At 34.1% G+C, this 57,671-nt stretch carries 41 protein-coding genes and 1 other RNA gene (2 of these 42 running past the window's edge); 27 read left to right on the forward strand and 15 right to left on the reverse strand.

The annotated features are described in order from the left end of the window. Positions 1 to 727 carry the 5' end (the start) of a putative LPS assembly protein LptD gene (locus ACIDC4_RS18755; RefSeq protein ID WP_412044896.1) on the reverse strand. 1,997 nt of this gene lie to the left of the window's left edge, so only the first 727 of its 2,724 coding nucleotides appear in the window; its start codon is at positions 725 to 727; its stop codon lies off the left edge, out of view. An 82-nt stretch (positions 728 to 809) separates the two neighbouring features. Between ACIDC4_RS18755 and ACIDC4_RS18760 the strand changes: the two genes are divergently transcribed. From ACIDC4_RS18760 to ACIDC4_RS18795, 8 genes are all read left to right on the forward strand, one after another. After that, complete coding sequence (locus tag ACIDC4_RS18760) at positions 810 to 1,934, forward strand: N-acetylmuramoyl-L-alanine amidase family protein (protein WP_121320297.1); 1,125 nt, start codon at positions 810 to 812, stop codon at positions 1,932 to 1,934. A 50-nt stretch (positions 1,935 to 1,984) separates the two neighbouring features. Beyond that, entirely contained in the window at positions 1,985 to 2,950 is a 966-nt protein-coding gene (locus ACIDC4_RS18765) for an MlaD family protein (protein ID WP_412044895.1), read from the forward strand. Between the two features lie 6 nt (positions 2,951 to 2,956). Further along, complete coding sequence (locus ACIDC4_RS18770; protein ID WP_412044894.1) at positions 2,957 to 4,294, forward strand: 4Fe-4S dicluster domain-containing protein; 1,338 nt, start codon at positions 2,957 to 2,959, stop codon at positions 4,292 to 4,294. A 136-nt stretch (positions 4,295 to 4,430) separates the two neighbouring features. After that, the gene (locus ACIDC4_RS18775; protein WP_412044893.1) at positions 4,431 to 5,222 is read left to right on the forward strand and encodes a (Fe-S)-binding protein; all 792 of its coding nucleotides are present in this window, start codon (positions 4,431 to 4,433) and stop codon (positions 5,220 to 5,222) included. A gap of 110 nt (positions 5,223 to 5,332) precedes the next feature. Next, the gene (locus ACIDC4_RS18780; protein WP_072959947.1) at positions 5,333 to 5,815 is read left to right on the forward strand and encodes an ABC transporter ATPase; all 483 of its coding nucleotides are present in this window, start codon (positions 5,333 to 5,335) and stop codon (positions 5,813 to 5,815) included. A gap of 127 nt (positions 5,816 to 5,942) precedes the next feature. Continuing rightward, positions 5,943 to 6,740: a tetratricopeptide repeat protein gene (locus ACIDC4_RS18785; protein WP_412044892.1), complete on the forward strand. Its 798-nt coding sequence runs from the start codon at positions 5,943 to 5,945 to the stop codon at positions 6,738 to 6,740. Between the two features lie 499 nt (positions 6,741 to 7,239). After that, positions 7,240 to 8,376 carry an N-acetyl-alpha-D-glucosaminyl L-malate synthase BshA gene (gene bshA / locus ACIDC4_RS18790; RefSeq protein WP_412044891.1) on the forward strand — a complete coding sequence of 379 codons (1,137 nt, stop codon included), beginning with the start codon at positions 7,240 to 7,242 and terminating at the stop codon, positions 8,374 to 8,376. A 24-nt stretch (positions 8,377 to 8,400) separates the two neighbouring features. Continuing rightward, positions 8,401 to 8,829 carry a protease complex subunit PrcB family protein gene (locus ACIDC4_RS18795; RefSeq protein ID WP_412044890.1) on the forward strand — a complete coding sequence of 143 codons (429 nt, stop codon included), beginning with the start codon at positions 8,401 to 8,403 and terminating at the stop codon, positions 8,827 to 8,829. A 250-nt stretch (positions 8,830 to 9,079) separates the two neighbouring features. Here ACIDC4_RS18795 and ACIDC4_RS18800 read toward each other — a convergent pair whose 3' ends face one another. Both ACIDC4_RS18800 and ACIDC4_RS18805 read right to left on the reverse strand, forming a co-directional pair. After that, a complete protein-coding gene (locus ACIDC4_RS18800) occupies positions 9,080 to 9,577 on the reverse strand; it encodes a hypothetical protein (protein ID WP_072965142.1) in 498 nt (165 codons plus the stop codon). 176 nt (positions 9,578 to 9,753) lie between these two features. Beyond that, positions 9,754 to 10,578, reverse strand: a complete 825-nt coding sequence (locus tag ACIDC4_RS18805; RefSeq protein ID WP_194618910.1) for a UDP-2,3-diacylglucosamine diphosphatase — start codon at positions 10,576 to 10,578, stop codon at positions 9,754 to 9,756. Between the two features lie 188 nt (positions 10,579 to 10,766). On the opposite strand from ACIDC4_RS18805, the gene aroC reads away from it, so the two are divergent. The 3 genes from aroC (at position 10,767) to ACIDC4_RS18820 (ending at position 15,561) form a co-directional block, all read left to right on the forward strand. Next, complete coding sequence (aroC, locus tag ACIDC4_RS18810) at positions 10,767 to 11,825, forward strand: chorismate synthase (protein WP_194618908.1); 1,059 nt, start codon at positions 10,767 to 10,769, stop codon at positions 11,823 to 11,825. Between the two features lie 54 nt (positions 11,826 to 11,879). After that, positions 11,880 to 13,166, forward strand: coding sequence for a dicarboxylate/amino acid:cation symporter (locus ACIDC4_RS18815; protein ID WP_412044889.1), 1,287 nt, complete (start codon positions 11,880 to 11,882; stop codon positions 13,164 to 13,166). Between the two features lie 205 nt (positions 13,167 to 13,371). Beyond that, a complete protein-coding gene (locus ACIDC4_RS18820) occupies positions 13,372 to 15,561 on the forward strand; it encodes a response regulator (RefSeq protein WP_412044888.1) in 2,190 nt (729 codons plus the stop codon). 96 nt (positions 15,562 to 15,657) lie between these two features. On the opposite strand, the gene ACIDC4_RS18825 is transcribed toward ACIDC4_RS18820, so the two are convergent. Together ACIDC4_RS18825 and ACIDC4_RS18830 are read right to left on the reverse strand one after the other, a co-directional pair. Next, positions 15,658 to 16,911: a DEAD/DEAH box helicase gene (locus ACIDC4_RS18825; RefSeq protein ID WP_230039639.1), complete on the reverse strand. Its 1,254-nt coding sequence runs from the start codon at positions 16,909 to 16,911 to the stop codon at positions 15,658 to 15,660. A gap of 133 nt (positions 16,912 to 17,044) precedes the next feature. Continuing rightward, on the reverse strand, positions 17,045 to 18,082 hold the full coding sequence (locus ACIDC4_RS18830; RefSeq protein WP_412044887.1) for a formimidoylglutamase: 1,038 nt from the start codon (positions 18,080 to 18,082) through the stop codon (positions 17,045 to 17,047). Between the two features lie 97 nt (positions 18,083 to 18,179). Here ACIDC4_RS18830 and ACIDC4_RS18835 point away from each other — a divergent pair, with 97 nt between their 5' ends. Beyond that, entirely contained in the window at positions 18,180 to 19,058 is an 879-nt protein-coding gene (locus tag ACIDC4_RS18835) for a hypothetical protein (RefSeq protein WP_412044886.1), read from the forward strand. A 220-nt stretch (positions 19,059 to 19,278) separates the two neighbouring features. Here ACIDC4_RS18835 and hutI read toward each other — a convergent pair whose 3' ends face one another. Beyond that, entirely contained in the window at positions 19,279 to 20,517 is a 1,239-nt protein-coding gene (hutI, locus tag ACIDC4_RS18840; RefSeq protein WP_412044885.1) for an imidazolonepropionase, read from the reverse strand. A 96-nt stretch (positions 20,518 to 20,613) separates the two neighbouring features. Beyond that, positions 20,614 to 21,669: a glutaminyl-peptide cyclotransferase gene (locus tag ACIDC4_RS18845; protein ID WP_412044884.1), complete on the reverse strand. Its 1,056-nt coding sequence runs from the start codon at positions 21,667 to 21,669 to the stop codon at positions 20,614 to 20,616. Positions 21,670 to 21,757: 88 nt separating this feature from the next. Between ACIDC4_RS18845 and ffs the strand changes: the two genes are divergently transcribed. Beyond that, positions 21,758 to 21,855, forward strand: an RNA gene (ffs, locus tag ACIDC4_RS18850) — signal recognition particle sRNA small type. 359 nt (positions 21,856 to 22,214) lie between these two features. Then, the gene (locus ACIDC4_RS18855) at positions 22,215 to 23,018 is read left to right on the forward strand and encodes an SDR family oxidoreductase (protein WP_412044883.1); all 804 of its coding nucleotides are present in this window, start codon (positions 22,215 to 22,217) and stop codon (positions 23,016 to 23,018) included. A 28-nt stretch (positions 23,019 to 23,046) separates the two neighbouring features. Here the strand turns inward: ACIDC4_RS18855 and ACIDC4_RS18860 are convergent, their stop codons facing one another. Then, on the reverse strand, positions 23,047 to 24,354 hold the full coding sequence (locus ACIDC4_RS18860) for a GAF domain-containing sensor histidine kinase (RefSeq protein WP_412044882.1): 1,308 nt from the start codon (positions 24,352 to 24,354) through the stop codon (positions 23,047 to 23,049). Between the two features lie 265 nt (positions 24,355 to 24,619). Between ACIDC4_RS18860 and fsa the strand changes: the two genes are divergently transcribed. Beyond that, positions 24,620 to 25,276, forward strand: a complete 657-nt coding sequence (fsa, locus tag ACIDC4_RS18865) for a fructose-6-phosphate aldolase (RefSeq protein WP_065449355.1) — start codon at positions 24,620 to 24,622, stop codon at positions 25,274 to 25,276. Positions 25,277 to 25,366: 90 nt separating this feature from the next. Next, positions 25,367 to 25,528, forward strand: coding sequence for a hypothetical protein (locus ACIDC4_RS18870; protein WP_412044881.1), 162 nt, complete (start codon positions 25,367 to 25,369; stop codon positions 25,526 to 25,528). Positions 25,529 to 25,627: 99 nt separating this feature from the next. On the opposite strand, the gene ACIDC4_RS18875 is transcribed toward ACIDC4_RS18870, so the two are convergent. The 3 genes from ACIDC4_RS18875 to ACIDC4_RS18885 form a co-directional block, all read right to left on the reverse strand. Then, positions 25,628 to 27,097, reverse strand: a complete 1,470-nt coding sequence (locus tag ACIDC4_RS18875) for an MFS transporter (RefSeq protein WP_412044880.1) — start codon at positions 27,095 to 27,097, stop codon at positions 25,628 to 25,630. A 176-nt stretch (positions 27,098 to 27,273) separates the two neighbouring features. Beyond that, positions 27,274 to 27,975: a LytR/AlgR family response regulator transcription factor gene (locus ACIDC4_RS18880; protein ID WP_089481263.1), complete on the reverse strand. Its 702-nt coding sequence runs from the start codon at positions 27,973 to 27,975 to the stop codon at positions 27,274 to 27,276. Further along, on the reverse strand, positions 27,965 to 29,017 hold the full coding sequence (locus ACIDC4_RS18885) for a sensor histidine kinase (RefSeq protein ID WP_412044879.1): 1,053 nt from the start codon (positions 29,015 to 29,017) through the stop codon (positions 27,965 to 27,967). The genes ACIDC4_RS18880 and ACIDC4_RS18885 overlap by 11 nt, the downstream gene beginning before the upstream one ends. A 270-nt stretch (positions 29,018 to 29,287) precedes the next feature. On the opposite strand from ACIDC4_RS18885, the gene ACIDC4_RS18890 reads away from it, so the two are divergent. The 8 genes from ACIDC4_RS18890 to chiA all read left to right on the forward strand — a co-directional run bounded on the left by ACIDC4_RS18890 (position 29,288) and on the right by chiA (position 49,632). Beyond that, on the forward strand, positions 29,288 to 32,476 hold the full coding sequence (locus ACIDC4_RS18890) for a SusC/RagA family TonB-linked outer membrane protein (RefSeq protein ID WP_412044878.1): 3,189 nt from the start codon (positions 29,288 to 29,290) through the stop codon (positions 32,474 to 32,476). Between the two features lie 11 nt (positions 32,477 to 32,487). Continuing rightward, a complete protein-coding gene (locus ACIDC4_RS18895; protein WP_412044877.1) occupies positions 32,488 to 34,008 on the forward strand; it encodes a SusD/RagB family nutrient-binding outer membrane lipoprotein in 1,521 nt (506 codons plus the stop codon). A gap of 89 nt (positions 34,009 to 34,097) precedes the next feature. Then, positions 34,098 to 35,123 (forward strand): glycosyl hydrolase family 18 protein, encoded by a 1,026-nt coding sequence (locus ACIDC4_RS18900; RefSeq protein WP_412044876.1) that lies wholly within the window; start codon positions 34,098 to 34,100, stop codon positions 35,121 to 35,123. 350 nt (positions 35,124 to 35,473) lie between these two features. Further along, positions 35,474 to 38,539, forward strand: a complete 3,066-nt coding sequence (locus ACIDC4_RS18905) for a SusC/RagA family TonB-linked outer membrane protein (RefSeq protein ID WP_412044875.1) — start codon at positions 35,474 to 35,476, stop codon at positions 38,537 to 38,539. 11 nt (positions 38,540 to 38,550) lie between these two features. Then, positions 38,551 to 40,128, forward strand: coding sequence for a RagB/SusD family nutrient uptake outer membrane protein (locus ACIDC4_RS18910; protein WP_412044874.1), 1,578 nt, complete (start codon positions 38,551 to 38,553; stop codon positions 40,126 to 40,128). 117 nt (positions 40,129 to 40,245) lie between these two features. After that, on the forward strand, positions 40,246 to 42,183 hold the full coding sequence (gene nagB, locus ACIDC4_RS18915; RefSeq protein WP_412044873.1) for a glucosamine-6-phosphate deaminase: 1,938 nt from the start codon (positions 40,246 to 40,248) through the stop codon (positions 42,181 to 42,183). A 159-nt stretch (positions 42,184 to 42,342) separates the two neighbouring features. Beyond that, positions 42,343 to 44,409 carry a beta-N-acetylhexosaminidase gene (locus tag ACIDC4_RS18920; RefSeq protein WP_412044872.1) on the forward strand — a complete coding sequence of 689 codons (2,067 nt, stop codon included), beginning with the start codon at positions 42,343 to 42,345 and terminating at the stop codon, positions 44,407 to 44,409. A gap of 486 nt (positions 44,410 to 44,895) precedes the next feature. After that, positions 44,896 to 49,632, forward strand: a complete 4,737-nt coding sequence (gene chiA, locus ACIDC4_RS18925; RefSeq protein WP_412044871.1) for a T9SS-translocated chitinase ChiA — start codon at positions 44,896 to 44,898, stop codon at positions 49,630 to 49,632. A gap of 972 nt (positions 49,633 to 50,604) precedes the next feature. Here the strand turns inward: chiA and ACIDC4_RS18930 are convergent. Together ACIDC4_RS18930 and ACIDC4_RS18935 are read right to left on the reverse strand one after the other, a co-directional pair. Then, the gene (locus ACIDC4_RS18930) at positions 50,605 to 51,993 is read right to left on the reverse strand and encodes a radical SAM protein (RefSeq protein WP_412045618.1); all 1,389 of its coding nucleotides are present in this window, start codon (positions 51,991 to 51,993) and stop codon (positions 50,605 to 50,607) included. A 30-nt stretch (positions 51,994 to 52,023) separates the two neighbouring features. Further along, a complete protein-coding gene (locus ACIDC4_RS18935) occupies positions 52,024 to 52,764 on the reverse strand; it encodes a prolipoprotein diacylglyceryl transferase (protein ID WP_412045617.1) in 741 nt (246 codons plus the stop codon). A 97-nt stretch (positions 52,765 to 52,861) separates the two neighbouring features. On the opposite strand from ACIDC4_RS18935, the gene ACIDC4_RS18940 reads away from it, so the two are divergent. Next, on the forward strand, positions 52,862 to 53,635 hold the full coding sequence (locus ACIDC4_RS18940; RefSeq protein ID WP_412045616.1) for a TlpA family protein disulfide reductase: 774 nt from the start codon (positions 52,862 to 52,864) through the stop codon (positions 53,633 to 53,635). A 174-nt stretch (positions 53,636 to 53,809) separates the two neighbouring features. Here ACIDC4_RS18940 and ACIDC4_RS18945 read toward each other — a convergent pair whose 3' ends face one another. Beyond that, the gene (locus tag ACIDC4_RS18945) at positions 53,810 to 54,805 is read right to left on the reverse strand and encodes a virulence RhuM family protein (protein WP_412045615.1); all 996 of its coding nucleotides are present in this window, start codon (positions 54,803 to 54,805) and stop codon (positions 53,810 to 53,812) included. 328 nt (positions 54,806 to 55,133) lie between these two features. Here ACIDC4_RS18945 and ACIDC4_RS18950 point away from each other — a divergent pair, with 328 nt between their 5' ends. Then, on the forward strand, positions 55,134 to 56,753 hold the full coding sequence (locus ACIDC4_RS18950) for an ABC-F family ATP-binding cassette domain-containing protein (RefSeq protein ID WP_072964944.1): 1,620 nt from the start codon (positions 55,134 to 55,136) through the stop codon (positions 56,751 to 56,753). 60 nt (positions 56,754 to 56,813) lie between these two features. Here ACIDC4_RS18950 and ACIDC4_RS18955 read toward each other — a convergent pair whose 3' ends face one another. Further along, positions 56,814 to 56,990 carry a hypothetical protein gene (locus ACIDC4_RS18955; protein ID WP_173969674.1) on the reverse strand — a complete coding sequence of 59 codons (177 nt, stop codon included), beginning with the start codon at positions 56,988 to 56,990 and terminating at the stop codon, positions 56,814 to 56,816. A 161-nt stretch (positions 56,991 to 57,151) separates the two neighbouring features. Between ACIDC4_RS18955 and ACIDC4_RS18960 the strand changes: the two genes are divergently transcribed. Then, positions 57,152 to 57,671, forward strand: partial view of a hypothetical protein gene (locus ACIDC4_RS18960; protein ID WP_412045614.1) — the 5' portion only. 68 nt of this gene lie beyond the right edge of the window; only the first 520 of its 588 coding nucleotides appear in the window; its start codon is at positions 57,152 to 57,154; the stop codon falls past the right edge of the window.

Here is a 57,671-nt window from a genome sequence, read left to right on the forward strand (position 1 = left end):
GAGTGGTACCTACAACAACCTTTTTATTAGGAACGAATTTTACTTTGTTGGTTCTGAAATAGTATTCAGGATCGTCAATGTCTTTTGCAGTGGTGAAACGCGCGCCTTTTAAAAAGTAAACCGAATCGTTTTCTTTTTTGGTGATGGCCGCTTTGATTTTAAATTCTCCCTGTTCTGTCCTTGAATTATAAATTAAAGCCTTTTTGGTTTTAAAATTAAATCGGATAGAATCAGGCTGAACTTCGCTTGGACCTTGTTTAAAATTTGGATATTGTATCAAAACACCAGCAGAATCTCTTATACGACCAGCATAAACTTCATCTTTTTCGAGGTTTAAAACAATAATACCCGACTTTAGTTCGACATCTTTATAATATAATTCGGCTTCATTATATAAAGTAAGCGTTTTATTTTTCCTGTCGTACTTGGCGTAATCCTTAGCTTTGTACTTCGTAACAGCATCTAAAGCGCTCTTTTTAGTTTTAACAGTATCTAACTTTATGGTATCAGCAATAGGAGCCGGTGTTAGATCTGGAACAACAGTTTTGGGTTTATCTGTTTGTTTTACAGTTGGTAACGGCTTTTTTTTGTTTTTTATCTCTTGCGAATATAAATTACCACATCCTAATGTTAGGAAAAATGATAATAAAACGATATTAAATAAGTTTGTATGCAAAGGTTTAAATGCTATTTTTGTAAAATTATGGCTTGTTTTTTGACATGTCAAACTTACATATAATTTTTTGTCAAAAATAATCAATTGTAAAAATTATAGCAGTTACGTTTTATTAAAATTAACTTTTAGATTTATGAACAGATTTAACAAAATTAAAGTAATATTTACTTTTTTTCTAACGATATTGTCTTTTTGTGCATACAGCCAGTCAAATGTTTTTAAGGTAACACTTGATGCTGGACATGGAGATCATGACTTTGGAGCTGTTTATAGCGGACGGATTGAAAAAAATATTGCTTTGGCTATTGTTTTAAAAGTTGGTAAAATTTTAGAAAGTACGCCCAATGTTAATGTGATTTATACTCGTAAAACAGATGTTTTTATCGATTTGGTCGAAAGAGCCAATATTGCAAACAGAGCAAATTCGAATATTTTTGTGTCAATTCACTGTAATGCCAATAAAAATACGGCTGCCGACGGAACAGAAACATATGTAATGGGTTTAAGTAAACTGGCATCGAATCTTGAGGCTGCGAAAAAAGAGAACTCGGTTATTACCTTAGAGAAAGATTATAAACGTAAATACGAAGGTTATGATCCCAATTCTCCGGAATCTATGATTGGATTGACTTTAATGCAGGAAGAATATCAGGACAATAGTATTTCGCTGGCCAGCAAAATTGAAGATAATTTTGAAAAACTGGGAAAAAAACTAAGACAGGGAGGAGTAAAGCAGGCACCATTTATGGTACTTCATAAAGCTTATATGCCAAGGGTTTTAGTAGAAACAGGATTTATCTCTAATCCTACTGAAGGAAATATTTTAAATTCTGAAGAAGGGCAAAACGACATTGCAAAAGCTATTGCCGAAGCAATTTTGAGTTATAAAAGAGAATATTTTGGTTCCGGGTCTAATGAATCAAACGATGCGCGACCAGTAAGAGATACTACTCCGGTAAAAGCAAAGGTGGTTGAAGCTCCTGCCGTTGCTAAGAATACTCCAAAAGGAACATTCTTTAAAGTACAGCTTATTGCCAGCATTAAAAAAACACCTTTAGAACCTAAAAATTTTAAAGGACTAAAAAATGTAACAATGATATACGAAAATAATATTTATAAATATTTTTACCAGGAAACTTCAGATTATACAGCTGCAAAAAAATATTTAGAAGAAGCTAAGGATAAAGGATATGGAGCTTCTTTTTTAGTTGCAACTAAAGACGGAGAAAAGATCAGTATTCAAGACGCTATTAAATAATAGCCTTTAGTTCGAATATTTATATTAATTTTGTACAAACACTAAGAATTTTGAAACTAACAAGAGAAATTAAAACGGCTATTTTAGTCATCGCGTCAATTTTATTATTTATCTGGGGCTACAGCTTTTTAAAAGGTAAAGACCTTTTTACAAATTACAAGACATTATATGTAGAATATAATAATGTTGAGGATTTGTCACCATCAGCACCCGTTACCATAAATGGACTTTCAATTGGTAAAGTAAGTAAAATTACAATAAACGAAGTAACTGGTAAATTACTAGTTGAACTTCAGTTAAAAACAGATTTCCCAATCTCAAAAACAAGTAAAGCTGCTTTGTATTCTCCAAGTTTAATTGGCGGAAAACAAATTAAGATTTTACCTAATCTTGCAGATAAAGATCCTGCTGAAGAAGGGCAAACGCTTTCATCTACAGTAGAACTGGGATTAACAGAATCTCTGGGAGGTAAAATCGAACCAATTCAGCAAAAATTAGATTTAATGCTTCTTAATATTAATACTCTGGTTTCCGGACTAAATAATGTATTGGATAAAAAAGGGCAGGAAGATCTAAAAAAATCATTGGCAGAATTAAGCCAGACTATGGAGCAATTTCATAGAGCCTCAGGAACTTTGAATACTATCTTAGATACTAACAAAGGTCAGATTAATGGAGTAGTGACAAATTTTAACAAAATGTCAAACAACTTCAATAAGATATCTGATTCTTTAAACAAAGCCGATTTAGGAAAAACAGTTAGAAACCTAAACCAGACTTTGGCTAAAGTAGACGGTATTATGAGTAACTTAAACTCAGGAAAAGGTACTGCTGGTAAATTATTGAATGATGATGCTTTGTATAACAATTTGGCTAAGACTTCAAAAGAGTTAGAATTGTTATTGCAGGATGTTCGTTTATACCCAACCCGTTATGTAAATGTTTCTCTTTTTGGAAAGAAAAATAAACCTTACGTAGCTCCTGCAGAAGATGCAAATTCAACCGATAAAAAATAATAAGGAATGGGATATTTAGACAATATTTTATTTGCTATACTTTTAATAGCTGGTTTTGGCTTTTTTGCTTCAAGTGTAAAAAAGATTATCCGAAACATTAACTTAGGAGTTGATGTAGATCGTAAAGATAATCCAAAGGCACGTTGGGCAAATATGGCGATGATTGCTTTAGGGCAGTCAAAAATGGTGAAACGACCTGTTGCCGGAGTATTGCATATTGTTGTTTATGTAGGTTTCGTTATTATTAATATCGAGTTGCTCGAAATCATCATTGATGGTTTATTTGGGACACATAGAATTTTTGCACCTTATTTAGGTGTGGTTTATGATGTTCTTATTGCTGCGTTTGAGATATTGGCATTTTTGGTTCTGGTTGCAGTTATTGTATTCTGGATCAGAAGAAATATAATTAAATTAAAACGTTTTATAAATCCGGATTTAAATGGTTTTCCAAAAAGTGATGCCAATTACATCTTGTATTTCGAGACTGTTTTGATGATTTTGTTTTTACTAATGAATGCTTCTGATTTGCATTTACAAAATGTTCCGGGAGGATTCTCTCCTTTTCATAAAGCAGGGAGCTTTCCAATAAGTCAGTTTATTGCGCCAATGTTTAACGGAGTTTCAAACGAACTGGTTGCACTACTGTTTGAAGTTTTTTGGTGGTTGCATATCGCGGGTATTTTGGTTTTTATGAACTATCTATACTTCTCAAAACATTTACATATTCTTTTGGCTTTTCCAAACACTTATTTTGCAAACCTGGAACCACAAGGTCAGTTTGATAATTTGGCATCGGTTACTAAAGAAGTAAAATTAATGATGGATCCAAACGCAGATCCGTTTGCGGCTGCTCCGGTAGATGAAAACGCTGCGCCAACTAAATTTGGAGCAAGTGATGTTCAGGATTTAAACTGGGTTCAGTTATTAAACGCATATACTTGTACGGAATGTGGTCGTTGTACATCAGCTTGTCCGGCGAATCAAACAGGTAAAAAATTGTCTCCTCGTAAAATTATGATGGACACAAGAGACCGTTTACAGGAAGTAGGAAAAAATATTGATGCCAATAAAGGTGTTTTTGTTCCGGATAATAAAACATTATTAAACGATTATATTACTCCCGAAGAATTGTGGGCTTGTACCTCATGTAATGCTTGCGTAGAGGAATGTCCTGTAAATATTAGTCCGTTGTCTATTATTATGGATATGCGTCGTTATTTGGTGATGGAGCAAAGTGCTGCGCCAATGTCATTGAATGCGATGATGACAAATATTGAAAACAATGGTGCACCTTGGCAATACAATCAACAAGACAGATTGAATTGGAAAAACGAAAATTAAAATTGTAGTTTAATCGGTTAATCGTTAATTCGTTTAATTGATAGAATAAAATAATTTTTCGGTTTTAGTGAAGTTTGAAGATTCGTTTTACAACGATTAACCAAATTAACGATTAGCCGATTAAACAAAAAAGAAGATGTCAGAAAGTTTAGTAGTACCAACAATGGCAGAAATGCTGGCCGAAGGAAAACAACCAGAAGTTTTGTTTTGGGTAGGTTGTGCGGGAAGTTTTGATGATAGAGCAAAAAAAATTACAAAGGCATTTGTGCGAATCTTAAATCGTACGAATGTTTCTTTTGCGGTTCTGGGTACTGAAGAGAGTTGTACCGGAGATCCTGCAAAACGTGCCGGAAATGAATTTTTGTTTCAGATGCAGGCCATGATGAATATCGAGGTTCTAAATGCTTATGAGGCTAAAAAAATTGTTACGGCTTGTCCGCATTGTTTTAATACTTTAAAAAATGAATATCCTGAATTAGGTGGTCAATATGAAGTAGTACATCATACTGAGTTTTTAAAGTCGTTAATGGATGACGGAAGATTAACTGTTGAAGGAGGTCAGTTTAAGGGGAAAAAAATCACTTTTCACGATCCTTGTTATTTAGGAAGAGCCAATAAAGTTTATGAAGCACCAAGGGATTTAATCGAAAAACTTGATGTGGAATTGGTCGAAATGAAACGTTCTAAGGCAAATGGTTTATGCTGTGGAGCGGGTGGAGCACAAATGTTTAAAGATGCTGAACCCGGAAACAAAGAAGTAAACGTATTACGTACAGAAGATGCTCTGGAAGTAAAACCGGATATTATTGCAGCAGGTTGTCCGTTTTGCAATACAATGTTAACTGATGGTATTAAACATCAGGAGAAGGAAGGACAGGTTAAAGTAATGGATATCGCGGAGTTAATAGCTAATGCACAGGATCTTTAACTAAGTTTCTGAGTTGCTAAGTTACTGAGGTTCTCAGTTTTTTAACTTGAAACCTTAAACCTGAAACTACTTGTGAATCTAAAATCAACAATCTAAAATCTAAAATTAAAATGTATATACCTTTTGAAGATTTACCTGGCGAATCCAAAATCTGGATTTACCAATCGAACAGAAAATTTTCTGAGGAAGAATTTTCTGAAATAGAAACTGACCTGAAAGCTTTCGTTGAAGGCTGGGCAGCACACGGAACAAGTTTAGAAGCTTCGTACCAACTAAAATACAACCGATTCATTATTTTGGCTGTAAATCAGGATGTGCAGGCAGCTACAGGATGTTCTATAGATAGTTCGGTAGAATTTATCCAGAGTTTGGAGAAAAAATACAACGTTGATTTACTGGATAAAATGAACGTGACTTTTAAACTTGGTGAACACATAGCTCACAAGCCATTAATTGATTTCAAGAAAATGGTGAAAGATAAATCGGTTTCTGAGAATACGATTGTTTTTAATAATCTTGTAAATAATATCGAAGAATACAACGAATCCTGGGAAGTTCCTGCTGCCGATAGCTGGCACAGCAGATTTTTCTAAGATAGATTTATAATATATTTGAAAGGCATGAAATTTAGATTTTGTGCCTTTTTTTGTGGTTTAAAAAAAAAGAAAAATATTTTGGATAAAATAATTAGTTTTATAGAAAATTAGAAGCTAAAAACACATGAAGAAAGAAGTATTTTTATTACTAACATTTTTAACCTGTAATTTTATTTTTTCGCAGAATTACATGGCGGGACAAAAGAGATATTGTGAAACTAATGATGCTAAGATATTAGAACTTTATGATTTAGGATTTAGAACTTTACAATACAAAAAATATCAGAATGTATCAACAAGGATTTTTTTAGATATTGTTAAAAAAGATTCAACACAATGCGATGCCTATTTTTGGGCTGGATATACTTTAAGATTGCAAAATAAATATGATCTTGCTATAGGATGCTATTATATGGCAGATAGTCTTGCGAACAATAAGTCAATAGAATTTAAACAAAATTTGGCAATGACTAGTTTGATGCTTGGAAAGGTGGATTTGGCTAGAAAAAAATACAGTGAGATGATAACTTTTTTTCCTGATAATCCCGAAGGTTATTATGGTTTTGCTTTAACCGCACCAATGATTGGAGATGTTGATAAAGGTTTGGAAAATATTAAAATCTCGATTGAAAAGTATGGTAAACGAGATTCTGAAATTAAAAATCAGACGGAATTATTATACGGAATACTTTTAACATTGAATAAAAATTACACAGAAGCTGTACTTCATTTTGAAGAATGTGCGTCTAAGTTTAAAAATGATGATAATTTTAATATTCATTATTCTTTGAGTCTGATAAAGATAGCAGAACAAAACAATGATGAAGATGGAAAGAAAAAAGGTTTGAAAGTTTATAATAAAATTAAAAACAAGGAAGAAATACCTAAGGCCTTGAAAGGAGAATTTAATTTTAAAACATAAAAAAATATAGAAGAAGCATGAAATTTATTTTTGTGTCTTTTTTGCTGCAAACCTAACAGAGTTTTAAAACCTGTTAGGTTTTTTTACGTTCTGTTGCGGCTAGAAATCTTTGTCAAAGTTGAAAACTTTGACAAAGATGATCGCGACAAATCTAACGGGTTTACTAAACGCAAAACAAAAAAGTTCTTATAAAAACAAAAACCTCTAATCTAGCCCCGATGGAAGTGATATCCTTTTATGTCCGCCGCGGCGGACATAAAAGATATAACGGACAGCGGGACGAGTGGTCTTTTGGAAAATGCATCTTCTGCTTCTAATTTAAATTATGAATGTAAAGTACTTCGACTACTCTAAGGCTGAAGGTGATACTAGTAGAATAATTGTTTTGAATATCTAATGTTCTAATACTCTGACAGATCTAATCTTCACAAAAATCTAACAATCTAAATCTTCGATTAAATGCTATTTTTGAGTACTTTCGTAGTATTAAATTTAATACATGAAAATAGCTATAGTTTGTTATCCGACATTTGGCGGTAGTGGCGTAGTTGCTACAGAATTAGGTCTTGAATTAGCCAGACGCGGACACGAAATCCATTTTATTACTTATAGTCAGCCGGTTAGGTTGGCACTTTTGAATCCTAATGTTCATTATCACGAAGTAAACGTTCCTGAATATCCTCTTTTTCATTATCAGCCTTATGAGTTGGCTTTGTCAAGCAAATTGGTTGATATGGTGAAATTATATAAGATTGAAGTTTTGCACGTGCATTATGCTATTCCTCACGCTTATGCGGGTTATATGGCGAAGCAAATGCTGAAGAATGAAGGAATTAATCTGCCGATGATTACGACGCTTCACGGAACTGATATTACACTGGTTGGAAATCACCCTTTTTATAAGCCGGCAGTGACGTTTAGTATCAATAAATCTGATTATGTAACTTCTGTTTCGCAGAGTTTGAAAGATGATACTTTGAAGTTGTTTAAAATCAAGAATAAAATTAAAGTGATTCCGAATTTTATTGAGTTGGATAAGATGAAAAAAGATCCGCTTGCACCTTGTCACCGATCTGTAATGGCGAAGGAAAATGAGCGCATCATTACCCATATTAGTAACTTTAGAAAGGTAAAACGTATTCCGGATATTATTAAGATTTTCTATAATATCCAGAAGGAAATGCCTGCTAAACTGATGATGGTAGGTGATGGTCCTGAAAAAGAAAAAGCGGAAGTTTTATGTATGGAACTTGGAATTTACGATAAGGTAATTTTCTTTGGAAACAGTAATGAAATCGATAAGATTTTATGTCTGACGGATTTGTTTTTACTTCCGTCAGAAACAGAAAGTTTTGGTTTGGCAGCTTTAGAGGCTATGGCTTGCGGTGTTCCGGTAATTTCGAGTAATTCGGGAGGTTTGCCTGAGGTTAATTTTGATGGTATTTCGGGATATTTGAGTAATGTTGGGAATGTAGAAGAAATGGCGGCAAATGCAATCAAGATTCTTAAAGACGATAAAACGCTGAATGAATTTAAAGCAAATGCCTTGGAAGTAGCAAAGAAATTTGATATCAAAAATATATTGCCTAAGTATGAAGCTTTGTATCAAAAAGCAATAGACGATTATAAAGAATAAAACATAATTTTAAAATACTCGTAAATGAAAAAAGTAATTTCGGTTTTAGTAATTTTTGTTTTGATTTCTTGCGGAGCAAAAAAAACAGCAGATTCAGGTTCGAAAGTTTTGTATGAAGTTTTAACGGAACAATCTGACGGCGGTGGAAATATTAAGTTTTTTGAAATTTTGACAGAACCTAATGAAATCAAAATGTTGGAAAACGACCCGCTTTTAAAAGATAAAATGAAACAGGATGATATTAGTAATTCGAATTATGTTATCTTGAATATGGGGGAGAAAAACACCGGCGGATACTCTATTGGGGTTGAAAAAGTAGAAGAAACCGATAAGAATATTATCATTACAATAAAAGAAGTTAGTCCTGCTCCGGATGCCATGGTAATGCAGGTGATTACTTATCCTTATACGGTGGTAAAAGTGCATTCGAAAAAAGAGATTATCATTAAATAAGCTTTTTGTCAGGCTGAGCTTTGAGTTTAACCGCGAAGCACGCAAGGTTTTTATACATTGGGTTTTGTAAAATAAACGCAAAAGTTCGCAAAGCTAACAATAGAAAGCTTTGCGAACTTTGCGTTTTCTGAGTATACATTATATAAAAAAATTTGCTATCGGGATTGTGGTTACATAATATTTAGAATAAAAAAATCCTGTCGCTTTTCAACGACAGGATTTCTTTTTACAATTATTTTTTAGTTTTAATTTAGAATCTAAATTTAACTCCTAAACCTACGTCAAATCCAAAATTGTCATCGTCATAGTATCCAGAACCAATTTCTGGTCTTGCATCTAATGAAAGTGTAATAGGTGCTTCGCTAAATCTGTATTCTATACCGATATCTCCAGCTGCAAATACGTAAGTTCCACTGTCGTTATACTTGAAATTGTTGTTGTAGTAATCGTGATCCCATGCAGCAATACCACCACCAACACCAGCATACCAGTTAAAACCTCCGTCGATGTTCCAAACCCATTGGTAAAGAGCAACACCTTTAATGGCGTCTACGTTACTGCTATTTCTAAAACCTAAATCAAATTCAAGTCTGTTTTTTTGGCTTAAGCCTAATTGATATGATACCTCGCCACCAAATCCGTTGTTATCTCCTAAACGTACTCCTAAAGCATGTTTTGAAATTTCTTGTGATTGAGCTGTAAATGCTAATCCTAATAGCATGAAGGCAGATAAAATGATTTTTTTCATAAAAATGGTTATTTAATTTTTTTCAAATGTACAGTTACGTGTAATGTACAAACGTATAATATTTTTGAAAATTGTTATATAATTCACATTTTCGCGTTCTAATCAAATTTTGTTAAAGCCTTATGTTTCAGTTATAATGCGGGATTAGGCGTTTTTTTTGAAATCTTTTTCTTAGGTTATTTCTTCAGAATTATGGAGGAGATTAATTGTGAACTTAGAATATCTTCCATCTCAAAAAGGTTTTCTTCTTCGGTAAAATTACTTTCGGTATACGAATATAATTTCCAACGTTTTTTGTGGTATTCTAATGCAGTAAGATTTTCGACCCAGTCTCCGGAATTTAAATATAAGGTAGATCCGTGTTTGTTTTCTTTAGTAATGATTTTTGGTTCGTGTATATGTCCGCAAATTACGTAATCGTATTTCTTTTCTATTGCCAGATCTGTAGCGGTGGTTTCGAAGTCTGAAATGAATTTAACCGCCTTTTTTACGCTTGCTTTTATTTTTTTAGAAAAAGAATACGGTTCGCGGCCTAATTTTGCCAAACACCAATTAGCAAATCGATTACTCAAAATAAGATAATCGTAACCTAATCCGCCTAGTTTTGCGATCCATTTTGAGTGCTGGACAGATGCGTCAAAAACATCTCCGTGAAAAATCCAGGCTTTTTTATCGTCTAATTCTAAAACCAGTTTATCCACCAGAGAAAAATTTCCCATATTCATATCACTGAATTTTCGAAGAATTTCATCGTGATTTCCAGTAATATAATACACTTTTGTGCCCTTAGATGCCATCCCGATGATACGTTGAATGACTCTTAAATGTGCTTTAGGGAAGTATGATTTTCGAAACTGCCAGGCATCAATTATATCGCCGTTTAAGACTAATGTTTTGGGTTTAATGCTTGATAAGTAGTTGTTTAGTTCTTTAGCGTGACTTCCGTAAGTTCCCAAATGGACATCTGAAAGAATGACCAATTCAACATTTCGTTTTTTCAATTTTTCTTTTTTTGAAGTTTAACAAATAAAAGAAACTCTGAGCGGAGATATTTTATCAAAAGGTTATCAATTTGGCCACAATTTTAATAAATTGTGATTTTTAAACTACTTAACCTTTAGTTAATAATACTAATTTTAAATTTTTTAATTTAATTCATAAAACTTACATTTGCTCAAAACTAATTACAATGGCAGGAAATAGCTACGGCACCCTTTATAAAGTTACAACATTTGGAGAATCTCATGGTGAAGCTTTAGGCGGAATTATTGATGGTTGTCCATCAGGAATTGAACTTGATTTAGAAGCAATTGAACTTGAAATGTCCAGAAGAAAACCGGGACAGTCAGCAATTGTAACACAACGTAAAGAACCGGATGCAGTGCAGTTTTTATCTGGTATTTTTGAAGGTAAAACTACGGGAACTCCAATTGGTTTTATTATCCCGAATACCAATCAAAAATCTGATGATTACTCTCATATAAAAGACAATTACAGACCAAGCCACGCTGATTATGTATACGACCAGAAATATGGTTTTCGTGATTATCGCGGTGGCGGAAGAAGTTCTGCTCGTGAAACAGCAAGCAGAGTAGTGGCAGGGGCAATTGCAAAGCAAATGTTACCTGAAATTAAAATTAACGCTTATGTTTCGTCTGTAGGGCCAATTCATTTAGATACGCCTTATCAGGATTTAGATTTTTCTAAAATAGAAAGTAACCCTGTTCGTTGTCCGGATGAAAAATCGGCAGCGATTATGGAAGAATACATTCGCGATATCCGCAAACAGGGAGATACTGTAGGTGGAGTAGTTTCGTGTGTGATTAAAAACGTTCCGGTTGGTTTAGGCGAACCTGTTTTTGATAAATTACACGCCGAACTTGGAAAAGCAATGCTTTCTATCAATGCTGTAAAAGGTTTTGAATACGGAAGCGGATTTTCAGGTTCTGAAATGAAAGGAAGCGAACACAACGATTTATACAATCCTGACGGAACGACAAAAACAAATCTTTCAGGAGGAATTCAGGGTGGAATCAGCAACGGAATGGATATCTACTTTAGAGTAGCTTTTAAACCTGTTGCAACGATCATGCAAACCCAGGATTCATTAGATAATAAAGGAAATATAACACCAATGACGGGCAAAGGTCGTCACGATCCGTGTGTTGTACCACGCGCTGTGCCTATTGTAGAGGCAATGGCAGCAATTGTTTTGGCTGATTTTTATTTAATCAACAAAACATATTAATAAAAATTAAGGCAGTGAGGGTCTTAATATTTTAATTCTAAATAAAACAAATTAATGCAAGTAACAGAAACTAAAAAAAAATCATTTCTTAAAGGATTAACAGGGCAAATAATAATTGCAATGGTGCTTGGAGCAACTTTAGGAATTGTGATCCATAATTCGATTTCGCAGGAAGCTGCACTGTCTTTTAGTAATAAAATAAAAATGCTTGCTACGATCTTCATCAGATTAGTGCAAATGATTATCGCTCCTTTGGTTTTTACAACCTTAGTAGTAGGAATTGCTAAATTGGGTGATATAAAAACGGTTGGAAGAGTAGGAGGAAAAGCTCTTGGATGGTTTTTTACAGCATCTTTTATATCCTTATTGATTGGATTATTTTACGTCAATCTTTTAGAGCCTGGAGTAGGTTTAAAATTAGATCACGTAGATATGGCTGCAGCTTCTGAGGTTACAGCAAAAACAAAAATATTATCTGTTGAGAATTTTGTAGAACACATTGTTCCTAAAAGTCTTTTTGAAGCATTGGCAACCAATGAGATTTTGCAAATCGTGGTATTTTCTATCTTTTTTGGTCTGGCAGCTGCTTCACTTGGAAATACGGTAAAACCAATTATAAACGCTTTTGATAAAGCGTCTCACATCGTTTTAAAAATGGTAAATTATGTAATGAACTTTGCTCCAATTGGAGTATTTGGAGCCATTGCAGGAGTTTTTGCTATTAGAGATGCAGAAGAATTAGTTATTACTTACTTTAAATTTTTCGGATCATTTTTAGTCGGAATCAGTACATTGTGGGTAGTCCTGATTGCTGTAGGTTATATTTTCCTTAAAGGAAGAATGACCGAATTGCTAAGACGTATTGTTGGGCCACTGGCAATTGCTTTTGGAACAACTAGTAGCGAAGCTGTTTTTCCTAAATTAACAGAAGAACTGGAAGAATTTGGAGTAAAGGATAAAATCGTTGCCTTTATGTTACCGCTAGGATATTCGTTTAACCTTGACGGAAGTATGATGTATATGACTTTTGCCAGTATCTTTATCGCTCAGTTTTACGGGGTTCATTTAGATTTAGGAACACAAATGGCTATGCTTTTGGTTTTAATGTTAACCAGTAAAGGTATTGCCGGAGTTCCAAGGGCGAGTTTGGTTATTGTGGCAGCAACTTGCGGAATGTTTAAAATTCCGGTGGAAGGAATCGCTTTGATTTTGCCAATTGACCACTTTTGTGATATGTTTAGAAGTGCTACCAATGTTTTAGGAAATGCTTTGGCAACGTCGGTTGTCGGGCAATGGGAAGATGATAAAGGAGAAAACATAGAAGGACTTGAAGAAGTTTAGGTTAGAAAAATAGTTTTATACTTTTCAAATAATAAAAAACCGTAATGATAACTTTCATTACGGTTTTTTATTTGGTGCTATTTGTAATTGGTAAGAATCAAAATAATAGAGATAAAAATATTGATTAGTATTACTTTCATTATGAAAAACATACTGTTATTTTGAAGTTATAATAATGTATATTTGAATAAACATTTCCCCAATTATGTCTTATTACAGGTTTTATTTTGTATTTTTTGTTTTTCTGAATTTATTTTGTTCTGAGCTATTTGCGCAGACTAATATTACATCAAATGAAAAAGTTAAAGATTTAACGCAACAAGCCTGTGACTATTTAGATAATACCAATTACGAAAAGTCTTTAGAGAAATCCGGTATTGCCTTAAAACATGCTTTTAATATAAAAAATGACACTTTAATTTCCAGGAATTACAATATAATAGCCATTAATTTTCACGAGTTGGGTGAAGTGGATAAAGCAAATTTTTTTTACAAAAAAGCTTTGTCCTATGCTAAGAGATCTAATATTGTAAGCTTACGAATGATGATCACCAGTAATTTAGGAAACTTATGTTTTTTTGAGAAAAAAATGTATAGTGACGGAATTGCTTATTATAAAGAATCACTAAAATTTGGTGACCATGCAAAATATGCTGAAGAAGTTGCCATAACAAACCTTAATATTGTTTGGTCGTATTTTAAAATAGGTAACTATGCCGAAGGGTTACCTTATCTAAATTACATTAATAAAAATCAGAAGGATTTAAAAGGAAAATCAAACGATGTTGCGTTGAATTTTTTGAACGGAATGTACTGGTCAGATAAAAATGATAATGCTAAGGCCAATAACTATTTTTTAAAAGCTATTTCTTACGGAGAGTCTATAAACGAAAAAACAGATTTGTTATACGCTTATTTAGAGTATTCGAAGTTTTTGAATAAGATTCGCAAATTTGAGGATGCTTACAAAAACATGCTGGCTTACAGTATGATCAGAGATGAAATGACGAATAAAGAGAAACTCAAACGAGCGTCTATTGCCGGTTTTAATCTTGAGTTAGATGAATATAAAAGACAAATTGATAAAATCGAGAATGAAAAAGATTCACAATACCAGAGTCTGAAAAAATCAAGGATTATTGTCATTTTGTTTGTCCTGATTTCCCTCATACTTTTTTTTCTGATTATTACGCTGATCAAGAATATCAGGTTTAAGAAAAAACACAATTTAGAGCTTTTAAAAGCAAAAGAAATTGCAGAGGAGGCCTCTTTGCTCAAAACGCAATTTATTTCGACTATAAGCCACGAATTGCGTACTCCATTGTATGGTGTAGTAGGAATTACCAATATGCTGCTTGAAGAACATAAAGAATTATCCAGAAGCCAGCATTTGAGTTCCCTGAAATTTTCAGCCCGATATTTATTGTCATTGGTCAACGATATTCTTCAAATTAATAAAATCGAAGAAAATAAAGTGGTATTAGAGAATTTGACATTCAATATTTCAGATGAAATTACAATGATCAAAAATTCTCTTTCTTTTTTGTCTCAAAAAAATAATAATGAGATTTCTGTAACTATAGATCCCAATATTCCGGAATATTTAATTGGAGATAAATTAAGACTCGCCCAGATCTTGATGAATTTAGTAAGTAATGCATTAAAATTTACTAAAGACGGAGAAGTTGAAATTATCGTAAAACTCAATTATATACAAGGAAAAATGTATTTTCTTGATTTTTTAATTAAAGATAATGGTGTTGGAATTGCGATCGTAGATCAGGGTAAAATCTTTGAAAAATTTGTTCAGGTTGGCCGGAAAGATGAAGATTACCAGGGAACGGGATTAGGCCTGAGTATTGTAAAACGATTGTTAGGACTTTTTGGAAGCACGATTAGTTTAAAGAGTACTATTGGCGAAGGAACTTCATTTACATTTGTAATTCCTTTTGAGTATGATCCGCAAAAGACCAAAAATATTATAGATGAAATTGAGGTAGATTTGACTTCAAGTGAAGTGTATAAAATTTTGATAGTCGAAGATAATCTGATCAACCAACTCGTTACAAAGAAAATTATCGAAAAGAATAATTATATCTGTAAAGTAGTAGACGATGGTTTCGGAGCTTTGGAAATATTAAACAAAGAAGATTTTGACCTTATTTTAATGGATATTAATATGCCTTTGATGAATGGTTTTGAAACGACTAAAAGAATTCGCTTAAAAGGCATAAAAACGCCTATTGTAGCACTGACTGCTTTTGATAAAGATGAAATAACAGATGAAGCAATTTCGTCAGGTATGAATGATATTATCATCAAACCTTTTGAACCTGTTAAGCTTTTTAAGATTATAAGCTACTTGATACATGAAGCAAAAAGCCTCACTCACTAAGTTGTATAAGAATAGATATTAAACACTAATTTCACTAATTAACACAGATTTAAATTAGTGTCAATTGGTGAAATTAGTGTTCAATTGCTAGTGGTATTAATACCAGCGTTTTTTATTTTGCTTAGAAGCGTTTGATTTTCTTGATTTGTGAGCACCACCGCTTCGGTTTGAGTTTTTAGGTTTCTCTTCTGCAGCTGCTTCAGGGCTTCCCGCGTGCCATTGATACGGATGATCTGTAATTGTTTTTACATCTACTTTTATCAATTTCTGAATGTCTTTCCAGTAACCATGTTCGTCTTTGCTGCAAAACGAAATCGCAACTCCACCGTTTCCGGCACGACCTGTACGTCCAATTCTATGTACGTAAGTTTCAGGAATGTTAGGTAAATCAAAGTTGATAACGAATGGCAATTGGTCAATATCAATTCCTCTTGCCGCAATATCTGTGGCAACAAGAACACCAACTTCTTTGTTTTTAAAAGCATCTAAAACACGTTGTCTTGCATTTTGCGATTTATCACCGTGAATAGCTTCTGCAGGGATATCTTTTTTACGCAATGCTTTTACAACATTATCAGCGCCGTGTTTGGTTCTCGAAAAAACCAGTACGTTTGATAAATCTTCGTTTTTTATAAGATGGTATAGTAAATTTCTTTTCTCTGTTTTTTCAACAAAATAAACACGTTGTTCTACGTTTTCTGCTGTAGATGAAACCGGAGAAACTTCAACTTTTGCAGGATCCTGCAAAAACATTTCGGCCAATTCACGAATCGCAATAGGCATTGTTGCAGAAAACAATAAAGTCTGACGGTTTTTAGGAGTCAGTTTTACGATCTTTTTTACATCATTGATAAAGCCCATATCCAGCATTTGATCTGCTTCGTCGAGAACTAAAGTGTGTAAATGATCTAAATCAAGGAAACCTTGTTTTTGTAAATCCAGTAATCTTCCTGGTGTAGCGACTAGAATGTCAACTCCGTTTTTCAGCGCGTCAACCTGAGGGTTTTGCGAAACTCCTCCAAAAATCGTCAATTGAGTCAGGTTGGTATATTTGGCATAAGTGTCAAAACTTTGACCAATTTGAACTGCTAATTCACGAGTTGGAGTAACTATTAGAGCACGAATTACCTTGGCTTTTTTTGTTGAGCCTACAATTCGGTGTAATTGATGTATGATTGGGATTGCAAATGCCGCAGTTTTTCCTGTACCGGTTTGGGCACAACCAATTAAATCCCTTCCTGCCAAAACAATCGGAATAGATTGTTCCTGAATAGGAGTAGGGTTTAGGTAGCCTTCTTCAAATACGGCTTTTTGTATACTTTTTGAAAGTGATAAATCTTCGAATAACATATCTTAGGTATTAAGAATTTAGTTTTAAGTACTAAAATTCTGTGCAAAGATAGGTTTATTCGATCAATCGTTTATTTGATTCTTGTTTTATTTGGCAAATGAACTCGTTTTCAGTCAGTCATCTTTCAATAAATTACTCTTTTTCGTTATTCGCTTTGATAAAATCAGTGACTAAATAACCAATTAATTTTCCAATTAAATTATTGTTTGGAGAATCGGCCAGATCCGGGGCTCCTTCGCAAATATGCAAATAAGTGGCGTTTCTGTGCTGTCCGAAAAAGGAAATAAACTGGCGTAATTCTTCTACAGAAAATCCGCTGATTGTCATCGCACTGCTGGCAATGTTAGGAATCGCGTCCAGATCAATCTCGATACCAAAAGAATCTGTTTTAATAAATTCTAAAGCCAAAGCCATCTCTCTGTCAAAATCTTTTTCTTTACGGATATTTACGCTGTCGTACGTATTGTAACGCACGCGGTCTTCTAATTTTTTGATAATGTCTAAAACACTTTTTGAAGTATAGTTTTCGTGTAAACCAAAAATGAAATATTTTTTTAAGAAACCTTCTTCGTAAGCATACGAGAATCCATTTCCGCTATGACGGCCTTCCAGAATCCTGAAATCAGAATGGGCATCAAAATTAATGGCGTTTATCGGTTTTCCTTTGGCTAAAGCCGAACCTTTTATATTTCCGTAAGCATTATTATGACCTCCGCCAATTATAATGGGGGTTTTTCCTGCTTTTATAATGGTAAAAATAATATGAGAAACTTCTTTGTCTACTTTTTCAACAAGCTGACTTAATTTTGATCGGTCGTCGATATCATTAAAATCGAGGTTTTCGACCTCACGCATTTCTTCAGCAACATTTATATGTCCTAAAACAATAATCTGGCTGCCTTTAGAAAAACGATTGTGTTGTATATTGGCGATACTTTTTATAGCGCTTTCCCATGCCGATGCTGCTCCGGGCCTACCGTAATTGGCTCGCACACCAATATCTTCCGGAATTCCGAGTAATACATATTTAGCTTCGCTTTCTTTTAGAAAAGTAACTTTATCAACTCCTTTAGGGATGATAATCATCTTTTCTCCAAACTTTATTTCACCACTACGATGATTTGTGACTTTTGCTAAATCATTAATAGTAAACGGTACTAATTTCTCCATGAAAAAAATTTATTTTCCAAAAATAATATAATTGTAGTAACTTACGTTATAACCTTATATTAATTCTTAAATTTGTTTTAAAGAAAATTTTTTAAATATGGAAAACCCAAAGAACAACAATTCAAGTCTAAAGGCGGTAATCGCAGTTTTAGCAGTCCTACTAATTGGTAGCTTAGTGTATATTTTTAAATTGTCGTCAGATTCAGATGTAACAAAAACTGAACTTACAACAACTCTAACAGAGAAAGAATCTGTTATGAAAGATTTGCAGGAGTTAAAAACAACTTATGATGCTGCAATCGCTGAAAATACTTCGATGTCTGATGAATTAATTCAGGAAAGAGACAAAGTAGTAGCTTTGATGGATGATTTGAATAAATCAAAAGGTGATGTATCTAAATTTAGATCTCAGGTTCAGGCAATGCAAGGTAAAATGAAAACTTTAGTTGCTGAAAACGATGAACTAAAAAAGCAAAATGGTGTTTTAACAACTCAAAGAGACAGTACAATTGTAGTTTTAGGTGAATCTAAAAAATATAATGAAGTACTTGTAGGTCAAAACGAAGAATTGGCTAAAACTGTTGAAAAAGGGGCTAAATTATCAATCTTGAACACTAAAACTTCTGCTTATAAATTAAGAAGTTCTGGAAAACAAATTGAAACTGACAAAGCAAGCCGTGCTGATGTTTTAAAAATTAGTTTTACTGTTGCTGAAAACCAAATCGCTAAATCTGGTGATAAAACGTATTATGTACAGGTTATCGATTCTAAAAACAATGTTTTAGGAGATAAGAAAACAGAAAGTTTTGGTGATAATACTTTAACTTATAGTTTTAAAACTACTGTTAAGTACGAAAACAAAACAGTTAACGTAAGTGAAGATTTACCAGGTAAAGATTTTGCTAAAGGAGCTTATTTTATCAATGTTTTTGATAACGATGAATTAGTTTCTAAAACTAGTTTTAACTTAAGATAATACTAGTAGTCGCTTAAGGTTACAATACCACTAAAATATTAAAGGTCTGTGAAGTTTCACAGACCTTTTTTTATGGGATAAAGTGGGGGTGTTTTGGTATAAAAAGAAGAATAGATTCTAAAAGAACTTTTTTTTTACCATTAAGAGATTAAGAAAAATAAAGTTTTTAGAGCTTAAAGAAACTTAATCTCTTAATGGTTCAAGAATAAAAGCTTAATTTTTAGACTAAAATTTCACCTTCAATAAAAACGCTTTCTATTAGATTACTGCCAAAAGCGTATGGAATCTGGTAGTAAGATGAAATAGGTTTTGTCAGGATCACATTGGCTTTTTTACCTCTGGTGATACTTCCGTGGGTTTCTGAAACACCCATTGCGTAAGCTCCGTTTATAGTTGCTGCATTAATAGCTTCCTCAGGAGTCATTTTCATTTTGATACAAGCTGTTGCTACGACAAAATTCATGTTTCCGGATGGAGTAGAACCAGGATTAAAATCGGTTGCTAAGGCTAATGGAAGTCCCGCTTTTATCATTTCGCGAGCCGGTGTATAAGGAATACTTAAAAAATAAGAGCACGATGGTAATGCTACAGGCATTGTTTCTGTGTTTTTTAAAGCGTCGATGTCTTCGGGGTTCATAATTTCAAGATGATCGACTGAAAGGGCTTTAAATTTAATTCCGGCCTGTATTCCGCCAATAGAATTAAATTGATTGACGTGAATTTTTGGCTTTAAGCCGAAATTTATTCCCGCCTGCATAATTTGCTCTGTTTCTTCGACAGAAAAATAACCTGTTTCGCAGAAAACATCAACATAATCGGCTAGTTTGTTTTGAGCAATTTCGGGCAGCATTTTATTGATGATTTCATCGATATAACCTGCTTTATTGTCTTTATAATGTACAGGAAAGGCATGTGCGCCAAGAAAAGTAGCTTTTATTTCGATAGGATAATTCTCGGCCAGTTTTTTTATGACACGAAGCATTTTGAGTTCGCCTTCGATCGTTAAGCCATATCCGGATTTTATTTCTACCGCTCCGGTTCCTAAATGCATGACTTCTTCTAATCGAATTTTTGACTGCTCGTAGATTTCTTCCTCTGAAGTTTCGTTGAGTTTTTTAGCCGAATTTAGAATCCCGCCGCCACGATTGGCGATTTCTTCATAAGTAAATCCGTTTATGCGATCTACAAATTCCTGTTCGCGATTTCCCGCATAAACAATATGGGTATGGCTGTCGCACCAGGTAGGAAGTACAACTCGGCCTGCAGCATCAATAATTTTATCAGCTTTAATTTCAGGAAGATTTTCCATTGCACCAAAATCAGCAATAAGATTATCTTTTATAACTAAGAAAGCATTTTTGATGGTAGGAAGAATAGCCATTTCAGCACCTGAAACTTTAGCTATTGAAGTTTCACGAACCTGAAGCAGTTCTTGTATGTTGGTAATTAATGTAGTCATTATTGATATTGTTTTAAAACACAAATTTCACAAATTATCACGAACTAATCCGTGAAACCTGTGAAATTCGTGTTTAATATTGAATTTATTTTTAGTTTATTCTGAAACCGTTATTTCGAACATTTTGCTCCAGTTTTTACCTGTTACGAAAATAGTTTTAGTTTTAGGATTGTAGGCAATTCCGTTTAAAACATCTTCTTTGGTTATTTTGGCATCCATAAATTTTCTCAAGCCAGACATGTCTAAGATTCCCTCAACAGCTCCTGATGTAGGGTTTACCACTGCAATAGCATCTTTAAACCATACATTGGTATAGATTTTTCCGTTAATCCATTCTAACTCATTGATTGCTTTAATTTTTGAAGTTCCTGAGTATACATTAATATAATCTACCATTTTTTGAGTTGCCGGATCCATTTTCCAGATTTTTTCTGTTTTATCTGTTTGGTAAATGTATTTTCCGTCATTTGTCATTCCCCATCCTTCAATGTCTTTTTCGTAAGCAAAGGTTTTTTCCAGTTTTAAAGTATTAGCGTCATAGATAAAACCTTTCTTATTTTGCCAGGTCAATTGAAACAACTTGCCATTGATAAAGGTAATACCTTCGCCAAAATATTGTTTATCAAGATCAATTTGTTTGTAGATCTTTCCTGTTTTATAATCGTATTTTCTTAAATATGATGCACCTTCCTGACCAGTACTTTCGTATAAAGTATCCTTGTAAAACTCTAAACCTTCCGTAAAAGATAAGGTATCGTGAGCATATGTATTTACGATCTTATATTTTAAAGCTTTTGGTTCGACATCAGATACTAATTCGATTCGTTTGGTTGCATCAGACGAGCTTGATCCAAAATAAACGGTTGCTTTTAAGTACTGGTATCCTAGCTTTTGATCTTTTAATGGGAAATTAAATTTTGAAGCTCCTTTTGTACTTCCCACTTTTTTATCATTAACAAAGTAAACAATGCTGTCGATTTCTTTCGAATTTGGGTTCGAAATTCCAACAGAAAGTGCTTCTTTTTGGGTAAAATGTGCCGGAAAAGCAGAATCATCAATATTAAATAAAGAATTTTCACCTTTATTTTTATCTCCACATCCAATTAATGTGATTCCTAATAAAATGAAAGCTAGGAAGTTATAATTTTTCATAGTTTAAAATTTGAATAAGCCAATATACAACGATATTTTTATAGCAACAAAGGTCTTGCAAAAATATAAAAAGATTGTATATTTGCACCGGCAAGTCCTACACGACCAGCTCCTGCAGACTCCCCCAGGATGGGAACATAGCAAGGGTACGTGGTTGAGCGGTGCGATGTAGGTCGCTTGCCATTTTTTTTATTCCCGATGTTTCGGGATTTTTTTTTATAATTAATTCAAATCTAGTCTTCCTTATGGAGGATTTTTTTATTTTTGGACCTTGGGAAAGTTGGATTGATTTTAGAACCTGTGGAGGGATAAATAAATTTAACCGCAAAGGACGCTAAGTTTTTTTTGAATATGCTAAGTTTTGTGAAAAGACAAAGTTCGCAAAGCTTTGTGTGCTTAGATTGTGTTAATACAACTTAAATCTTAGTCAACTCTGCGAAAAACCTTTGTGTTCTCTGCGGTAAAAAATAATTAATGAGTATGTTTTTCTATGTAATATTAGTGATCTCTCTTATAACCTATAACCTATAACATCTAACCTACAAATGAGTAAAGTCGTTTTAATTACCGGAGGATCCTCAGGGATTGGAAAATCAATTGGAGAATTTTTGCAAAAAAAAGGTTTTGTGGTCTACGGAACAAGCAGAAATCCGGAGAAAGTACTGAATTCAGTTTTCCCGTTGGTGGCTTTAGATGTTCGTAATGCTGAATCTATAAAGTCAGCGGTGGCTAAAATTATTGCCAATTCAGGTCGGTTAGATGTGGTGATTAATAATGCTGGTGTTGGAATTACTGGTCCTTTAGAAGAAATACCGACTGAAGAAATCAGGAATAATTTTGAAACCAACTTTTTTGGACCAATTGAAGTAATGAAAGCGGTTTTGCCACAAATGCGTGAACAAAAATCGGGTTTAATTATTAATATTACCTCGATCGCCGGTTATATGGGATTGCCGTACAGAAGTGTTTATTCGGCATCGAAAGGAGCGTTAGAATTAATTACTGAGGCTTTGCGTATGGAAGTAAAGTCATTTGGAATAGAAATTACCAGTATTGCACCAGGCGATTTTGCTACTAATATTGCTTCGGGTCGTTATCATGCACCGGTTATAGAAGGTTCGGCTTACGCGAAAGTTTATGGAGACAATCTTGCAACGATGAACGAACATGTTGATGCCGGAAGTAATCCTAATGAAATGGCTGAGGCAGTTTATAAAATTATGCAGCAAAAAAAGCCAAACGTACATTATAAAGTGGGCGCTTTTATGCAAAAGTTTTCGATCGTTTTAAAACGCGCGCTTCCGGACAAAGTGTATGAAAAAATGCTGATGAACCATTATAAAATATAATAAAATGAATCAGGAGCAAAATTTGAAGTTATTCTACAGGAATAAAAATGTCAAATTTTGCTCCCTGATTTAAAACTCCTTCTGCTTTAATAAATCCGTTGTGATTTTCTACGATTCGTTTTACGATTGTTAAGCCAATTCCGGTACTTTTTAAAGGTTTTGTATGCAATGCCTGAAAGAGCCCGAATATTCTTTCGTTGTACAATTGATCAAATCCAATACCATTGTCAGAAATCGTTATTTTGTAATATTTAGTAAGCGGCGAAAGCTTGTCTAGCTGACCATTTGTAATTTCTGCAGATACTGTAATGATTAAGTTTCGGTCAGGACTGGCAAATTTCAATGAATTGCTGATCAGGTTATAAAGTAATTGCCTGAATTGAAATTCGATTACAGAGAGTTTGCCTAATTCTTGTATGTCAAAAACTACATTTTTGTTTTCGAACTCATCTGAAAGATCTTCGATAACATCTCTGGCTATATTGTTTAAGTCTTTTACTTCGAATTTTCTGTCATCAAATTTTGTTTTAGAATAAATCAAAAGATCGTTGATCAGGTTTTGCATTCGATAGGCTGATGTTTTTATTTTATGAAATGCAGTTTTGCCTTTTTCGGATAAATTATCAACTTCTTCGCGCTCAATGGTGTCGGTAAAAAGCTGAATTTTACGTAAAGGTTCCTGAAGATCATGACTTGAAATGTAATTGAAAGCCTCTAGTTCGCTGTTCATTTTTTCGAGCGAAAGATTTTTTTCGATCAGTTTTTTCTTGAAATCTGAGTTTAATCTTTCAGCTTCATTTTTTTCGACTTGAGTTTTTTCAAGCAAATGTGTTTTTTCTTCGAGAACTTTTTTGCTTGCCACTGTTTGCTCTATTGCCGAAAGATGAAACGAGATAAGTTCAGCAAATAGATTGAACATTTCGCGGACTTTAAACTCTTTAAGGCTGTTTGGTTTTGGGTCGATGGCGCATAATGTACCAAAGAAACTCCCGTCCTGACGTATAATGGGCACCGAAATATAGCTTTGTAATTTGTACATAGCAGGAGTATGGTGGTCATGATAGTCTTTGTCTTCGCTTACATTATCAATTATAACAGGTTTTGGGTTTTGCCTGATTTCGTCGCAAATTGTGGTTTTTATTTTTAATTCGTCTCCGGGTTTTAAGCCAAAAAGTACATTGTCCTGAACGCTGCAGGTAATCCATCGATCCTCGGTAACTCTTGCTATTGCTGCAAAACCCATTCCGGTAGTCTGGCAAATAACGTTGAGTAAATTGGGAACAATTGAAATGTTCTCGATATTGATTATATCTTGTTTGAAATTATCTTCTAGCACTTTTAAGGGAGATGTTTTTAATTCTTTAAAAGTACAAAAATAAAACTAGTTTAATACTAAAGGTATTTTCTTATCATTTTGGAGTTTAGAATTATTTTTTACTTTTTTATTTTATGGAAATATAAATTGTAATTTTGCACCGAATTTGCGTTAGGGATAGGAACGATATCCTTTTATTTTTTTTCTTTAGAAAAATAAAAGATATAGAGGATAGCCCGACCGTAGGGAACGCCCAAAAACAGAACACAATTAAATAGATATAATTATGAAATTTTTTATTGACACAGCTAATTTAGCTCAGATTAAAGAAGCACAGGCTTTAGGTGTTTTAGATGGTGTAACCACTAACCCGTCTTTGATGGCAAAAGAAGGAATTACCGGAAAAAACAACATTTTGAAGCATTATGTAGATATTTGCAACCTTGTTGAAGGTGATGTAAGTGCTGAAGTTAATGCACTGGATTATGATGGAATGATCAAAGAAGGTGAAGAGTTAGCTGAATTGCATGACCAGATCGTAGTTAAATTACCTATGACTAAGGAAGGTGTAATGGCTGCGAAATATTTTTCTGACAAAGGAATTAAAACTAACGTAACACTTGTGTTTTCTGCAGGTCAGGCTTTATTGGCTGCAAAAGCTGGAGCTACTTATGTTTCTCCTTTTATTGGTCGTTTGGATGATGTTTCTACAGACGGTTTGAATTTAATTCAGGAAATTAGAGAAATTTATGATAACTACGGTTACGAAACTCAAATTTTGGCAGCTTCTGTACGTCACACAATGCATATTGTAAACTGTGCTAAAATTGGTGCAGATGTTATGACAGGACCTCTTTCTGCAATTTACGGATTGTTGAAACACCCATTGACTGATATTGGATTGGCTCAATTTGTTGCTGATTTCGAAAAAGGAAATAAGTAAGAATCAGATCTTTATAATTTAAAAATCGTCATCCTTGTAAAAAGGGTGACGATTTTTTTTTACTTTTATGTGTCTCAAAAAGAAATACATATGAAAAAAGTTGTTCTGATTATTGCATTTTTTATTGTGAGTTTCGGTGTAAATGCACAAGCGGCCAAAATAATAAAATCGGTTAATGATGCTGGTGATGTCGCTACTTTTGAATTGGATTGTTCAGTGCTAAATAGAGGTTCTAAGATGCTAAGATTCTAAGGTTCTGAGGTTCTGAGGTTTTTCTTTTAAGAATAAAAAAAATCCCAAATTCCAATTTTGTGGATTGGAATTTGGGATTTTTTATGCTTTTATAATTTTTTAGTGACCTCCGCCACCGCCTTCAATATGGTTGATTCCTTGTTTTTTTAATATTTTAGGGCAATAGAAACCGTAAAATGCTAAATAAGCAAAACCAAGAAGTGGAACAATGTAAGAGAAATGTGTCCAGGTAATACCTAATATTCCGCCTGGACTTGTATGATCGATATCACAGATTGCTCCCTGAACCAAAGGAATAACTCCTCCTCCTAAAATCATCATAATTAAGAATGAAGATGCTTTTCCTGTGTTTTTCCCTAATCCTGCGATCGCTAAATCGAAGATTGATGGCCACATGATAGATAAGAATAAACCTCCGGAGATAAAGAAGAATTTAGCAATTGATGGGTCTGGCCATGCTAATCCGGCAAGCATCATTAATAATCCTGATATTCCGAAAAGCATTAAAGTTTTTCCGGCATTTTTACCTCCTACGAAACTTACGGCAATAAACAATAAGATCCAGATTGGGTAAATGTAGAATGCAGAAACATCGTGCGCAGCAAAAATATTAGCTCCAATAATTACTCCAAAAGCTATAGCCGGTACAATGAATTTTAGTGCTGTATTTACTAAGTTTGAAGTGTTGAAAACGTTTACACCACCATTCCAGCGACCAATCATTAAACTTCCCCAATAAAGGGCGATAAATGGTGCGATGGCATCTTCGAGAACGTTACCAAATTCTGCTGTGTGTAATAAAGCGGGTAAATTACTGATGATAGTTACCTCAGTACCAACATAGATAAAGATACCTAACATTCCCAAATATAATTGTGGATAATCTGAGATGTTGAATTTTTCGTGTGCTACTTTAACTACTTCTTCCTCTTCTTTTGCAGGATCTTCGATTTTAGAGAAGTTCATGAAAATGGCTACTGCAATAAAAGCAAGCCCAAGAATAACGAAAGGTAGTTTGATATCTTCTAATGAAAGTGAAGTGTTTTTGTTGTCACCCATTCCAAACAAAGCGATTCCTAAAAGAATAGCTCCAATTGTTGTTCCGAAAGAGTTGATTCCTCCGGCTAATGTCAAACGGTGCGCTCCTGTTGCAGGGCTTCCCATTTTAATGGCCAACGGATTGGCTACAATTTGCTGTATCGAAAATCCTAAACCTACAGTAAATAAAGCGGTTAGGAAGAAAGGGAAACTTTCCATTGTTGCAGCAGGAATGAATAAAAATGATCCAACTGCTGAAAGAAGTAAACCGGCAGATAAGGTTTTTTTATATCCGAATTTTTGTAAAACATCTAATTTTAAGGATACTAAAAAGAAAATCATAGATCCTACAAAGTATGCCGCATAAAATGCCCAGGCTACTAATTGTGATTGAACCTGAGATAAAGTAAATACTTTTTTGAAGACGGGAATCAGGATATCATTGGCAGAACCAACAAAACCCCAAAAGAAGAAAACAATTATCAACGAGATAAACTGTCCCCATTTGGTTTGAACATTTTCTGAACTCATAATTTAAGAGGTTAATTTTTTATTTTATTGTTTTTTGAAGACCGTAAATATATTTGTTAAGTATATCAAAAAAAAATAAAAAGGCACAAATAATGTTAAATTTAAACCAACGGCGTCATTTTTTCAACAATGTGTTAATTTTTACCGACTTAGAAAATGAATTTAAAAGTTAAAGTTTATTCTAAAATTTTGTTTTTGACCTCTTTGCTGTAATTTCTGCCTATTGGAATGGTGTAAGATTGTATCTGAATACGGTTTCCTTCGATAGATTTTACCTTATTTAGCGCAATTACGTAAGATTTATGGATGCGCAAAAAGCGATCTGCGGGTAATTCTTCTGACAAAGATGTGAGTGATTTATGGGTAATATAGGTTTTATCCGGAGTAACTACTTTGATGTATTCTTTCATTCCTTCGACAAATAAAATTTCTTCGATATTAATTTTCATCATCTTTTTATCGACCTTGATAAAAATATGAGAATCGCCCTTTGTGGTTTCGACCTTAATATTGTTTTTTAAATTGTACTCGGTAGTAATTTTATTAATGCATTTTATAAATCGCGGCAGCGGGATAGGTTTTACTAAATAATCCAGAACATCAAGATCGTAGCTTTCTGCAGCAAATTCCCTAAAAGCGGTAGTAATGATAACTTTGGTTTTATTTTCGATTAAACTAATAAGTTCAAAACCGGTCATCATAGGCATATTGATGTCCAGAAATACGGCATCGACAGTAGTACTGTTTATAAAATCAAGCGCTTCCAGAGAATTATTGAATGTACCAATTACTTCAAAATCTGTAAAATTTGTAAAATAATTTTGCAGGACTTTGATCGCCAATGGCTCATCGTCAATCAACACGCATTTAATTTTCATTATCAATAGGTATTTGCAAACGAATTATATAGTAGTTTAGTTTTGTTGTATGCTTTAAACTGAAATCGTTTTTGTAAATTAATTTTAATCTTTTCTTGGTATTTACTAAACCAATTCCGCCTTTGGTATTAAGATTTTGTGAATTTACAAAATTATTTAGGATTTCAAAATCTAACATTTTATTGTCAATGACTTTACAATTAATCTTAATTTTTAGATTATTGTTGTTGATTCCTCCGTGTTTAAAGGCGTTTTCGACCAATGAAATGAATATCAAAGGAGGTACAACAATATCTTCTATATTCGATTCGAGATTGACCGTAACTTCTACATTCTCAAAGCGTAACTTCTCGATTTCGATATAATTCTGAATATAATCAATTTCTTTAATTAATGGAACAAATTTGGTACCTTTTACATCATATAAAACATATTCCATCAAATTTGATAGTTTTATAATAACATCCGGAACCTTATCTGATGATTCTAATGATAAAGCGTAAAGATTATTTAGTGTATTGAAAAAGAAATGCGGCTGAATTTGATTTTCAAGATATTTCAATTTGATTTTAAACTGGTTTTCTCTTAAAGACCTGTTTCGTTCTCTTTCGCGAAGCCATGTTAAAGTGAGGTAAACAGATGAAGCCATAGCCAGCACATACAACTCTCCTATACAAACTGCCAGAATATGATTGATATCAAAAGGATGATATTCTCTATTGGCTTCCGGCCAGATGTTTTCGGATATAATATAATAGGTTAAAACTGTTTTTAGCAGATAGATACCAAAAAGGCTTGCTATTAATGCGAGAGTATAGGGAATATATTTTTGTTTCAATACATATTTTGGCACCAAAACAAAAAGGTTAAAATACACTAACGGAATGTGCAGGGAGAACTCAATTAAGTTCGATTTGAACGAATAAGGATAATCATTAAAGTAAGCTCCCCATCGCAAAAAGTTAAGAGTGAAGTAGCTGCCCCAAAACCAAACATGATTTTTGAGCTTAATATCAAATTTTAATTTTTGGATTTCGGTCAACTTTAATTTGGTGATTTAGGGTTGTATAATTTCTTGGTGGGAAATATTGTGCAACTTTAAACAATTACTGGGTAAAACACAATTCTTTTGAATAAAATTTTATAAAAAAAGACATATTTTATATTATTTATGTGGGATATCGTTTTCGTAAAACATATTGTTGATTGTTTTGTGTCGTTCGTTTACGGTTTTGTGTCGTATGTTTAAAATGTTTTATTTATGTTAATTTTAACAATAAATTTATCGCTTAACCAACAAAACCATGATAAAATGAAACAAATTATGTTAATCTTTATGTTTGTTTTTACGGCGCAGGTTTCACTTGCACAAGTAAAAACAATCAAAGGTTTAGTAAGCGATCAAAACGGATTGCCGCTGCCGGGAGTAAGTATTATTATTCAGGGTACGAAAACCGCAACCCAATCTGATTATGACGGAAAATATACGATACAGGCATCGACAGGAGATGTTCTTGTTTTTTCGTATATCGGAATTAAAACTAAGACAGCAACTGTAGCAGAATCATCTACAGTAAATGTTGTGCTTACAGAAGATGCACAAAACCTAAATGAAGTTGTCGTTACCGCATTGGGTATCAAGAGACAGAAGAAAGAATTGGGTTATGCAGTTCAGGACATTAAAGGTGATCAGCTTAATAAAGTGATTACCACAAATGTTGCATCAGGACTTTCAGGCAAAATTGCCGGTGTTGATATTTCTATGCCTGCCACAGGAGCCGGAGGAAGTGCCAGAGTAATCATTAGAGGAATTTCGAGTATAGGTGAGAGTAACCAGCCACTTTATATTGTAGACGGAGTTCCTATTGATAACTCAGGATTGAATAATGACACTGCCGCAGCCAGTAAATGGTTTGACGGAAGAGATAACGGAGATGGAATTTCTAGTATTAATCCAAATGATATTGAGAGTCTTACTGTATTAAAAGGTGCAGCGGCATCAGCTTTATATGGTTCAAGAGCGTTAAACGGTGTAATCTTAATTACAACTAAAAAAGGAAGTAAAGGAAAATTGCAAGTAGAACTAACAAGTGGGGTTAGTTTTGATCGTGTAAATGCGAAATACGATGATTTTCAGACTGAATACGGTACAGGAAATCGCGGAATTTTGCCAGATCCTACAAAAGCACCAACTGAAATTTACGGATATACAACCAGTGCATGGGGACCTAAATTTTCTAATAATATAGGAACGCAGGTAAAAATATTTGATGGTTCTATGCGACCTTATGCAAGAGTGGAAAATAATATTCAGGATTTTTTTAAGACCGGAGTTACAACTACAAACGGAATTGCTCTTTCTGGCGGAAGTGAAAATGCATTTCTTCGTTTTGGATTTAATAATATGAAAAATGACGATGTTGTTCCTAATTCCGGATTAGAAAGAAACAATGCGACTTTAAATGGTACTTTAAAATCAGATAAATTTACTTTGGATGCTAATGTAAATTATGTAGTCGAAACTACAAATAATAGACCAGGATTAGGTGATTCACCAAACAATGTGGGCTACTCTTTAAGTGGTCTGGCACCTAATATTGATCAGGCATGGTTACAAAATTATGGAAATCCGGAGACCGGAGAAGTTTATAAATGGAATAACAATATTTATCAATTAAATCCTTATTTAACAGTAAACGCCAATCACAACTCTACTACGAAAAATCGTTTTACAGGGAATGTTGCCGGAACATACCAGCTTGAAAAATGGGTTGGATTGACTTTTAGAACTGGTTTAGATACTTATGTTTTTGATTCTAAAGATTTCATGGTGCCAGGAAGTACATGGCCAGGAAGAGATACTGGTTATCTTAGAGTGGGGGATATTACCGTTTCTGAAATGAATACGGATGTTATTGCTACTTTTAGCGAAATAAAATTAGCTACTGATTTGACTTTCTCAGGAATTTTAGGAGCAAACAGAAGAGATTTTAGAAGGTCAGAAAATTCTAGTGAGGGAACCAATATTATTCAACCAGGAACAGAATTTATCAGTAATTTTTCGACTCAGACCATAAATGCACCAATAGAAACAAGAACAAGAACAAATTCTGTTTACGGTTCCGCAAAGTTTGATTATAAAGGTTATTTATATGCCGAGTTTACGGGAAGAAACGACTGGTTTAGCGTGATCAATAAAGATGCTTTTTATCCTGGGGCTTCTTTAGGTTTTGTATTCTCAGATGCATTTAATATTAAGAGTGATACTTTTTCTTATGGAAAATTAAGAGCTTCATGGGCAAAAGTTTCTAATGCGCCGGGAGCTTATAAAAATGCATTAAACTATACTACGTATTCTTCTTACGACGGACAAAGTGTTGTAAATGTTAAGAATACATCCGCACCAAATGCCAACCTTACCTTTCAATCAAAAACAGGAATCGAATTTGGTTTAGAAACGGCTTTCTTTAAAAACAGATTAAAAGCAGATATTACTGTATATCGTGAAGATACAGCTGATCAAACGCTTGATTTAGCATCTTCATCAACATCAGGATATGAATTTCTTTCGGTAAATGCCGGAGAATTGCGTAACGAAGGTATTGAGATCTTTTTATCTGGTTCTCCAATAAAAACTAAGGATTTTGAATGGGGAATTGATTTGAATTTTTCTAAGAATAAAAACTCAATTCTTTCTTTACATCCAGAAATTAATACGTACACAATTTCTGAAGCTCGTTGGGCTAATGCAGCAATTGTAGCTCAGGTTGGTGGAAAATACGGAACTATCATCGGAAAAGATTTTGAAAGAACACCATCGGGAGAAATGATTGTGGGTGCAAATGGTATGCCTATATACACAGATACTAAAGTGGCTTTAGGAAAAGGAGTTCCGGATTGGGCTGCTGGTTTAACCAACAGATTTTCTTATAAAGGAATCACGCTTCAGTTTTTATTAGATATGAAATTTGGTATGGATGTGTATTCTATGACAAACTCAGTTGCTGCAACAAGAGGATTATTAGATGTTACTACAGAAGGAAGGGATGCTTATATTGCTGCAAGAACACAAGCTGCTGCAAGTGATCCTAATTTCGATATAAATACCTGGGTTCCTACTGGTGGTTATATAGCAAATGCAGTGGTAAATACAGGAACAGCCGAGAATCCTGTTTATGTAAAAAACACAAAACCTGTAGATCCTCAGGAATATTGGAGAGATGTTACAGAAAATACTCCTGCACCATTCGTCTATGATGCTTCGTACGTAAAATTAAGAGAGGTAAGTTTAGGCTATACTATTCCTAAAAGTGTTTTTGGCGGAGCGAAAATAAATTCAATCTATGTTTCTGTATTTGGAAGAAATCTACTGACATTCAATAAAGATTTACCAAACGTTGATCCGGAGTCGATGTATACTTCAGGAAACGGACAAGGTTTTGAGTATGGATCATTGCCATCAAGACAATCGTATGGTTTTAATATTAAAATTACATTCTAAAAAAGTAAATTATGAAAATCAAATATATAATAGCCATGCTTGCAGTGTTTACGGTAGTTGGCTGTACAGAAAATTTTGACGAACTGGAAAAAGATCCTGTGGCATTATCCGCAAATCCGGCAGGTCAGCTTACATTTACTCAATTGTGTATGTCCGGAGACGGATACTATCAGCATAGAACCAATTTAATATATGCCGGAGGTTTTGTGCAGCATTACTCTGGTTCGTGGGCAGTAACCAACTACGGTGGTAAATTTAATAATTCAGAGGAATATGCAGTAGCTTTATGGAGAAACGCATATGCTCATGAAATGAAAAGTGTTGTTGATATTCTGGATGTAACCGGTAAAGATGCTTCGGCAGTAAACATGAATGCTGTTGCTAAAATTATGAGAGTAATGATCGCACAGCGATTAACGGATATTTATGGAGATGTGCCTTATTCAGAAGCAGGTTTAGCTTTTTCTAAAGGAATTGTAACGCCTAAATATGATAAACAACAAGATATCTATGCTTCATTTTTTAAAGAATTAGACGAAGCTTTTAATCAACTGAATGTTGGAAAAGATCTAATAAAAGGAGATTTGTTTTATAAAGGAGATGTTTCAAAATGGAAAAAATTGGCCAACACCATGCGTTTGCGCGCGGCAATGAGAATTTCTGAAGTAAATCCTGCCGAAGCAGAAAAACAAGCAAAAGCGGCGTTTCAAAATGGAGTTTTTGAAAGCAATGCTGATAACTGTATTATGCAGCATTTAGATTTTCCTTTTAGTGATGATCCTGCCAGACTGGATTATAGAGGAAACGGATTATCGTATGGTTTTATAGGAAATGAGCAGGGAGATCATTTTAGTTCATTACTAATAGATTATCTAAAAAATAACGGAGATCCAAGATTGACTATGATAGCTACTCCTAAAACAAGTAGTAGTGTAGTTCCGGGAGCAGTATTACAGCCGGGCGAAACATTATATGAAGGGGTTAAACCTGGAGTGTTTAGATGGGAGCTTCCTGGAGGATCAAATTCAGCTTCTGGTATACAGTCTTATTTAAAATTAAGAACAACTCCGTTTTTGCATGTCAGTTATTCAGAAAGTCAATTGTTATTAGCAGAAGCTGCTTTTAGAGGATGGGTTTCAGGTTCTGCTGCAGATTATTACAAAAAAGGTGTTGAGGCAGGAATTAAACAATTAGAGATTTACGGTGCAGCTCCTGCAAGTCAGGCAAGTATTGATGCTTATGTAAATGCTAAGCCTCTGGTAGCCGGGACAGAAAAAGAACAAATAGGAACACAAATTTGGATTACCTATTTGTTTAATAGTATTGAAGGATATTCAAACTGGAGAAGAACCGGATATCCTCATTTAATACCAATAACAAATTCAGATTCCGGAACAGGTGGTGTTGTGCCAACACGTTTGTACTATCCAAATGATGAGATGCAGAAAAATGAAAAAAACTATCAGGATGCTGTAGCAAGATTAGGAGGAAAGAATGATTGGCTGGGGAAAGTTTGGTGGGATGTAAACTAAAAAATAAATCTCAAATATAAAGTTATGCCTAATAAGGTGTTATTTTCATTCTAATTAAAATTAAAAACAACAAGTTTAAATTAAAAATTATGATAAAAAATAAAGCCTTATTAGGCATTCTTTTTTTTATAAGTTCTCTTTTTTCAGCATACAGCTGTTCGACAGAAAAACAATCTGATCCTGAAAATTCAAAAACAAAAACAGCAAGAGTTGTAGGGTATTTATCTTCGGATAATTTCAATAAAATGACTTCTATTCAGTTTTGTCAATTGACGCATCTTAATGTAGCGTTTGCAAATCCGGATAAAAATGGAAATTTATTATTTAACGGAGATCTTGATGGTTTGGTTAAATATGTAAAATCAGTTAATCCTAAAATTATAATTAGTATTTCACTCGCCGGTGGAGTCATATCAGAAGAACAGGCTTCAAATTGGTCTTTTTTAATCGATAAACCAGAAAACAGGCCAGCTTTAATTCAGAACATTGTCAGCTTTGTCGAATTGCATCAGTTGGATGGAGTAGATGTCGATCTCGAATGGAACGCTGTAACCTCAGGATATAGTGGTTTTGTAATTGAATTAAAAAAGAGCCTTAATGAGCGTAAAAAAATATTAACGGCTGCTTTGCCTAATAATTCCCGTTTCGAAAATATAACTCAGGAAGCATTAAATGCATTCGATTTTATTAATATAATGGCTTACGATAGTACAGGGCCGTGGTCTCCCGATAAGCCAGGGCAGCACAGTTCTTTTGAGTTTGCCAAAGAAGGAATTGATTTTTGGCATAAACTTCAAAATGTACCCAGTGATAAATTAACGCTTGGTGTGCCTTTTTACGGCTACAATTTTACCTATCCTGATGTTACAAGTTCAACTTATAATGACATTATACTAACAGGAACTCAATTTGCAGATCAGGACGAACTGGGTAAAATATATTACAACGGAAAATCTACGATTGCTAAAAAAGTAGAATTTGCTTCTCAAAACACCGGAGGAATAATGATCTGGGAAATAGTTCAGGATTCTTTTGGCGAATATTCTTTATTAGATGTAATTCATAAAAAATATACAAGTTTAAAAGTGAAAACTACCACATTGTGTGGCAACTAAATTCAAAAAAAGATAAATACTTACGTTCTTTAAATTATTAAGATTTTAACTATTCTAAAATTTATTTTATTGAATAATTATCCTTTTTTAAAGTGTTTTTTGTCGTAAAACTCACATTATTAGGTTTTTATTGCAAATGATGATTTTTTAGTAAATAAGTAAAATACCTGCATAAAACATTAGTAAATGGGTTAAACATAACACATATATTAATTTGAAAACGTTTTCGTGAAACGGATTATTGATTGATTTATGTCGTTGGTTTAAAATTTAAAGCTGTTTGTATAAATTATTTTTTTTAACAATCCCTTAAGAATAAATTTACACCATAACTAACAAAATAAATAAACATGAAAAAAATTTTCTTAATCTTTATGATTGTTTTTACGGCGCAGGTTTCGCTTGCACAAGTAAAGAATGTCAAAGGTGTGATTACAGATTCTGATGGATTGCCGTTGCCAGGGGCGTCCGTTGCAGTACAAGGAGGTCAAAAAGGTGCTACTACCGATTTTGATGGTTTGTACACAGTTGAAGTACAAAAAGGACAGACTTTAGTTTTTACTTATGTAGGTCTTGAAACTCAAAAAATAGTTGTAGGTGATGCTGCTACGATTAATGTTAAAATGGTTACTGCAGCGTCTAACGCACTTACTGAGGTTGTTGTAACTTCCTTAGGTCTTAAGAAAACTAGAAAATCATTAACTTATTCAGCTCAAGAACTTAAAGGAGAAGAGTTAACTCGTGTAAAAGATGCCAACGTTATCAATACAATTGCTGGTAAAATTGCCGGTGTTGCCGTAACAAAAAGTTCTGGAGGTACTGGAGGATCTACTAAAGTACTTATCCGTGGTAACTCGTCAATCATGAATAGCCAGCCACTTTATGTTATTGATGGTATTCCTTTATATAATGGTTCTTCAAATCAGCAGGGAAATTATAATGCTTCAAACGATTCATTTGGTAGTACTGCCGGAGGTAACCGTGATGGGGGAGATGTTGTTTCTTTGATTAATCCAGACGACTACGAAGGAATGACTGTACTTAAAGGTGCGGCAGCTTCTGTATTATACGGATCTCAGGGAGCAAATGGTGTTATCTTGCTTTCTTCTAAAAAGAACAAAGAGAACGCATCAAATTTAGCAGTTTCTTCTGTTACTACTTTCGAATCTGTTCATTCATTACCAGAATTTCAGTATGAATATGGAACAGCAAATGCACAAAAATCTTGGGGAGGAAAAGTATCATCAAATGATTTTGTAAAAGACTTCTTTAATACAGGAGTTACACAAATTACTTCTGCTGCCTTTACAACTGGATCTGATGTTTCTTCAACAAGTTTATCTTACGCTAATACATCTGCTTCAGGAGTTATTGAAGGGAACGGCTTAAAGAAAAATAACTTTGGAATCCGCCAGACAGGTAAATTTTTCGATAATAAATTAACTGTTTCTGCTGATGCTAAGTATACTAGCCAGACAATTGATAACAGACCTGTAAACGGACTTTACTCAAACCCATTAACAGGAGTATATTTGTTCCAAAGAGCAAATGATTTCAATTATTATAAAGATAATTTTGAAGCATTTATTCCTTCCAGAAATCTATACGGTCAAAACTTTTACAGCGCACCAAATGCTGATATCTATGTTCAAAACCCTTATTGGTTAATTAATAGAAACAAATCTATTGATAAGGATAATTTCTTTAACGGAAATATAGCGCTGGACTATAAAGCAAACAATTGGTTAAGTATTGGAGCAAGATATAGCTACAATAGAGTTGAAAACGATTATGATAAAAAGATTTATGCTACAACCAATACTTCTTTATCTAACATAAACGGTAGATATATAAATGTTGCTACATTAAGCACACAACGTTACGGAGATTTAATTGCTAAGATTAATACAAATTTCAACGAAAATTTTAGCTTTAATGCTATCGTAGGAGCAAGTATCAATAACACATTAGCAAATCGATCTACTACTTTAGATTCTGGTATTGTTGGCGGACTTGTAAATGCTAACTTATTTACTTTGGGTAATTTTGGACCTGCAACAGGATTAGATAACTTAAGTCTTCAGGCTACAGGTTCTTCCAGAGAAGTTCAGTCGATCTTTGCATCTGCAACTTTTGGTTATAAAAACATGTTATATTTAGACGTTACAGGACGTAACGACTGGTCTTCTACTTTAGTAAATACAGATACAGGTTCTTATTTTTATCCATCTGTAGGGGTTACAGCTCTTTTAAGCGAAATGACTACTATGCCAGACTGGATTAATTTTGGTAAAGTTAGAGGAACTTATGCACAAGTTGGTAATGACGTTTCTGCTTTCGTAACATCTCCAAAATCAACTATTCAGGGAGGTAATATTATTCCTCCTTCGGTAGGACCAAGACCAGGTGATGGATTAAAACCAGAACTAAAATCAGAATTTGAATTTGGTACTGAGTGGAGAATGTTTAATAACAGATTAGGTTTTGAAATTTCTTACTATAATTCAGAAACTAAAAATCAATACATCCAGATTCCTGCACCTGCAACAAATCCTTACGGTTATACGAATTACGGAATTAATGCAGGAAGTATCGAAAACAAAGGTTTTGAGGTTGTTCTTACCGGGAAAATCATTGCCGGAGATAAATTTTCATGGGATACAACAATCAACTATTCTCAAAACAGAAATAAAGTAAAAGAAATTCCTGAAGAATTAGGAGGTACAATTCCATTGACTCCTGTAAACAATATCAATTACAGATATGTTTTAACTGAAGGAAAACCATTTGGAGTTATTGAAGGAAAACATATTGTTAAAAACGATCAGGGAGAAATTGTTTTAGATGATAAAGGTAATGTAGCGTTAGAAGCTGGATTGCGCGAAGTAGGGAATGCAAATCCTGATTTTATGTTAGGATGGTCAAACACATTTAAATTTGGTGCTTTTACGGCAAACTTCTTAATCGACGGACGTTTTGGTGGTGATGTAATGAGTATTACAGAATCTATGAATGATTTTTACGGAGTATCAAAAAGAAGTGGAGATGCTAGAAATGCAGGTGGTGTTGCTGTAAATGCAGTGAAACCTGACGGTACAAAAGTGACTTCTATGCCTGCTGAGCAATATTATACTACAGTTGCAGGGGTTAATGGAGCTACAGCTGAATATGTATATGATGCTACAAACGTAAGTTTAAGAGAGGTTTCTCTTGGTTATACTTTCAATAAAAAAGTACTTCCATTTGTTAATACAGCAACTTTATCGTTAATCGCAAGAAACTTATTCTTTATCTATAAAGATGCTCCTTTCGATCCAAACATTGCTTTAAGTACAGGTCAAGGTTTACAAGGTGTTGATATTTATGGTTTACCATCAACAAGAAGTATTGGACTTAATTTAAATGTAACTTTCTAATTTAAAATCTCATGAAAACAAATAATATAAAAAAATCATTAATCTGTTTTGGTCTTTTAGCCTTAGTTGGTTGTACAGATAATTTCGACGAGATTAATAGTAATCCTGATGGTTTTACACAAGAGGAAACGACACAGGATTTTAATCATATTAATGGTCCTTTTAAAACCATGTTTGATAATGTAATGGTAAATACTCCGGGTTGGAAGTATCAGGTTGCTAATGATTTATCTGCAAATAACTGGGGAGGATACACAGCTGCACCAGGTTTCGACGGTGCTAATAACCTTTCATACGCACTTTCTGATAACTGGAATATTTGGTGTTGGGAAGCTGCTTATGCACAAGTAATGTCAAATTTTTATAAAGTAGAAAGAGAATCTAAAGGGAAATATGATGAGCTTTATGCTCTTGCTACAATCGTTAAAGTACAAACTTTGCATAAAATGGCAGATGCCTGGGGACCAATAGTGTACTCAAAGTTTGGTACTACTGATGCAACAATTGCATATGATTCTCAGGAAGAGGTTTACGGGCTTATGTTTAAAGACTTAGATTTTGCAGTAACAGAATTAACAAAAAGAATCGATGCCGGAGAGAAAAGTTCTTTTACAAATATTGATCGTTCAACCTACGGAGGAGATTATAAAAAATGGGTTATATATGCTAACTCATTACGTTTAAGATTAGCAATGCGTATTGTAAAAGTTAGTCCGGCATTAGCTAAAGAAGAAGCTGAAAAAGCAATTAATCAAAAATTTGGAGTAATGAAAGCGGCTTCAGATAGTTTTATTTTAGTTAAAGATGTTTCACAACATTCTCTTAGAGTAACTGCATTCGAGTATAATGACAGTCGTATGTCTGCAGATATGGAATCGATCATGGGAGGTTATGATGATCCTAGAATGAAAGTTTATTTTGCTACCTCTGAACAATTTCCTGGCGAATACAAAGGAATTCGTACTGGAGGAATAATGGGAGATAAAACGTTACACATGAAATTTTCAAACTTTGGTAAGATTATAGACAAAGACAAACAAATAGTTTGGCTGAATGCTGCCGAAATTTATTTCTTAAGAGCTGAAGGAGCGTTAAGAGGCTGGAATATGGGTGGCGATGCTGCAACATTATATAAAGAGGGTATTACTGCCTCTTTTGATCAGCTTTCTACAGGAGGTGCTGCTGATTATATTGCTGATAATGTAAAAACGGCTAAAGATTATATAGACCCGGTTGCTCCATTCAATAATGGTGTAGCTGTCAATAAAGTAACTGTTGCCTGGGATGCAACAGCAAGTAACGAAGTAAAATTGCAAAAAATCATTACTCAAAAATGGATTGCTAATTTTCCTGATGGTTTCGAAGCTTGGTCTGATCACCGTAGAACAGGTTACCCTAAATTATTGCCAATTCTTAACAATCAAAGTGGTGGTTTAATTACTACTGAATTTGGTGTAAGAAGAATACCTTTTGTTTCTACTGAAAAAGATGGAAACCCTGGAGGTGTAGCAACTGGTGTTGCAAAACTTGGAGGTCCTGATAATGGAGGAACAAGAACCTGGTGGGATGTGAATGCTCCAAATTTCTAGAATAAAATATCAAAGAACTATAAGAATTTAAGTTTGGTTAGTAAATGGTATAAGCAATGCGAGTTGCTTATACCATTTCAAAAACCAAAATTGTAAATAGCAAAAAAAGAAAAAGAAATGAAAAGTGCTTTAGAAATAAAACCTGATATCAGCTATAAAAGTGCGGGAAAATTTGAAGAAACCAGATTTGAGAAAATCCATAACGAAATCTTCAAAAATTCAGCAGAAGCTTCTATAATTGTAGCGCAGGAAATTGCGCAATTAATTAGATCTAAACAAGAAAAAGGAAAATCTTGTGTATTAGGTTTAGCAACAGGTTCTTCTCCTATAAAAGTATACGAAGAATTAGTGAGAATGCACAAAGAAGAAGGCTTGAGCTTTAGCAACGTGATCACTTTTAATCTGGATGAATATTATCCAATGACCAAAGAGAACAATCAGAGCTATCATTATTTCATGCATCAGCATCTTTTTAATCATATTGATATCAAACCAGAGAATGTTAATATTCCTGACGGAACGGTACATATTGATGAATTAAACCAATACTGCATCGATTATGAAATGAATATTAAAAACGCCGGAGGTCTTGATTTTCAATTATTAGGAATTGGGCGTACAGGTCACGTAGGTTTCAACGAACCGGGATCGCACATCAATTCAGGAACCAGAATTATTACGCTGGATCATATTACAAGAGTAGACGCTTCATCAGATTTTAATGGTATCGACAATGTTCCTAAAAGAGCGATTACTATGGGAGTTTCTACGATCATGAGATCAAAAAGAATCGTACTTATGGCTTGGGGACAAAACAAAGCCGATATCATCAAGAGAACTATTCAGGGCGATATATCTTCAGAAGTTCCAGCTACATTTTTACAAAATCATGCTAATGCAACATTTGTATTAGATCAATCAGCAGCATCTGAATTAACGCGTTTCAAAACACCTTGGCTCGTTGGAGAATGCATCTGGACACAAGAATTAAAAAGCAAGGCGATTGTTTGGTTGTGCCAAAAAACAAAACAATCGATATTAAAATTAACAGACCGTGATTACAACAACAACGGAATGTCTGATCTTTTGGCGCAGGAAGGTTCTGCTTACGATTTGAACATCAATATGTTCAACGTATTGCAGCATACCATCACAGGATGGCCGGGTGGAAAACCCAATACCGATGATTCTCATCGTCCGGAAAGAGCAAATCCTGCAAAAAAACGAGTAATTCTTTTTAGCCCACATCCTGATGATGATGTGATTTCTATGGGAGGAACTTTTTCAAAATTGATAAAACAAGGTCACGATGTACATGTTGTATATCAAACCTCTGGAAATATAGCTGTTACAGATGACGAAGCATTGAAATTTGCTGAGGTTGCCAAAGATTTTATTGGCGAAGCCGGCAGCGGAATCAACTTCAAATCTATAATTGAATTTTTAAACAGCAAATCAGAAAACGAGATCGATTCTCTTGAAGTTCGAAAATTAAAAGGATTAATCCGAAGAAGAGAATCTTACGCAGCGACAAGATACATTGGTTTAAAAGACGAGAATACACACTTTTTAGATCTTCCGTTTTACGAAACAGGACAAGTAAAAAAGAATCCGTTAGGAGCAGAAGATATTGCCATTGTAAAAGATATAATTGCTAAAATAAAACCGCATCAGGTATTTGCAGCAGGAGATTTGGCAGACCCACACGGAACGCATGAAGTTTGTCTGAACGCGATTTTTGCCGCCATGAAACAATTAAAACCAGAGAAATACATGGATGATTGCTGGTTATGGTTGTACAGAGGCGCTTGGCACGAATGGGACATTCATGAAATCGATATGGCCGTTCCGCTTTCTCCATCAGAAGTATTATTAAAACGTCATGCGATTTTATACCACCAGTCTCAAAAAGACAGGGTGATGTTTCAAGGAAATGACTCGAGAGAATTCTGGGTGAGAGCCGAAGACCGTAACAAAAACACTGCTATTTTATATGATGATTTAGGATTGGCAGAATACGAAGCAATCGAAGCCTTTAAGCGTTTTGATTACTAAAATTAAAATATAAGATTCGGGTGAGAGCGAATCACATTACAAAATTCAGATTGATTTCATAAGGAAAGTGAGGATTCAATAGAGATCATTCTGAGTTTTGTTTCTCATTTATTTAATACTGTTATCTCCGGATAACATCTTTTTCAAAAACAGTAAAAAATGAAATATTTATTAGTCCTACTATTAGCAGGTGTAACTTCTAGTGCTCAAATTAAAAAAGAGCAGCTAAATCTTATGCCCTGGCCTCAGAGTGTTGTTGTAAACGACGGAAATTTTGCTTTAAACAAAAACTTTAAAGTAAACATTACCGGAAATCCTAATCCTCGAATTTTTGGTGGAGTAACTCGTTTTTTACGTCGCTTAGATGGTAGAACCGGTATTTTTTTCGAACAAGGTTTTATTACTAAATTAAATGAAGTTCCAACAGCTTCACTTCAGATCAATTGTACCAAAGCGGGAAAAATTGGTTTGTATGAAGATGAAAGCTATCATTTAGATATCAAACAAAATCAGATTATAATCAATGCAACCAGCGATTTAGGAGCACTTCATGGCCTTGAAACGTTATTGCAAATGTTGCAGAATAACAATAACTCATTTTATTTTCCAAACTCAAAAGTTTCAGATTTTCCAAGGTTTACCTGGAGAGGTTTAATGATTGATGTTTCAAGACATTTTCAGCCAATTGATGTGATCAAAAGAAATATCGATGGATTGGCCGCTATGAAAATGAATGTTTTTCACTGGCATTTGGTAGACGATCAGGGTTGGAGAATCGAAATGAAAAAACATCGCAAACTGATTGATGTAGCTTCAGATGGAATGTATTACACACAGGAAGAAATCAAAAATATCGTAAAATATGCTGATGAGCGCGGTATTTTGGTGGTTCCGGAAATAGATGTTCCTGGTCATGGATCTGCAATACTTACCGCTTACCCGGAAATAGGAAGCAAAGTGATTACATTGACAGGAGGAACTTCTGAAAAAAATATTCAGGGTACAGCAATTACTACCTATGGAATTGAAAGAAATGCAGGTATTTTTTCGCCAACATTAGATCCTTCAAATCCTAAAACATATCAATTATTAAGTGAAATTTTTGATGAGGTTTGTCCATTATTCCCAGGCGCTTATTTTCATATCGGGGGAGATGAAAACGAAGGTAAAGACTGGGATGCAAACCCAAAAATTCAGGAATTCATGAAGAAAAACAAGTTGGCAAACAATCATGAATTGCAAACCTATTTTACCATGCAATTAGTGCCAATGCTTAAAAAACATGGTAAACAATTAATGGGATGGGAAGAAATTTTGACAAAAAATATGTCAAAAGATGCCATTATTCATTCCTGGAGAGGCCCAAACGAAGGAGTTATTGCAGGTCAGTCATTGGTTGATGCAGTAAAAAAAGGATATAAAACAGTTTTATCAAACGGATATTATATCGATTTGATGTACCCAATTGCAAGTCATTATTTGAATGATCCGATGCCAAAAGGGGCCAATTTAACTGCCGAAGAAAAAGCAAGAATATTGGGTGGGGAAGCCACAATGTGGACAGAATTGGTGACGCCAACAACTATAGATTCAAGACTTTGGCCAAGAACAGCTGCAATTGCAGAAAGACTTTGGTCAGCAGAAGATATTACAGATGTAGCCAATATGCGCAAACGTCTTGAAGTAGTTTCTTTTAGATTAGAAGAAATAGGATTAACACACATTCGTAACAAAGATGTGATTTTAAGAAACATCACAAACAATCAAAATATTGCCTCTCTAAATGAGTTCTCGAATGTTTGCGAGCCATTAAAAGGATATACACGTAATAAAGGCGGAACAGAATATCAAATGTATTCGCCATTTACACTTTTTGCCGATGCTTGCGGACCGGATGCCAAAGATTCTTTAGCTTTTGATGATGCTGTAACGCAATATCTGGCCAATAAAACACCGGAAAATAAAGCAAAAGTAGCCGCTTATTTTAATAGATGGATTGCCTTAAATAAAGAATTAGTTGCCTTGAGTGCCAATGCGCCATTAGTACAGCCAATTTTGCCTTTGTCGAAAAAGCTGACAGATGCATCACAGGAATTGTTGCTTGTTTTAGAGAACAAATCAACATTAAAAACAGATGATCTAAAAAGCTTAATTGAGCAATGTAATACAAAAGATCATGCAGATGTTGAGCTATCAGTATATGCAAGTCTTAAAAAATTAATTTAAAGAGTTTGGTTTGAGTTAGTATTTAGTAAGTTTTGTTACCATGATTATTAGTAATTTATTTATCTCTACCAGAAGTTTCTGGTAGAGGTGAATATGGTAAAAGCAACTAGATTAAAATCATTAAATCAAATAAAAAATATAGTAACCAAATAAGAAGTATTAACATTTAAAACCAAATAAAACAGAATAAAGCATAAACATGACAAACAAGTATTGAAATTGATAAACCCCAAATTTATCATTGACTAACCTAATTTTTTAAATTAAATAAATATCAATCAGTGCTATTCACTAATGATTATGGAAAATCAGTAATAGTAGTATTTATTTTTAGAAGTAATATGAATTAATTTCCTGTGAGTTGCAATGTTTTCTATTTGCAATTTATTGAAACCCAGTTATTGTTTTTTATGTGCCGTGTTTTGGCGCACAATTTATTGTAATTGGAATATTTATTTTTTTCTATTAACCAATATTAATTTAACTATGAAACATTATTACAGATTGCTTTTTTTGTTACTGTTTCCCTTACTCGCGTTAGCCCAACCAGCTCACGGCAAAAAGGTAGTGGGGTATTATGCGCAATGGTCTATCTATGCCCGGGATTTTAATATCCCCAAGATCGACGGAAGTAAATTGACGCATTTGAATTATTCTTTTTATGGGACAACTTATGATCCGGCCCATCCTGAGAACACCAAATTATTATGTTTGGACAGCTATGCCGATTTTGAGCATATGGAAGGCGGAATCCCTTGGGATGCTCCGGTAAAAGGAAACTTTTATGACTTGAAAAAGTTAAAGGAAAAGTATCCGCACTTAAAAGTTTTAATCTCTGTAGGAGGATGGACAAAAGGCCAGGATCTTTCCCCAATTGCAGCAAGTCCTGTTGCAAGAGCAGCTTTGGCAGCAGACATGGCAAAATTCATTACCACTTATCCTTTTATTGATGGCTTCGACATCGACTGGGAATATCCTCTTTCCGGCGGAACAGATGGTACTGAAGTAATCAACGGAGCACCAATTCCTCCGCAAAAGTACAGCCCGGACGACAACAAAAACTTAGTGTATTTATTGAAGGCAATGCGTCAGGCAATGCCAAATAAATTAGTTACAATTGCTGCCGGAAACAATGTTCGAAATGTATCCAAACAATACTTAGGGCCAAACAACAGATCGCAATACGGAATGACAGAAGACATCTCGACTTATTGTGACTACATCACCTATTTTGGATATGATTTTGGAGGAAACTGGTACGATAAAACCTGCTACAATGCTCCTTTATATGGAAGTGGAAACGCAAACGATCCGCTATATGGTGCAGCGCAATCAGAATCTTTGGATGAATTAACCAATCAATATTTGAATGTAGTTGGTTTTCCTGCCAATAAATTAATCATGGGATTGCCTTTCTACGGAAAGAAATTTGATCATGTGGCCAATAACGGAACCAATCCTAATTTACCGGGGTTATTCGTTTCAGCACCAAGAGATATAGTTCCTGGTTGCACGAATCCGCAAAATCCTATCGGAACCTGGGATGGCGCAGCAGCATGCGAACGTTCAGGAAGCATCGAAATTTGTGATCTGGTAGGAAATCCGGTTACGAATTCACATGCTTATTTAGATCCAAATACCATGTTGGTTACTCCAAGTGCAGCTTCAGCAGGATGGGTACGTTATTTCGATAATACAACAAAAGTTCCTTATTTATACAATGCTACTTTAAAACAGTTTATCTCGTATGAAGATAAACAATCAATGGATTTAAAAGTGCAGTACATTAAATCGAAAAATCTTGCCGGAGGTATGGTTTGGGAATTGTCTCAGGATACAAGAGGCTCAATTCCAAACTCATTATTAACTCAGGTTGATACCTCTTTTGGAAGCGTAGTTCCGGGAACAGTAAGTATTGCAGGTTCTGTAAAAAACGGATCGGCTTTAGTTCCGGATGTTACCGTAGAATTACGTAATGCAAGCAATGTAGTATTGCAAACGGTAGTTTCTACTGGAGGCAATTTCACATTCAATAACTTAACTTCAGGACAAAATTTTACACTAACAGCTTTAAAAGCGTCTTATACATTTGTTCCGGTTACTTTAAACAATGTTATAGTAAATCAAACCGCTGTAGTAATCAACGGAACACAACCGACTTATACCGTTAGCGGAACAGTTCTTAACGGAACAACTCCGGTTTCGGGCGTAACAGTTTCGGCTACATCAGGAACAACAGTTTTAACTGCAGTTTCTAATGCAAGCGGAGTTTACAGCGTTGCAGGTTTAACAGCGGGACTTAATTTTACAGTTACAGCTGCAAAATCAGGATTCTCATACACACCAGCTTCTACAGTTTATAATGCAATTGATGCTAATAAAACTTTGAATTTTATTCAAGGCGCACCAATTGTTAATTATACCGTAAGCGGAACTGTTGTAAACAATACCACTCCGGTTTCGGGCGTAACAGTTACAGCCACTTCTACAACCGGAAATTTCACAGCAGTTACAAACGCAAGCGGTGCTTATTCGCTTAGTTTGCCTTCTGGAGGAAATTATACCGTAACAGCGGCTTTAACAGGACAAACTTTTACACCCGCTTCAACAGTTTATACCAATTTAGTGGCCAACAAAACACTAAACTTTGCTCAGGATGTTATTGTAACTCCTTCAGGTAAAATTAGCGGAACAGTTAAAAACGGAGCAAATTTTGTTTCTGGTGCCAAAGTAGAAATAGTTTTACCATGGACAGATAACTCACACCCCTGGAAAAGTGTTATCGCCACCACAGATGCGCAAGGTAAATATAGTTTTGACAATGCAGTTGTAGCAGGATATACCACAATTACAAGTTTAAAATTAAACACTTGGGAAAACGGAGAAGTAGTTTATCTACCTAATAATCTGGCCAATTTTGCTGTTCCTGTAAACCCAACAGTTTACAACTTCAGTACAGGTTCTACTGCAAGAGCAGCACTGGCAAGTACTAACTTAATTAGCGGAACTGTCAAAAATGGGACAACTCCGGTTGCAGGAGCTAAAGTAGAATTAGTAGTGCCCTGGACAGATAATACGCATAACTGGAAAAGTGTCCTTGCAACAACAGATGCTTCAGGAAATTATACTTTTGATAATACAGTTACAGCAGGTTATACACAAGTTTTAAGTTTAAAACTGAATGGTTGGGAGAATAATAATACCGCATATTTCCCCAATAATCTGGTAAATTTTGCGATGCCAACAACGCCTCAGGTTTACAACTTCAACACTAATACTGTTACAATTACACCACCTCAGGTAACTATTACAAGTCCATCATTGGCAACGGTAGCCATTGCTCCGGGAACTGCAATTCAGCTTAAAGCAACTGCAAGTGTAGATGCAACTTTAACTATTTCGTCAGTAGTATTCAATATCAACGGACAAAATATTACAGCAACACTTTCAGGAACAGAATATGTAGCAAACTGGACACCGGTTGCAGCAGATTTCAACAAAAATTATACGTTGAAAGCAACAGTAACCTCTTCAAGTGGTACAACAGCCGAAAACACTAAAGCATTCTCTTTACAATGTTCAGGAACAACTTGTCCTAATTCATTGCCTGTAATTACTTGGAATTCACCATCGGGTACTGTAAACCAGAGTTCTTTTCAGGTTGTGCCAATTTCAGTTACAGCTGTAGATAGTGACGGATCAGTTTCAGGTGTTACTATTACAATAAATGGAGGGACATTCAACATGACAGCAGGTACAAATAATACCTATACGTATAATTTTACACCATCTGCTTATCAGGATTATCCAGTTGTAATCAAAGCAACAGATAATAAAGCTGCAGTAACTACATTAAACAATACAATTAAAATTGCTCCGGTGAGCACGAATAGATTTATCCCGCTTCCATCCAAAATTATTTTAGGATACGCACATTCCTGGGAAAATGCTGGTGCTCCGTTTTTATACTTCTCTCAAATGGTGGGAAGTAAATTTAATGTAGTAGATTATTCTTTCGTAGAAACCGTTAATCGCGATGGTTATACACCAGTATTAACTACAAATGATACCCGATATCTGACCAATGGTGTTTTCAATAAGCAATTGTTGAAAAATGATATAAAATCCTTAAGAGATAGCGGCGTTCCTGTTATTGTCTCTATTGGAGGTCAAAATGGTCATGTTGTTTTAGACAATGTAACTCAAAAGAATATTTTTGTTAATGGTCTAAAAGCCATTATCGATGAGTATCAATTTGATGGAGTTGATATTGATTTTGAAGGCGGATCAATGAATTTTAATGCAGGAGGTTTAAGAGATATTTCTTATGCGGGTATTTCTGCTTATCCAAGATTAAAAAACGTAGTAGATGCTTTCAAAGAATTAAAAGCGTACTATGGTCCTGGATTTTTATTAACTGCAGCTCCGGAAACCCAATACGTACAAGGAGGATATTCTACCTATACAGATACTTTTGGTTCCTTCCTGCCAATCATTCAAAACTTACGTAATGAATTAGATTTGTTAGCGGTACAATTGTATAATACAGGAGGAGAAAACGGATTAGATGGTCAATACTATGGTTCAGCTAAGAAAGCAAACATGGTAACAGCCCTAACCGATATGGTGATAAAAGGGTATAACATTGGTACAACAGGAATGCGTTTTGATGGTTTACCAGCCTCAAAAGTTCTTATTGCATTACCAGCTTGTCCAAGTGCAGCAGGCAGCGGTTATTTAACTCCGGCAGAAGGAATTAGTGCTATGGATTATTTAAGAAACGGAACCACGTTTTCAGGAAGAACATACACTATGCAGCCAGGCGGACCTTATCCTTCTTTAAGAGGTTTAATGACCTGGTCTGTAAACTGGGATGCATCTTCTTGTGGTAATTCATCTGAATTATCTAAAGCCTATGCTGCGTATTTTGCTTCGCAGTCAACAGCAAAAAAACTGTCAGTAGATACCATTGAAGCAAATAACACAACTGTGGCTTATTTCAAAAACGATGCATTATCAGTTACAAATGACAACCAGGATATCGCTCAGGTAGAGGTTTTCAATACTATCGGGCAATTATTGGTGAGTCATAAAAACATTCAGAATAACAAAGAAGTACTGCTTCAAAATTACAGTTTCTCAACAAAACAAATATTTGTAGTGATCATAACAGACAGAGCAGGACACAAAAAATCACTGAAAGTAATGAACTTTTTAAATTAATTAATGAATGAAAATTTAGAAATAAAAAAATTAGGACGGTTAAAATTGAGTTTGGTTATTTATTTTTTAATCTAGTTTTTATTTCGAATAAATGCATCAAATTTAGGTGATTTGTTATTTGGTTTTCACCCGGAGGCGAGCATTATGAACCTGGCAATTATATTGTCAGGTTTTTTTTGTTTTAAAGTGAAGTACAATTAATAGTGATTTTTTTAGGAGCTATTTCCTGCTATTCACTTGTATCTTTTATTTTTTTAAAGGAAAAAAATAAAAGGATACCGCTTCTATCAGGGCTAGGGCACTCGTTTTAATAAGAAATTATATTTTCAAATTATGTATTAGAGTATCATTTTTAACACAAAGTAACCCGAGTATTGTCATCCTGACGCAGGAAGGATGACACCAGAAACTCCGCATAGAAATTCGCCAATCTTTGTCGATCAACTAGTGTGATCCTTCCTGCGTCAGGATGACAAAAATGAGAATAAAAAATCCGCATAATCAGCGTTTTCGCATAGCGAATCCGTGCCATCTGCGAGCCATTAAAAGCAAAGTAACCCCAATATTGTCATCCTGACGAAGGAAGGATCACACCAGAAACTCCGCATAGAAATTCGCCAATCTTTGTCGATCAACTAGTGTGATCCTTCCTGCGTCAGGATGACAAAAATGAGAATAAAAAATCCGCATAATCCGCGTTTTCGCATAGCGAATCCGTGTCATCCGCGTGCCATTATAAAGCAAAGTAACCCCACTGATTTTTATTTTTTAACTCAAAAAAGTTAAAGATTGCTCACGATTACCACGCAGGTTCCAAAACCTATCACAGCAATAATTATTGGAATTAACAATAGTCTTAAGTAAAGTTTTTTATTGTCTTTGGCGAAAATTAAACCAAAAAAGCCAATTAAAAACATCATTACCAGAATGAAACCAAAAAACATTAAACCTTCCATATTTTAAAAAGTTGTATTAAACATTTAATTTTTCTCTTATTTTTTCAATTTTATTATCCCTGTAAAATAAATTCATAGTTTCAAACGGAATAATTTTCATTTTATCACTTACAATATGCACACAAGATTTTTTAACTGCCCTAACATCAAAATCATGAGCATCCATAAAATTCATAATAAGAATACGGAATAAATTATTGTAATTCAGTGTGTCAGATTGTACTCTGGGTAAACAGCACATAAGTTCACTAAATTCATCTTCGGCACAATCAACAGAAATACCGGTACTAAATAAATTGAGCATATGTGTTTTTAGTTTTTCGTCGTGCTCAAAAACTATAGTATTTTTTGAGTTATTCAGCAAATCTTCAGGATTGATCAAATGCGTCATAGGAAATACTTCTCCATCAATTTTTAGCGCATACGCCATGCACAAAGCATCTGGATTGCAAGGAACCGGAATTAAATCTTGTGGAGTAAAAACAGGATATTGTTCGTAGATTTTTCTACGCACCTCGGTCAATGTTATTCTTCCTGAAATATCATCATAATTGTCATTTCTTCCTGCAACTTGTGTAGGCTGAAAAGTAACGCCGCGTACACATTTTTGTTGCAATGCATACTCGATGATCTGACCAATTTCATCATCGTTTTCTCCTTTTTGAAGCGTGATTACTAATGTAGTCGAAATATTAAATTGATTCAAATGTTCGATTGCCTTTTTGCGGACTTCTGTTAAATCTTCCCCTCTTAATTTTTCCAAAACTTCAGGTTTAAAACTGTCAAACTGAAGATAGATTTCAAAATCAGGCATATAAGTAGCCAGCTTTTCTACAAATTTGATGTCTTTTGCAATACGAATACCATTTGTATTTAGCATTAAATGTTTGATAGGTTTGCTTTTGGCAATATCTAAAATTTTAAAAAATTCCGGATGCACAGTTGGTTCTCCTCCCGAAATCTGAACCACATCCGGTTCTCCTTCGTTTGCCACAACCGTATCAAACATTTTTTCGATTTCTTCTAAAGTTCGATGCCTGCCATAATTAGGAGCCGAACTTGCGTAACAAGTAGGGCAGGCGAGATTGCATCGATCTGTAACTTCTACAATTGTTAAACAAGAATGTTGTTCATGATCGGTACACAAACCACAATCATAAGGACATCCGTAATGCACTTTAGTATTGAATTTTAATGGCATTTCAGACTGCTTGTTGTAATTACGCAACTGCTTATAATAGTTGACATCATCAGCAATCATAGATTTCATTTCGCCGTGTGTTTTACAATGTTTCAGCATCCAGACTTTGTCATCCTGAAATACAATTTTAGTATCTACAAGAGCCAGACAATGGTGACACAAACTTTTGGTATAATCGTAAAATATATAATCGCGCGTTTTCATCAAATTAATTTTATATGGTAAATTAAAATTTTAATTGTTTTTAAAGGCAAATATTCGGCAAAGAAACTTCCAGTAATATCCAAAAATAAATATAGAACTCCATTGAATACTGCTTAGATTAAGAAATAAAGGTTCGTAAGGTTTTATGAATTCGACCAAAAATCGAAAGAGGAAATATAAAACCATAAAAAGCTTAAATCGATCACCATTAATCAGGTTTTTAGTTTTTATCTTTTCAAAAAGGATAAAAAGCAAAATCATAAATACCATTTCGTATAAAGCAATCGGATGTCTTTTTAATTCGTCGCCTAAATTCATTCCCGTAAAAAATGTCGTTTCGTTACCAAATGTAGGTTCAGCAATTCCCATTGAAAAACAGCCAATTCGGCCAATAAATAATGCCACGATAATTGGGATTACATATAAATCTCCCGAAGCAATTTTTACACCAATACATTTTTTAATTAATTCAACACCCAATAATCCTCCTAAAAACCCTCCGGCAACAGTTTTATTTTGATATAAACTTAAAAAAGTCTGATGAGCAATTTGCGACGGATTTTCGAGTAAAGCAATTACTCTTGATCCTATTAAGGCTCCAATCATGGCACCAATCATAATGATCAAACGATTCGTGTCTGATATAGGATCCTGAATTCTTTTTTTTAGAAAATAATAGATTCTGATACCAACAAAAAAAGCCAAAGTTTCAAATATAAAATGCCAGTAAAATGTTTTTTCAAAGATTTCAAATTGAAAGGGGAATGTCATTTTTAGTCAGAATTTTTAGCGAATATAGGCAAATCTAATCAAAAATGTTTAAGATTAATTTTTTACTTTTGAAACCCAATTGTATCTTAAAAATTCCATGCAAAAATCAATTAACCTTATTCTTTTATTTCTGATTTTCAATGTTTCTTTTGCTCAAAGCAAATTCGGAAATCCAGAAGTAGACCCAATTCAAATTCAAAAAGTATATACAGATTGGTCTGCGTACCAAAGCAAAAATATCATGCTTTCGAGAGATTTTATAGCATTAGATTCAAATTCAAAAGAAATTTCAAAAGAATCCTTTCTAAATCAATTGGCAAACGAAAACTACATCCCAATCCGACTAAAATCAGAAGATTCAAAATATTATTATAAGCTATTCGAAATTCAGCCCAATTCAGATACCAGCATAAAAGCCACCATCAATCAAATTGGTTTCGATGCCCACAAAAATTTCGAAATGGAAGGAACCCAATTTCCAAAATTCTCTTTCAAAGATCTAAACGGAAACCTAGTTTCAAACGAATCCATGAAAGGAAAAATCATCGTTATCAAATGTTGGTACATTCACTGCACGCCATGCATCAAAGAATTTCCACAGGTAAACAAATTAGCAGACGAATACAAAGACCGAAAAGACATTCTTTTTATAAGTCTCGCCGAAGATGCTCCGGAAAAATTAAAAACATTTCTAGCTAAACGACCTTTAAGATATTCAGTTGTTCCAAACATGAAAGTGTATATGAACGAAGCCCTGCAACTCAATTCATTCCCAACACATTTCATTTTAAACAAAGAAGGAATGATTGTAAAAGTGTTGCCTAATTTCGAGAGTCTTGAAGTCGCTTTAGAGAAAGAAAGTAAATTGTAATTTTTTTAAACCATATAAGTGATATAAGAAATTATACGTTTGCCTATATGAACTTATGTAGCTGTTAAATTAATCTCGCAATCCCGATAACTATCGGGAGCGAAGTAGCAAAGTTTTTCTTTTTTAAGTTTAGTTTAAATGAACTTATATTCGTTATATGTTGATAAGAGTTAACTAAGTATTTTTATTCAATTTCATTACTTCCTTATCAAAATCGGAAAGATATTCGCGGTCCTGAATAATTCTATATTTATTAAACTCCATTTCAGCTTTGATTTTAGCTTCTAAGTGAGAAATTTTGCCCTTATCATTTAGAATTGGATAACTTGAAAGTTGTAGAAAGTTGTTCAGGAAAACACTCCAGTCTTCCATTTGCATAATTATTTGTCTTGTTGCATAATTCTCAGCCAAATCTAAATAAGCAGAAACAATTCGGTTAAGCTCTTGAAGATGTGCGTCGTTTAAATAATTTTTAGCAACACTTACATCACTTTTCTGAATTTTTCCGTCGGGAGCATCTTTCCATGTCGAAAGTCCCATGTAAATTTTAGTAGCGTCAGCTTCTGTATAAATAATTTCAGCAGCAGTTTTTCCGGTTATAGCCCAATGTAGTTTATTTTGTACCGTTGCAAAAAATGTTTTAGTTTCTGCACTTTCTTTTTCATAATTTGCTGAAAGAGAATATATGTCAGTTATTTTTTGATAAAATCGTCTTTCAGAGGAACGAATTTCTCTAATACGCTCCAGTAATCCTTCAAAATAATCTTTACCAAAAGCTTTTCCATTTTTAAGCATTTCATCATTTAGAACAAATCCTTTGATGATGAATTCCTTTAGTGTTTTAGTTGCCCAAATTCTAAATTGTGTAGCTTGGCTAGAATTTACTCTGTAACCAACTGCAATAATTGCATCGAGATTATAAAAGTCGATTTCTCTGCTTACTTCTCTTTTTCCCTCAGTTTGAACTGCTCGAATTTTTCGAGTAGTTGAAATCGAATCTAATTCTAAGCTTTTATAAATCTCTTTTAAATGATAGGTTATTGTGTGGGATTCAATTCCAAACAACTGAGCCATTGCCTTTTGTGAAAGCCAAAAACTCTCATCAAGATAAGTTACTTCAACTTCTATATTAGATTGAGAAGTTTGATATAATAAAATAGGAGCCTGCATAATTTTGAATAAAAAGTGAAGATAAGCAAAATTGTAATTTTAAACCATATAAGTGATATAAGAAATTATAAGTTTGGTTTTGATATAAAGCTTATGATTAAATTAATCTCAAAGACGCAAAAGCGCAAAGTTTTTCTTTTTTAAGTTTAGTTTAAATGAACTTATGTTACTTATATGGTAAAAATTTCCAACACAAAGTATGTTTTCTTTGCGCCTTTGCGTCTTTGCGAGAAATTTTCTTCGCATGGTGAAAACTTAGAACCTTAGCACCTTTGCAACTTAGAACCTTTTTTCGTACTTTTGCACCAAATTAATTAAAAAGACATTCATGTTAACAGTCAATAATTTATCAGTTCAATTTGGCAAACGAATTTTGTTTGACGAAGTAAATACCACATTCACACACGGAAATATTTATGGAGTTATTGGAGCCAATGGTGCTGGAAAATCTACTTTTCTAAAAATCATTTCGGGCGATATCGACCCAACTTCTGGCCACATTCATTTAGAACCGGGAAAACGTATGTCGGTTTTAAACCAAAATCACAACATGTTCGACGAGCATACGGTTTTGGAAACTGTTTTGATGGGAAATAAAGTTTTGTACGCTGTTAAAAAAGAAATGGATGAACTTTATTTAGACTACAACGATAAAAACGCAGACAGAATTGGAGAACTTCAGGTTCAGTTCGAAGAAATGAACGGATGGAATGCAGATTCTGATGCCGCATCGATGTTGTCTAACTTAGGAATCAACGAAGAGCATCATTATACATTAATGGGAGATCTTGAGGGAAAAATTAAAGTTCGTGTGCTTTTGGCGCAGGCACTTTTTGGAAACCCTGATTTGCTTATTATGGATGAGCCTACCAACGATTTGGATTTTGAAACCATCTCTTGGTTAGAAAATTTCTTAGCCAATTATGAAAATACAGTAATCGTAGTATCTCACGACCGTCACTTTTTAGATTCAGTTTGTACACATATTTCTGATATCGATTTTGGAAAAATCAATCATTATTCAGGAAACTATACTTTCTGGTACGAGTCTAGCCAATTAGCGGCAAAACAACGTGCACAGCAAAACAAAAAAGCCGAAGAAAAGAAACAGGAATTAGAAGAATTTATTCGTCGTTTTAGTGCAAACGTTGCCAAATCGAAACAAGCAACTTCTCGTAAAAAAATGATTTCTAAACTGAATATTTCAGATATCAAACCTTCAAGCCGTCGTTATCCAGCAATTATTTTTGATCAGGATCGTGAAGCAGGAGATCAGATTTTGAATGTAGAAAATTTAGAAGCTTCTGTAGATGGAGATCTTTTGTTTAAAGGTGTAGATTTGAATATGGCAAAAGGCGATAAAATCGTGCTGTTCTCTAAAGATTCACGTGCTACAACAGCTTTCTACGAAATCTTAAACAACCAACAAAAAGCAGATGCAGGAACTTTCGATTGGGGAATTACAACCAATCAGGCTTATTTACCGGCAGAAAATCATTCATTCTTTGAAAACGATTTGACATTGGTAGATTGGTTACGTCAATACGCAAAAACAGAAGAAGAGCGCGATGAGGTATTTATTAGAGGATTCTTAGGGAAAATGATTTTCTCTGGAGAAGAAGCTTTAAAAACAAGCCGTGTATTATCAGGAGGAGAAAAAGTACGTTGTATGCTTTCGAGAATGATGATGGAAAGAGCGAATATCCTAATGCTTGATGAGCCAACGAATCACTTAGATTTGGAGTCGATTACAGCTTTCAATAACTCATTAAAAAACTTCAAAGGATCTGTAATTTTTACCACACATGACCACGAGTTTGCACAAACGGTTGGTAATAGAGTAGTGGAGCTTACGCCAAACGGAGCAATCGATCGTTATATGACATTTGATGAATATCTTGACGACGAAAAAGTTCAGGAATTAAGAACAAAAATGTACGCGAAATAAAACATAGTTTTATATAAAAAAGAAATCCCGATCAGTAAAATGATCGGGATTTTTTTATGTTTATTTCTTACCACCAAAAAGTTTAGCGAATATAAAGATGATTATCGCAACAATAAAGATGACGATAAAAATCCCGAATCCCATTCCGGCTTTAAAAATGTCTCCAATAACTTCGCAACTTGTAAATGAAAATAGTATTACGAATACCATTAACAAACGTGTAATGTTCTTTTGCATGATTTTGCTGTTTTTAGTGTTTTAAAAAGAATTTTGTATTCTAATTATCGTTAGATTAAAATTACTTCAAACAACAAAAAAACGTGTTATATAATTTTGCCGGAAAGTTCTATGATTTGGAGATTTCTACTACCTTAGACAATATTTAAACGATTAATTTTATGATTAAAAAAGTTCTGGAAAATATAGCTTATATGTATTATCCTAAAAATATTTGTTCGTGGACAGAAGGAGAAAAACTCATTGCATCTGAAGAATATAAAAAATTACGCTCTCTCATTGATTCTTTTGATACAGAGGAATCCATAATAGAACGTAAAGTACTTACCGATGAATTTGAAAAAGACGCAACCTTAAAACATTTTGAAGATCGTTCAAGGCTTGATTATGTAGAGGATAGATGTCTTACTTTTTTTTGGCTTATCGTTGAGAACAGAGAATTAAAATCGATTACTTTGTGTGTGAGTATTTTAATTCCTTATTATGTGATCCAAACGATCAGTCATAAAAAACAAATGATGATTTCTCAGTCAAAAATTGATGAGTTAGAAAAAAATAGTTCCGAAACTAGGAAAATTGACGAGTTGGTTTTAGAAGTTGAAAAAATTGTAGAAAACACATTATCATATCAGAAATTTCCAAAAGAATTATTTAATGTTGTTCTTGAAGATATTTCATTTC

Source organism: Flavobacterium sp. C3NV, from assembly GCF_046825355.2.
GTDB lineage: Bacteria > Bacteroidota > Bacteroidia > Flavobacteriales > Flavobacteriaceae > Flavobacterium.

Excerpts from the sequence above, each read along its gene's own strand:
- hutI (WP_412044885.1), bottom strand. The coding sequence starts at position 20,517 with ATGACTACATTAATTACCAACATACAAGAACTGCTTCAGGTTCGTGAA.
- ACIDC4_RS18760 (WP_121320297.1), top strand. The coding sequence starts at position 810 with ATGAACAGATTTAACAAAATTAAAGTAATATTTACTTTTTTTCTAACG.
- ACIDC4_RS18780 (WP_072959947.1), top strand. The coding sequence starts at position 5,333 with ATGTATATACCTTTTGAAGATTTACCTGGCGAATCCAAAATCTGGATT.
- ACIDC4_RS18910 (WP_412044874.1), top strand. The coding sequence starts at position 38,551 with ATGAAAACAAATAATATAAAAAAATCATTAATCTGTTTTGGTCTTTTA.
- ACIDC4_RS18950 (WP_072964944.1), top strand. The coding sequence starts at position 55,134 with ATGTTAACAGTCAATAATTTATCAGTTCAATTTGGCAAACGAATTTTG.
- ACIDC4_RS18835 (WP_412044886.1), top strand. The coding sequence starts at position 18,180 with ATGGAAAACCCAAAGAACAACAATTCAAGTCTAAAGGCGGTAATCGCA.
- bshA (WP_412044891.1), top strand. The coding sequence starts at position 7,240 with ATGAAAATAGCTATAGTTTGTTATCCGACATTTGGCGGTAGTGGCGTA.
- ACIDC4_RS18930 (WP_412045618.1), bottom strand. The coding sequence starts at position 51,993 with ATGAAAACGCGCGATTATATATTTTACGATTATACCAAAAGTTTGTGT.
- ACIDC4_RS18895 (WP_412044877.1), top strand. The coding sequence starts at position 32,488 with ATGAAAATCAAATATATAATAGCCATGCTTGCAGTGTTTACGGTAGTT.
- nagB (WP_412044873.1), top strand. The coding sequence starts at position 40,246 with ATGAAAAGTGCTTTAGAAATAAAACCTGATATCAGCTATAAAAGTGCG.
- ACIDC4_RS18785 (WP_412044892.1), top strand. The coding sequence starts at position 5,943 with ATGAAGAAAGAAGTATTTTTATTACTAACATTTTTAACCTGTAATTTT.
- ACIDC4_RS18890 (WP_412044878.1), top strand. The coding sequence starts at position 29,288 with ATGAAACAAATTATGTTAATCTTTATGTTTGTTTTTACGGCGCAGGTT.
- fsa (WP_065449355.1), top strand. The coding sequence starts at position 24,620 with ATGAAATTTTTTATTGACACAGCTAATTTAGCTCAGATTAAAGAAGCA.
- ACIDC4_RS18920 (WP_412044872.1), top strand. The coding sequence starts at position 42,343 with ATGAAATATTTATTAGTCCTACTATTAGCAGGTGTAACTTCTAGTGCT.
- ACIDC4_RS18945 (WP_412045615.1), bottom strand. The coding sequence starts at position 54,805 with ATGCAGGCTCCTATTTTATTATATCAAACTTCTCAATCTAATATAGAA.
- ACIDC4_RS18855 (WP_412044883.1), top strand. The coding sequence starts at position 22,215 with ATGAGTAAAGTCGTTTTAATTACCGGAGGATCCTCAGGGATTGGAAAA.
- ACIDC4_RS18955 (WP_173969674.1), bottom strand. The coding sequence starts at position 56,990 with ATGCAAAAGAACATTACACGTTTGTTAATGGTATTCGTAATACTATTT.
- ACIDC4_RS18825 (WP_230039639.1), bottom strand. The coding sequence starts at position 16,911 with ATGTTATTCGAAGATTTATCACTTTCAAAAAGTATACAAAAAGCCGTA.
- ACIDC4_RS18940 (WP_412045616.1), top strand. The coding sequence starts at position 52,862 with ATGCAAAAATCAATTAACCTTATTCTTTTATTTCTGATTTTCAATGTT.
- aroC (WP_194618908.1), top strand. The coding sequence starts at position 10,767 with ATGGCAGGAAATAGCTACGGCACCCTTTATAAAGTTACAACATTTGGA.
- ACIDC4_RS18900 (WP_412044876.1), top strand. The coding sequence starts at position 34,098 with ATGATAAAAAATAAAGCCTTATTAGGCATTCTTTTTTTTATAAGTTCT.
- ACIDC4_RS18880 (WP_089481263.1), bottom strand. The coding sequence starts at position 27,975 with ATGAAAATTAAATGCGTGTTGATTGACGATGAGCCATTGGCGATCAAA.
- chiA (WP_412044871.1), top strand. The coding sequence starts at position 44,896 with ATGAAACATTATTACAGATTGCTTTTTTTGTTACTGTTTCCCTTACTC.
- ACIDC4_RS18815 (WP_412044889.1), top strand. The coding sequence starts at position 11,880 with ATGCAAGTAACAGAAACTAAAAAAAAATCATTTCTTAAAGGATTAACA.
- ACIDC4_RS18845 (WP_412044884.1), bottom strand. The coding sequence starts at position 21,669 with ATGAAAAATTATAACTTCCTAGCTTTCATTTTATTAGGAATCACATTA.
- ACIDC4_RS18830 (WP_412044887.1), bottom strand. The coding sequence starts at position 18,082 with ATGGAGAAATTAGTACCGTTTACTATTAATGATTTAGCAAAAGTCACA.
- ACIDC4_RS18795 (WP_412044890.1), top strand. The coding sequence starts at position 8,401 with ATGAAAAAAGTAATTTCGGTTTTAGTAATTTTTGTTTTGATTTCTTGC.
- ACIDC4_RS18870 (WP_412044881.1), top strand. The coding sequence starts at position 25,367 with ATGAAAAAAGTTGTTCTGATTATTGCATTTTTTATTGTGAGTTTCGGT.
- ACIDC4_RS18905 (WP_412044875.1), top strand. The coding sequence starts at position 35,474 with ATGAAAAAAATTTTCTTAATCTTTATGATTGTTTTTACGGCGCAGGTT.
- ACIDC4_RS18820 (WP_412044888.1), top strand. The coding sequence starts at position 13,372 with ATGTCTTATTACAGGTTTTATTTTGTATTTTTTGTTTTTCTGAATTTA.
- ACIDC4_RS18935 (WP_412045617.1), bottom strand. The coding sequence starts at position 52,764 with ATGACATTCCCCTTTCAATTTGAAATCTTTGAAAAAACATTTTACTGG.
- ACIDC4_RS18775 (WP_412044893.1), top strand. The coding sequence starts at position 4,431 with ATGTCAGAAAGTTTAGTAGTACCAACAATGGCAGAAATGCTGGCCGAA.
- ACIDC4_RS18800 (WP_072965142.1), bottom strand. The coding sequence starts at position 9,577 with ATGAAAAAAATCATTTTATCTGCCTTCATGCTATTAGGATTAGCATTT.
- ACIDC4_RS18875 (WP_412044880.1), bottom strand. The coding sequence starts at position 27,097 with ATGAGTTCAGAAAATGTTCAAACCAAATGGGGACAGTTTATCTCGTTG.
- ACIDC4_RS18770 (WP_412044894.1), top strand. The coding sequence starts at position 2,957 with ATGGGATATTTAGACAATATTTTATTTGCTATACTTTTAATAGCTGGT.